A 45,189-nucleotide genomic window follows, 5' to 3' on the forward strand; every position below is an offset into this window, starting at 1 on the left:
GTTCCTAATCCTCCACCAGAAGTTCCTAGTCCCCCACCAGAAGTTCCTAGTCCCCCACCAGAAGTTCCTAGTCCCCCACCAGAAGTTCCTAGTCCCCCACCAGAGGTTCCTAGTCCTCCACCGGAGGTTCCTAATCCTCCACCAGAAGTTCCTAGTCTTCCATTAGAAATTCCTAATCCTCCACCGGAAGTTCTTAATCCTGTGTTAGATTTTTCTAGCCTTGAATCAATTAATAAACCGGATGCAGCTCAAAGTTCAGCTTTGATAGGAGTACCAAACCCAGAGAGCGATCGCAATAATAAAATAGTTACTCCTAGTTGTGCATCCACGGAAGGTAATTCTTTTACTATAACAGGTAGAGGAGGTTTACCAGCAGACCCTACAGCAACCATTCGTGGTCAAACTATCTTGTCAGATACGCGAGATTTTATAACTGCACAAACGCAAAACAGTAATCAAGTAAATAGTTCTTCTGCAATTCCTCCAACAAGACAACAAATTGTCGAAGCCACAAGCTTAAGAATTAATTCCCAAGGACAAGTAGAATTAGTAGCGTCTTTACCTCAAGAGAGTTTATCTCAAAAGCATCTTAATTGTAGCGTTTTATAAATTTAAAAAAATTAATAAATTTTACATATAAAATAATCAAATAATTTATTAAAAATTTAACCTTAAAAATTGTAACTAATATGAGGAAAATATCTAGACGAAAGAGGTATAACTATTTAAACAAAAAAGAATTTTGGCGAACTTGGTTATTTTCAAATCTAAAAATCAATGTTGTCTGGCTTTTTTGCATTTGCCTAATATTAAGTCTGTTATTAGCTATTAAGAATATTCCTGCTGTTGCTAATCAATCCATATTATCAGATTCAAATCAGGAAATTCAACAACTATCAAATTCTTCAGAGTTGTTACAACAAGGTAAAAATTACTATCAAGCTGGACAATACACAGAAGCAGCTAGAGTTTGGGAAAATGCACTGAAGTTTTATCAATCACAAAAAGAAATAATTAGCCAAGTTCAAGTTCTTAATTATTTAGCATTAGCATATAAAGATTTAGGAAAAAATCCACAAGCACAAACTGCGATCGCCGAAAGTATCAATATCATCAAAAGCTTAAAAATTCCCGATACTAAAAGCAGTTTACTATTAGCGCAGGCATTAAACACCCAAGGAACGCTCCAAATACTACAAGGACAAACTGATACGGCTATAGATACTTGGAAACAAGCAGCAGTCACTTATGAGCGCTCAGGTGATAAAACAGGTAAACTCATCAGCCAAATTAATCAGGCGCAAGGTTTGCAAACACTGGGACAGTATCGCCGCGCCAAAACTTTGTTAGAAGAACTAGTGACAGAATTGCAAAATCAACCTGACAGTCTCTTAAAGGCTCAAGGATTGAGAAGTTTAGGCATTGCTCTGCAAACTGTTGGTGATTTAAAGCAATCTAAAACAATTCTCGATAAAAGTTGGGAAATTAGTAAACAATTCAACTCTCCAACTGATGTGAGTGCAGTTTTATTTAGTATTGGCAATGTTGCCAGAGACTTACAACAATATGATGTTGCTTGGACATACTACCAACAAGCAGTTAATTTATCTCCACAACTACAGGCTAAATTAGAAGCACAATTAAATCAATTGAGCTTGTTGGTTAAACTACAAAACTGGGAATCAGCACAGACAATAATTCCAGAAATAGAAACCAATCTTACCCAACTTCCTCCTAGTCGCCCTGCTATTTATGCCAAGATTAACTTTGCAGAAAGTTTGATGGATTTAAAGCCAGCAGGAGAAGGTAGAAAAGCAGTTTTGGACACCAACGCCGTCAAAATTTCCCACTTGCTAGCAACAGCTATTCAACAAGCTAAAGAAATCAAAGATCCGAGAGCCGAAGTTTATTCCCTTAACCAACTAGGTAAACTCTACCAACAAAACAACCAGTTAGCAGATGCGGCAACTTTGACACAACAAGCACTAACAATAGCTCAAGAAATAAATGCTATAGATTTAGTAGCTCGTGCGGCGGGACAGGTGGGTGCAATTGCTAAAGAACGAGGAGATAGTAATAGCGCCATCCCTGCTTATGAGATTGCTTTTAATAACTTGCAATCTCTACGTAGTGATTTAGTGGCAATTAACCGGGATGTACAGTTTAATTTTAAAGAAAGTGTTGAACCGATTTATCGAGATTACGTTAGCTTGTTGTTGCAAAAAGATAATCAAAGCAACCTTAAACAAGCTCTGCAAGTGATGGAAGCTTTGCAACTAGCGGAACTGGATAACTTTTTTCGGGATGCTTGCTTAGATAATAGCAATCCTGTAGTTTTAGAAAAAATTGACTTGCACGCAGCCGTTATTTATCCAATTATTTTAAGCGATCGCCTGGAAGTTATTCTTTCAGTTCCTAATCAATCTCTGCGTCACTACAGCACCCAACTACCAAAACAGCAAATAGAAACTATTTTAAAACAACTTTATTCTTCCCTATCCCCTGGTTATTCGAGTAAGGAGCGTTTGCGACTTTCCCAAGAAATTTATAACTGGCTGATTGCACCTGCTCAAGCAACACTCCAGAAAAGTAGTATCAAAACTTTAGTTTTCATTCCAGATAGTTTGTTGCGAAACTTGCCAATGGCTGTTCTGTATGATGGCAAACAGTATTTAATCGAAAATTATAGTGTTGTTCTCAGTCCTGGATTACAACTATTTCCTCAAGGACTGCAACGCCAAAAATTGAGCGTGTTAGCGGCTGGATTGACGGAAGCACGCCAAGGCTTCAATCCCTTACCTGGAGTTACAGAAGAAATTAAAGAAGTTACTACAGAAGTTAATTCACAAGTGTTGCTAGATCAGAAGTTTAGCAGAGACAGTTTAAAAGCGGCGATCGCTAATAAATCTTTCCCCATAGTTCACCTTGCAACTCACGGTCAATTCAGTTCCAACCCAGAAGAAACCTTTTTGTTGACCTGGGGCGATCGCATTTCCATTCAAGATTTTGATCTGTTGTTTAAAAACAGAAGTCAAACAAACATAGAACCGATTGAATTATTAGTGATGAGTGCTTGTCAAACAGCCGTAGGTGATAATCGTGCAACATTAGGTTTAGCTGGATTTGCTTTACGTTCTGGTGCTAAAAGTACTCTTGCTAGTTTATGGTCAGTAAGTGATGAGTCTACTTCCTCCTTGATGAAAGAATTTTATCACCAATTGAGTAATCCAAAACTAAACAAAGCTGAGGCATTGCAACAGGCACAAATCAAAATTATGGCTAATCCTTTATACAAACATCCTTATTTTTGGTCTTCTTTCGTTCTTGTCGGTAATTGGTTGTAAACATAGCAGAAGAGGTGAGCATGGTTAAGTTTAATTCTAAAATATTTTTATTTTTCACTATTAGCGGCACATTAATAGTTTTGACAGGCAATTCTACATTAGCAAGCCTTCTCCCTCAAGAGAATCCAACCGTTACCAATCAAGTTCTCATTAGTGTGGAATTTAAACTGCCCAAAGATGCAGCCCCCAAAACCAGCGTTGGCGGTGGCGTTCGCGGACAAGTGCAATTCGCCTTACCCGGAGGTTCAACACCTAGAACCAGTGTTGGCGGAGGTACAAGGGGTGATGTGCAGTTTGCTTTACCCGGAGGTTCAGCACCTAGAACCAGTGTTGGCGGTGGAACTAGGGGTGATGTGCAATTCGCTTTACCAGGAGGTTCAACACCTAAAACCAGCGTTGGCGGCGGAACTAGGGGTGATGTGCAATTGACTTTACCAGGAGGTTCAACACCTAAAACCAGCGTTGGCGGAGGTACAAGGGGTGATGTGCAATTGACTCTACCTAGTGGAAATTCAACCCCCAGAAGCAGTATTGGTGGTGGTACAAGGGGAAAAACTGCACCATTAACAGCATTAGTTCCTCCTACGAAACAGGGACGCACTGTATTAGCAAGCCCCACAATTTTTGTCTATTTGCCTCCAGTTGGCGCAGAAACCGTATTTTTCAGCCTCCAAGACGAAGACGGAAATCCTCATTATTCGACAATGCTAAAAGTTTCTCCCGATGGCGGTGTAGTTAGTATTACCTTACCTCCAACATCACCACCTTTAGTAATAGATAAAAATTACCTGTGGTATTTTGCACCTATTGAACCAGGCGGAATTCTCCGACCTGATAATTATTCTGTAACAGGGTGGATAAAACGAGTCAAGTCTACATTTAATGAGCAGGAGTTAGCCTCATCTCCTGTGGAATTAGCCACTAAATATGCTGAGGCTGGTGTATGGTATGATACCCTAAAAATTTTAGCGGCGGCAAAGCGATCGCAACCAAATAATAAAGCTTTTGCTACTGAATGGCACGATTTACTCAAGCAAGTTGGACTAGAAAATATTGCCTCTGAACCATTAACAGCAGCTTTTTAAAGAATGATGTGGCAAAAACTCAAAAAATCACTGAAAAAATGGCAAGGAACACTGATAATTACTCCCTGTGTTGCAGGATTAGTCATTGCTGGGAGTAATATCGGTATTTTTAGAATTTTAGAATGGGTGACTTTAGATCAATTATTTCGTATTCGTCCGCAAGAAGCTGTAGACAAACGAATTGTGATTGTCACAATTGACGAGCCAGATATTCAATATGTCAAGCAATGGCCGATGGCCGATCGCGTTATGGCGAAAATGATTCGCAATATCAAAGCACAACAACCAAGAGCGATCGCCATCGATATTTATCGGGATTTACCCGTAGAACCGGGACACGCAGAACTAGTCAAAGAATTTCAAAATACTCCCAATTTTATTGGCATTGAAAAAGTTGCCGGAAAACCAGTTGCACCACCACCGAATCTAGCTAAACAGGGTCAAGTAGCTGCTAATGACCTCCTCTTAGATACAGATGGCAAAATCCGACGCGGTATTATTTTATTAGGTAAACCTGATCAAAGTTTAGCTCAAGGGCTAGGAGTCAAACTAGCCTTAACATATTTGGAAAAAGAAGGCATTGAATTAAAAGCAATCAACGCAGATAAACAAATCTACGGTTTAGGCAAAGCTAAGTTTGTACCTCTATCTAGCAATGATGGGCAATACAACGAAGTTGATATGGGGGGATACCAAGTTTTAATTAATTATCGAGGTGGGCTAGAGAGCTTTGCTCATATTTCCATGACCGATGTTTTAGAAAATCGCATACCTGCTAATTTTATGCGCGATCGCCTAGTTTTGGTCGGTGCAAAAGCTCCCAGTTTAAATGATAGCTATAGTACCCCTTACAATAGCAATTTATTTTTTCCTACAGAGCTAGTCCCTGGAGTAGTAGTTCACGCAAATCTTACCAGTCAGATTCTCAGCGCCGCCATAGATGGCCGCCCAATGATGCGAGCTACCGTTAAACCTCTAAACTGGTTCTTAATCATCTTTTGGTCTGGATATAGTGCCACTCTTGGTGCAATTTACATTAAAAAACGTTGGCTGACCATAAGTGGTTTATTACTGGCTGTGGTGATTATTTTTAGCAGTGCTTACATTGCCTTTCTTGGTGGTTGGTTAATTCCTGTATTTACACCATTATTAACTGTTATCAGCGCATTAATAATTGGTCTTGTACAGGTTTTATGGAAAAATCTGATGCTTTCCTATCGGCAATTGGAAGATTATGCCCACAACCTAGAAATTAAAGTTCAAGAACGCACTGCTGAACTAGCCGAAGCTAATGAAGAAATTAATATTCTCAATGAAAAACTCAAAGGAGAAAACCTCCGCATGAGTGCCGAACTCGATATAATTCGGCGAATGCAACAAATGATTCTTCCAAAACCAGAAGAACTAGAAGCTATTGAAGGACTAGATATTGCTGGCTTTATGGAAGCTGCGGATGAAGTCGGCGGCGATTACTACGATGTACTGCACACCGACGGAGTAGTAACTCTTGGTATTGGAGACGTAACTGGACATGGCCTAGAAAGTGGATTGTTAATGTTAATGACACAAACAGCAGTTCGCCTCCTCAAAGAAATCCGCGAATCTGATTCAGTGCGCTTCTTTGACATACTCAACCGCACTATCTGCAAGAACGTGCAACGGATGAACTCTGAGAAGAACTTGACATTGGTGATTCTCAACTATGCTCAAGGGCAAATAAGTATCAGTGGACAGCACGAAGAAACAATTATCATCCGCAAAGGTGGGCAAATTGAGCTTATTGACACAATGGACTTGGGTTTCCCCATTGGTTTAGATGATGACATAACTGATTTTATTAGCGATATAACCCTGGAATTACAACCAGGTGATGGGGTTGTCCTCTACACCGATGGTATTACCGAAGCCAAAGACATCAATAAAAATCAATACGGCCTTGAACCGTTATGTGAAATAATCAGTCAAAACTGGCACAAATCAGCATCAGAAATTAAAGATGCAGTAATTTTAGATGTGCGACGACATATTGGTAAACAAAAAGTATTTGATGACATCACATTGCTAGTATTCAAGCGACAGGAAGAAGTTTATGAAAGTTAATATCGGCAAATATAAACAATGCTCTAGAATCCAAAATGAGTCATGAAAATCTCCGATTCTTCTCTCTGTGCATCTATGGTTAATTTATTTTTAAAATGATTTATAACTGCTATAGGAATCATATTTGATTTCTGAAAAAATCTCGGTAGTCTTGTAATGGGCTGTCATGGCTAAAATGATTGCAAAAAAATTGTAGGTTGGGTGGAGGCTTTGCGTAACCCAACATCCTGATATATGTTGGGTTGCGCTTTGCTCCACCCAACCTACGTCTAACGCACTATTTTGCGTAGACAGTCTACTACGTGCATTTCAAAAATCAAATACTAGTCCTATATACGATCATCGACTTAGATTTTTAGCTTATTGGGTATTGCATAATTGCGGTATTAAATCATTAAATTCAACTTTTAAAGTAAGAATTCAGCATCCAAAATTCAGTAGTCATAATTTATAAGAAATCTAGAATGCCTAGTATATTTATTTATCAAATTTTCTTCTGATTTTTTAACTATTCTGCCTCCTGAATTCTTACCTTTTAAAACTCTTCTTATTTGCGCTTAACCTGCATTTATGTACAATTATTTTGAGATTAAAAAACTATGATTCCAATATCTACAGTCTCTACTATAATCAAAACTGAATTATTTGGTGATTTGATCTCTGACTTTCCTCCAGAACATGATTCTCTTGAACTTTCTTTTACACCCACTTCTCGCTCAATCAAACAACGTTGGCGTAGCAATCGTCTTTCAGCACATTTTTTTGCAGACTACTTTACCAACTTTTTAGCGGTAGATGAAAATGAACCAAATCAAGAACAAATAATCAAAGAAAGTAAAAGTGCGGTTAGCTATGTTGCCAACGAACTTTTAGAAAATGCCATGAAGTTTAATGATGATAGTTCTAACTACAAAGTAAGATTTGGTATTCATTTATTGAATGACGCAGATAGTGTCACTGCCGTGATTTTTGCCAGCAATAGTATTAAACTAGAAACTGAAGCTAAATTGAGAGCAGTTATTAAAAAAATCTTAACTTCAAATACCCATGAAATGTATGTGCATCAAGTTGAAAAAAGTGCTGACGAAAATGGATCTTCTGGCTTAGGGCTGTTAACCATGATTAATGACTACTCAGCTAAAATTGGTTGGAAATTAGAAACTATTCAGCAAGAATCTATAATCATGGCTGTAACTACAATGGCGCAATTTAAGGTATAGTATTCATCGGTATCTGATTCAAATATTGTTTATTTAGGAAAAGAACATATTATGGTTTTGCAAGAGATTAAAGATGGAGATTACACTGTTGAAGCTTATACAGACTCTGCAATAGTTAACTTTAAAGGAGAATTGAGCCTTGGGGGATCGAGTGAATATGAACCAATTACCAATCTACTCAATAAAATTGCCGCAACCGATCCTGCAACGATGACTTTGAACTTAAGAGATTTAGCATTTCTCAACAGTTCCGGTATTAGTATGTTATCAAAATTTGTCCTGAGCTTGCGTAAGAAAAAAGGAATTCAGTTGCTTATCTTAGGTTCAAATACTATGCCTTGGCAAGGAAAATCATTGAAAAACCTAGAACGTTTACTCCCTGGTCTTAAACTCGAAATTGAATAATAAATATACTAAAAAGCTTAAAGCATTGCTACTGCTGGACGTTAGTTTTTTGGTTCTTCGGTACTTATTATGCTATAGCAATCCTAAATGAGTCGTGAAAAATATAAATAAGGAAACGAACCGCCAAGAACGCCAAGGACACAAAGGGAAGAAAGAAGAAAGAGATATAGAATTTTCACAAATGATTTAGGACTGCTATATGTAGCTTTGATAATATTTAAAGCCCTTATCTGATGAGGGTTTTAAATATTATCTTTTAATTTAAGACCGATTTCAGATGAAAGATAATTAAACAATTATAAATAGGAGCAATAAAACTACTACAATGCTAAACAAACTTTTACCATTTGAAACAAATACTTGGGCTTTCGTTCTAAGTAGCTTACTAATTACATTTGTTGGCGGCATTTTACTTTATGTCATTTTATTTTATGTATTGCGTTCCCTTTTTCGCAAATTTGAACGAGATATTGCCCTAGTTACCCTTAACGTTTCGGCTTATCCGGCTCTAGCTACTTTTGTGTTAGGTGTCCTCAAATTAACCTTCGAGAGTCTGCCTTCAGGTGCAGTGATTGACAGCTTTGAAAATCTCATAACAGCCGGAATAATCATATCAATTAGCTATTGGATAGTACAAGTTTTTATTGAAGTTTTTATTTATTACCTGAAGCAGTATACTCAACAAACAGAAGCCATGTGGGACGATGTGCTACTACCTCTCTTAGAAGCAGTAGTTCCTGCTGTAATTTACTTGATAGCTGCTTTTTTGGTTTTACGTTCCTTTGGAGTCGATCTTACTGGTATTTGGGTAGCTTTAGGTGGTGCAACATTCGTAATTGGTTTTGCAGATCAAGGCATCCTGGCAAACTTCTTTAGTGGTGTTGTGTTGTTGATTGATACACCCTTCCAGTTTGGTGATGTTTTGCGCCTTGAGGACGGTTCTATTGCCATACTAAGAAAAATTGGTGTGCGGGTTACGCAACTTTATGTACCTGACAAACATTATAATATTTACATTCCTAATAGTAATTTACAAAGCCAGAATATTATTAACCTCAGCCGTCCTACAGCTTATTACCATCACTCTAGTCAGGTAGAAATATTAGTCAAGTATGATATGTATGAAGCTAAACAGATGATAGTAAAAATTATTTTATCTCATCCAGATACGTTAGGAGATATTGGTAAAAAATTAGAAATAATTGATGATTACTATCAAATTGATGAACTAACAGAACAACAAAAAATAGGCAAATTGCGCTTAATTGCAGAACAGGAAGTTAACTATAAATTAGAAGAGATTCAAATAGGACTAGAAACACTAGTTGTTACACTCCAGTTTGCTGAAAAGGGTGGGTTAACGCAAGATGAAATTAATAATGTACAGCAGGAGTATAAGGATATACTAGCTTTGATTGGGTTAGAAGCAATTGCGGAAACTCAAAACAATCGTACTATTTTTGACTTGCAAGAAATCAGAGTTCAAGATTCGTTGATTGAGTTAGTTCGGGGATGGTATCGCATCTGGATTCGCGATCCAAATCTCTTGGATAATGATAGTTACATGGTTTCTGAAGAGTGGGAACGTAAACTTAATCTACTCAAGCGGAGATCGCAGCGTTTATACCAAAAAATTTCTAATCCCCAAACTGAAGAAACTCGGATTGATGATTATGTGATGGAATTAAATAAATGGGTTCGGGAACGATTCAAAGAACCGCGACAAAAGTGGCAAGAACCACAAGTTTTAATCAAAGGTACAAATCATAGCGATGATGGGATTACTTATGCTGAATTTAAGCTCAATTTCTTCGTTGATGATATCAAATTAGAGAATGGTAGAAGAGGTGATCGCGTTAGCAGTCAGATATATCAAGAGGTTTTGCAATATCTCAAGTCTAAAAGTGTGAATGATATTAATATCGTCTGAATTCTGCGAAGTAACCGAAAGATTTCTACAAGATCCGCAACCAACTCAGTGATAGTGGATTCGCCGACTATCTTGGCTGCTTGAGCAACAGCTATAGAATATTTACTCTTAGCTAACAACAAATATACTTTATAAGTCAACAGGACTTACGCAACTGGCACAAAATGCGGGCGGGGCGAAGCCCCGACACACGGGAATTTAAATTAGACCAAACACATATGAACGTCTGGACGTTTTAATTGCTGAATTAGATAATTAGATAGTAAGTTGTGCTTGATTTTATAAATAGTTTGGCCTGTTTGATAGGCTAAATTTTTCAGTCTCAGCCAAACCAACATAGCACAAGCAATATGATTTCTTTGCCGAAAGTATCATCAACTAAACGATTAGTTTTCAAAGGACAATAATAAACTTTATCTAAACCATCAATATAAAGCATTAAATTATTTACCGCATACCACGTATCCATTAAAACAGTATCAAAAGGGAGAAGCTTTTGATATACAAGACCTTGCAGCATATTTTTTACGTGGTCTATCTTAGTTAAACCATCATTATCAGGATTAAAAATACGATAATCAATTACCCAAAAGTTTTGAGTGTTAGGATTCACCAGCCCCGTTGGGGCGGGTATAGGGTGTGGGGTGTTGGGTTGCAGGTTATAAAGAAGCCCCAACAGCCCTAAAGTCAGAAGCGAGGCTTTTTCAAGGCGCTTGCATTGGGCGAGGTTGGAAGCCTCGTCCAATGCCGTATTCCCTACACCCGACACCCTATCCCCCACACCCTTCTTCTCACATATACACAACTGACTATTCCGATTCCTCTGACGATTCCATGTTCATTCCCACTATAATGTCTTCGTACTATTTCGATTTCTTCGGAAAATCTTTTATCTAAAACTGTATCATCAAATATAATACAAGCATCTTCGTCAGTGACAATTAAATTTTTCACATTATCCCAAAGTAGACGAGGAGTTAGCTTTTCATTTTTTAAATAATAATTAATTTTATCATGACTAATATTTTCTAAGTGTTCTGCTAAATTAGTAAGAGTGTAGTTTATTTGACTACTAAGTAAATATTGACAATAATCGAGTTTTGTAAATTTCATATTAAATCATCAATCAACACTTAAAAGATATTTATTATTTTTCCGCTCCAGAGAGGAGCATAAATATCTTATTACTTATGATGTTTGTAATTAAAAATCTATTGTTACAATTTGTAAAATCTTTCTTTTCCCTTTGGGTTTTAAGTCTTAATACCTTATTTGATATCGAAGGTGCGGCGAAGCCACACCAAGACCGATTGTGCCAGTTGCGTAAGTCCTGTGCCATTGTTTAATAAAATGATATGGGAAAGTTTACAGAGAGTAAAACCAGGCACACCTTTAGTGACAGTTCTGATAGATTTTGCTGATTTTCCCTCGGCGTATTGGATAGAACCACAGACGGGAAGTTATGTGGTTTGTGGCGCGCAAAAAGCAGTGGAACAAGCTCGTTCTCTAGGAGTGAAAGAGGATCTGATTGTCAAAACTTCGGGAATGGTGATTAACCCTCGCTTTTATGAACCAATTGTGAGCGATCGCGCCCAGGAAAGGCAACGGTTGGGTTTAGATCCAGACTGTCTCACTGGACTGGTGTTATTCGGGGGTAACGGCTCCAAAGCAATGCTGGAAATTGCCAAACGTCTAGAGTCTTTTCACCAAAAACTACAACTCATCTTTATCTGCGGACGCAATGAAGAACTAGCTTTAGCTTTACGTGAGAGCCAAAGTCTCCAGAAAAGGTTTGTCACCACCTTTACAAAAGACATTCCTTACTATATGCATCTTAGCGATTTTCTGATTGGTAAACCAGGCCTTGGTAGTATTAGTGAGGCGTTAGTCATGAAGCTACCAGTGATTGTGGAACGCAGTGCTGCAACAATGCCACAGGAACGATACAGAGTATGGAGCAATCATCTGGAGCCTTATTCTTTCGGGCTTCGGCTGCGGCTTGACACTCGCGCCATTAACAGCAGCAGGTATCAGTGCTGTACCTGCCGCAAAAGTGGGAATTGCCTCAGCAGTACTCAACGGCAGTAACCGTCTCGGCAGCATCTTGGGAGTTGCCATACAGGGAACAATTCTCACGCAACAGCTAGCTTCAGATAAACAGAAGAAGAAAGGGCGAATAAATTTTTGAGACTGTTAAGGATCTCCCGGATTTCTCACAAGCAATAAAGAATCAATTTATGTGACCTATTTTTACGTAGGCGTAGCCCGTCGTAGACATCGCCCCTAATTATACTTCTGCGAGAGTGACAAAAGAGGGTTAATATCAATGTCACGCCTGTACTTGGTATGTCTGATTTCCAGACAATATCGAATCTTCGACGCATCCCGACTTGATGAGCCTATTACGTACCTTATTTTATACACAAATAACTCGTCTAGAAGCTAGCACGAGTCATTGGATCTAAAAAAGCAATATCCCTGACTGGGCGTTCAATTGATGACGGGCATCGTTACACACGATTGCATTCTAGGGTGAATTTATCTATTGCAATCTTAAGTTAAGATTTTTTGGCTGTTTAAATTAGGAAAATTGATTCAGCTGTTTGATTATTTGATTTATACTTTTAAATTCGTCTAATTATCAAAAAACGTTAAGTTGTATGTCCAGTGTGAGTCCAGACATGGTTCGTATCTATTTGCAAGAGATTGGTCGTTACCCAATGCTGACCGCAGACCAAGAAATTGCTTATGGCAGGCAGGTACAGGAAATCATGGCAATTGAGCAAAGAAAAAATGAACTCACCCAACAACTAGATCGAGAGCCAACAATGGTCGAATTAGCTGTTGATATTGAAAAAAGTGAAACTGAAATAGCTCAAATACAAAAGCTTGGTCAACGAGCCAAACAAAAAATGGTCACAGCAAACCTGCGTCTGGTGGTTTCGATTGCCAAAAAGTATCAGAAGCGCAATCTCGAATTCTTGGATTTGCTGCAAGAAGGGGCAATAGGTTTACAAAGGGGTGTGGAGAAATTTGACCCCAATCGTGGCTATAAGCTTTCCACCTACGTATACTGGTGGATTACGCAGTCAATTACACGGGCGATCGCAGAGAAATCCCGTACTGTACGCTTGCCAATTCATATCACCGAACAACTCAACAAAATTAAGAAAGTACAGCGAGAACTGTTTCAAACACTGGGTCGCCCAGCCAATGTTGCAGAAATTGCTGAAACTTTAGACTTACAACCAAGCCAGATTAGGGATTTTCTCAGCAACTCTCGTCAGCCAATTTCTCTAGATGTAAAGGTCGGAGATAATCAAGACACAGAACTCAATGAACTTTTACCAGATGAAGGCATATCTCCGAACGAACATATTACTAAAGAACTTCTGCGCCAAGACATGAATAATTTGTTAGCATCACTCAAACCGACGCAGCGTGAAGTATTAATTTTGCGCTTTGGATTAGAGAACGATCAAGAACTAACTTTGGCTGAGATTGGAGAAAAGTTAAATGTCAGTCGAGAACGAGTTCGTCAAATCCAGCAGCAAGCAATCACTGTTCTACGTCGTCAAAAAACTGAAATTAAAGAGTATTTATTTTCCTGAAAGATGCCTATTGATGATATTTTATTATCTTGAAATTCCGAAGAAGATTTACAAGGATCTGTAAAACCAAAAAGGTGAGATACTAAGGGAAAAATAATCCAATAAAGTAGATGCAAAATATGCAACTTTTTGGTATGCCAGCAGAAAAGGGCAGATGGTTGCTTATTCCCCTTGGTGCAACCGTTTTACTCTGCCTGGGAACTGTCTATTCCTGGAGTATTTTCAGAAAACCTCTAGAAAAATTACTGGGCATTAATGCCACAGAAAGTTTATTGCCATTTACGGTTTTGCTAGTGCTGTTTGCGATATTGATGCCAATTACTGGTTTTTACATCAGCCGCTTTGGTTCTCGTGTGGTGACAGCAGTTGGTGGTGTGATTGTGGGACTAGGTTATATCCTATCGAGTATCAATGGCAACTTACAATTGCTGACTTTTACCTACGGTGTGATTGCAGGTGTAGGTGTGGGTATAGCTTATGGAGTCCCTTTAGCGGTTGTTGCTAAATGGTTTCCTGATAAAAAAGGTGTTGCTGTCGGCTTAACTGTCGTTGGTTTTGGTTTGTCGCCGTTAATTACTGCACCATTAGCCAAATCTCTGATTGATAGTTATGGAGTGCGGCAGACTTTTGTGATTTTAGGCGTAGCTTTTACAGCGATTATTTTAGCGATCGCCACTGTATTAAAGACACCGCCACAAGACTGGAAACCCGCAGGATGGAATCCAACTACTACAAACCAAGGCGATATATCTAACCACAATCAAGGTGCAATGGTAAAAAGTCAAGGATTTTACGGCTTGTGGCTATGTTACACCATCGGCACCTTCTCTGGACTAGCAGTAATTGGTATTTCCAGCCCATTAGCCCAAGAAATTATTAAACTAGATGCGGCAACAGCAGCTAGTACAGTCTCCTTATTTGCCGTATTTAATGCTTTGGGACGTTTGTTTTTTGGTTGGTTTACTGACCGCTTTAGTCCTAAGTTGGGGGCAATTGTGTCTTTTACATTGGTATTAATTGCTTCTTTAATGATGCTGAAAGCAGGTCAAGGTGCGGTAGCTACCTATTTAGTTGCATTTTCCCTATTTTACTTTTCCTTTGGGGGATGGCTAGCGATCGCTCCTACCACTACCTTAATCCTATTTTCATCAGCAGACTACGCCAAAAACTATGGCATTGTCTTCACTGCTTATGGTGCTGGTGCTTTAGGTGGAACTTTGCTGGCTGGAAGAATTAGAGACATATTCGGTAGTTACACTGTCTTCTTCTATCCGACTACAGTATTGGCTATTTTGGGCATCGTCTTAGCTGTATTCCTGCTCAAACGTAGCTTTTCTAGTTCTACTGTCGCCCAACTTTAGAGAGCAGTAGCCGCTATTATTGTGGTTTTGAGACCCCTCTTATTTGCAGAGAATGTGGTTTCAAAAATGCCTTGTTTGCGGTTTGAAGCGTTTATGTTTGCAGTTCGCTACATCTAACTTATTAATCAACCCCAACAACCAACCGAAATCAGCCAGATGGCAAGTAAACGGGAGCAAGCTACTCCATAGTTACAGTCCACGGCTTGACGTAAAAACTCAAGCATCTGTTTAAGAAGGGTGACTCGTTTATTTTTCTTAATTACGTAGAGAGTAGCATAGGTGTAGCAACCTGCAATACTAATCGCTCAAACCTGCAATCAAGACATTTACAAAGCAGGATTAAATGCAACTATAATTGCGCTTCAGCCAGGATTAAATGCAACTGAGCCATAATCCTGGCTGAATACAGCGATGATTGCAGGTCGGGGGATTTATAATTGCAGGTCACTACACCTATAGGGCGTTGTGATCGCTATTGCTCTCCTCACCCCCTGAGACATTTTTTTCTTTTGGGAGCGCGGCGGGACACCAATTAGATGAGGCGATTTCATTCGCGGCGACAATTTGAAATTCCAAAAATTATGCCAATTGGCAATAGCGATCGCCTCTCGACAAATGCCCAATGCAGTTAAGATGATTTGACCATTCGCTTGGTCTACCACTACCTGGGACTTTTGCAAGAGGTCTAATAATCAGGCGTACAGGAGCGATCGCAAAACTTTTCGGTCTACTGACCTTAACTTGTCACGAATCGCTCCTGGCTTTAAAAATAGCTAACGACACTGGCGATATTTGATGTGATAAACCAAACCACGGTGGGCGAGGTCAAAAGAGTCAACAGTCGCTATCCCTTGACCACTAGCGGTCATCGCAGCATTCACCCGCATATTTACACTGTCGCCACAGCGTGACCAGACATCACCCACAGTCACTAATTGATCTCGAACGTTGTAGTCACTTTCGCCGTTAAATGTCCGAGAAAAAACAGGGCCACGCTGACCAGCAAAAAAGTATTCTGCTCTAAGTCTACCAATTGTGGCAGGAGCAACATAACCCCGATAATCAGCATCGTAGAGGGAAATTTGAAAGCCTTGGGGTACTTGAATCGGAATGCTCATATTACAGCTTTTGCGTCTTTCTGCTCCCTTATTCCCCAGAGCCACAAACTGATCAAATAGAATACTTAGCTCTTGACCATCTGGGCTGACGCTCACACTAGCAGATCCTTCAGGGCAACCGCTACCACCATATTCTGCACCTAAAATTTCAACTTTGTCGTTAGCAAAAGCAGAGCCGACAGAAGCCGCTATCAGTGTAGTCGCAACCAGAAAAGCTTTTACAAATTTGATAGATGTTTTCTTGAAGTTTTGAGTATTCATAACTTACCTGTTTTGAGTATTTTGGATAGTGTTAGATCCAAATTTGTTGTGGAGGATTTCGGAAAAATGATCGTTACAAAAGTTTTTTCTGTAAATTATCAAATCCGATTAAACAAGCTGAGGCATAGCCCATGACAATCATCATCGACACCTCAAGATTATCGAAAACTTGGTTGATGTTACCTACTAAAGCTACATCTGCATTCTGAAGTTAAGTTAACTACAATCGAACTGAGCAACTTAGAGAATTATCTAAGCCAAATTCAGTATCATGAGTCGAAATGAGTACGTAACTTATGTACGACTATTGGATAAACAAACAACGTTCTTGCCCTCACTAAATCAAATATTTACCAGTCTAAATTAGTGATAGTTTTTCCACTAATTAATTCTGATTTTTGACTTATGACTTCTTAGTTAAGTCTTTGATATTCAATCGATACTTACTTAACGACTAAAAACTTTATCTTGTGTTCCCGCCAGGGTGAAGCATCTGACGAGACGATTTTTCACGACAAACTTGATATAAGCGTCTAATGCATAACTAAATACCATGATGCGTTAGGTTAAAGCCGTAATGCACTCTATTTTATCTGTGAAAACTTAAACGTTTGCAACAAATGCTCTGACATATATAAAAACGCTTAAGCATTTCTTGCAAATGTAGAAGCAGTTGCAGCAAAAATTTAAAGCTTTGCAACAAATCCTCTGACATATATAAGAAACGTTTAAGTATTTGCTGCAAACATATATTAGTTACAACAAACGCTTAATACTTTGCAACAAATGGTCTGACATATATCAATACGGTTCAGTTAAGGTGCATAGTCCTTAAAGATCCCCCTTAGTCCCCCTTTTTAAGGGGGAAATAGAGCCATTCTTAGTCCCCCTTTTTAAGGGGGGTTGGGGGGATCAAATCTTATCCGAACCGGATTGTGACATATATAATAAACATTTAAGTCATTACAACAATTGTTCTAACGAGCTTATGAATTGATTTACTACCGGAAATCTCAAAATAATCTAAGTTAAATTAACTCGCTTTTCTGCAAGATGATTTGCTTTTCTCTACCCAATTAATGAGGCTTTTTACTCTTAATAAAGAGTTATGAGGTTGGAGATAAGCTAATTCATGTTTTCGGAGAATATCTGATTTATTTTCTCAGTTTTTACAATTATCTAGATAATTTTGAAGTCTTTTTTAGTTTTTAATTAGTAAATAAGATGCGATCGCCCTGCATAGATACCCAACTTCTTTGAGAAGTCGGGTATCTTGTCTCTCACGAATGATTTAGGATTGCTACAGATGAATCAATTCTCCAGGATCATAGCTTGCTGCCCTTGAGGGGAAGTTGCATAGCCTAAGAAAGCTTGAACTCCAGGACTAGCAGGGTTTTTATAGACATAAAGCAACTGCCGTTGGTAGGGATAACCACTTGCATCTGGAGTCAACCCATCAATGGCGATCGCTCGCACTGTTTGTTGGTTGGCAACCTGAGCAAAGGTAGCGTAGCCGATGCCATCAGTTCCCAAAGCTTGGAGTAGGGGAGTTGTGGCATCCCGTTGCAATGTTTTGATGTTTGGTGTTGCGCCGAAATTAGCTCCCTTCAGCACTGTTTCCTGAAATGCTTGATGCGTTCCACTAATTGCTGGTCGATTAATTACCCGGATAGTTCCACTGTTACCACCGACGGCTGACCAGTTGTTGATTTTGCCCTGAAAAATATCTGCTGCTTGGGCGCTGGTTAATCCCTGATTGAAAGGATTTGCTTTGCTGATGACAAGAGCGATCGCATCTGTAGTTACAGACACGGCTACCAATCCCTGACTCTGCTCTTGTCCAGTCAAAGGTCGAGATACGGCCGCAATATCCGCTCTACCCGCTACCAAATCCGCGATCCCATTTTGAGAACCATTGGCAGTAGCTACAACACTTGTACCCGGAAACTGCCTCTCAAAAGCTCTTTTAAGATTTTGGTTAATTGTCACCATGCTAGTAGAACCGTCTATCTTCACCGTAGTACCGCTAGGTACTGAATTTGGAAGGGGGAAAGCTGAATTACCCGCAGAGGTTGTGTTAGCCGGGGAGGTAATAGTACCTGATACTGTGGGTGCTGGCTGGCGCTTGAAAAAGAACCAGTAGCCACCACCCAGCAAAGCTAGAAATATCAAGATAAAAACAATTGGAGGCGGGCCGTTTTTCTGACTCATAAATGTTTACTCTGGTAGTTCCTTTGTAGTTGGCGCATCTAACATCTGCAAGCGACGAGAAACTTCATCGTCTATGGTCATGCGTTCCATGTCAGCTTGGAGTTTTTCAGCTGGGTTTTCAGAGATTTCAGCTAAAGCGCCTGTCTTAAAATTGCGACGCTCAACTGCATTTTTAGCTTTTTCAAAGTCACTTTTAGCCGAACCAATGTCAAATTCATTATTGACTTTGGCGATCATAGCTAGTGCTTCGTTCACTTCTGACATATCTTTCATATTCTGCATATCAGCTTTGTAGGCTTCTAGCTTCATGCGTTCTCGGTTCAGCTTATCTTTGGAAGCATTTACAGATGTCTCAGCCTGCTTGACCATTTCCTCCAGCTTGGGCAAAATCTGCTCTGTCTGAATTGCCTTAGTCATTGCCATGCGTGCGGCATCTTCGTTACCATTTTGCTGGGCAATATTTGCTTGCTGCTCCAAAGTTCGTAATTCTTTGACTTTTGTCTCATATTTGTTTTTGGCTGTTTTATAAGAACCTTCTTGCATAGCAACGGCAACAGCCAGTTTTTGTACTGATTCTTGCATTGATTGCAACGATTCTTCAGCGATCGCAACAGCCACTTTACCACCAGACTCTACCGGCATTCCCCATAGCCAGTTCCAAGTACCAACTATAGTTCGTCCTGCTTTTTCACCCATTACCCAGTACATAACTTTTTTCATACAGCACACCTATCTCACTAAGAATGGTTTTGATCAAATACAGCTTCTTTATGGTTCCCACTCTAATTAGATTCACATCAAGTATTTCTATTTTTATGAAATAAACGAGTACAAATGGCACGAAAGTAAACGTAAATCCTTGAGCTAAAAGGCTTTGGGACTTTAGCTTAACTTTATGCGATTATGTTCTCTGGTGCGATCGCCCCTTTCCCAAAGAATTAAAACCTCTTGAGTGCGATACTTTACCATAGTTAGGATTAATACGTAGTGCTTGATAATTTCAATCAAGCACTACTTTGATATCTTCCAACTTAGCTAGCGTTTTCAACTTCCTTATTTTCTAAATACAAACAGCTTATACTCTCCGGAAACTTTGTACAGAATTCAATTCTAAATTTTTGAGGATTGAATTCTTCTTTACTTTTTTCAGGTTTTTTATTTAAAGGCATTTTGAACTCAAAGGTCTTCTTTTCATCATCCTTTAAATAGGTTATTGACCAAGTTCCGTACTTCACTAATTCATGTTCTTGAAAAAAGCTGCCTAAATTAACCTTGTCAGTGCCAGAGAAAGTACAGTTTTTATCTCTAGAAAACTTCTCACAGGCTTTCTGATCTAGTGTAAAAGTTAAATTTATTGTTTTTTTGTCATGCCAATTAGTCCCCCCTGACCAAATATTTCTATCTGCTTCTGTATAGAGAGCATAAACATCACCCTTTTCACTATCAACTGTCATCCGAACCCAGCCTGCACGACTAAATATAGTTAATGTATTTCCATACAAATTATCTTTCAAAGTATAAAATAATGGGTTGTAGCCATACTTTTCTTTAATTCCTAATAAATATTGCTGTAGTTCTTCTTGTTGTCTTTTTTTACGAGCTTCTTCAAGTTCTTGCTGTCTTTTTTCAAATTCTAGTCGGGAACGTTCCTGTGATTGTTTCATTTCACATAAGATACTTCTTGGTAAAGTTTCACAAATATCTATTTCTATTTCACTTGCATGAACTTTACCCACATTCATTACTAAATAAGATACGAAACAGAGTAAATAAATTCTGGTTTTTGAATGCATATATTCTCCTGAAAATATGAGAGAGTAATAGACCTTTATAGATAAAGCTTCTTTATGCTTGTGGCTCTTATTTAGATTCACATGTACTATTTCTATTTTTATGAAATGACTGAGTAAAAATGGCACGAAGATAAACGTAAATCTTTGACATAAAAGGTTTGGGGATTTTGGTTTAACTGTGTGCCATTAGAATTGATCAAGTACGATCGCACGAGAGAACTACAACCTGTTGACTAGTAGTCCGCCAAGTCAACAATGCTTGGTTTGTAGTGAGCGCTTTAGCGCTCAAATTAAGGACTAAAGTCCTAACTACGAACTTATTCACCCATCAAAGTTGGTGTGGTGACTACTAGTTCTCTGGTGCTTAGTTTACCGCCGCAGGCATCGCGTGTTATTTTTAGTTTGTTTACCGTGGAGAATTTTTTCTACACAAAGGTAAACGCACTACTAGAGATATTCAAATCTGGCGATACATTTTGCAAAAGGCCAATCACTTCACCTCTGGCTATTACTCCCGGATCATAAATTAGTAAAGCATCAATGCTACCAGTACCAGAAGTAAAGAAATCTAAGCTATAGAAATCCCTTGAGCCTTTGAGTTGAATAAAGTCCTGATGGAAGTTAAAGTCAGTAATTAGGGCATAGTCAGACTCTCCTGTAGTCCTAGCCTGACTATCATCGTAGTAGACAAAATTACTATCCCCAAGGACGAAGGTATCTCTACCGGATGAACCAGTTAAAGTATCAACTTCACCAGTACCAAATCCTACTGTGTTGTCTACTCCAATCAGGCGATCATTACCTTCACCGCCATCAAGAGAATCATTCCCCAATCCAGCGATGAGAGTGTCTGTTCCGGCTTCACCACTGATAATGTCATTACCATTGCGGCCAAAAATGCGATCGCTACCTCCACCACCCAAGATGGAGTCCTCGCCATCACCACTATCTATAATGTCGTTGCCATTTCCACCACTGATGGTGTCATTACCATTGCGGCCAAAAATGCGATCGCTACCTCCACCACCCAAGATGGAGTCGTCACCATCACCACCATCAATATTGTCGTTGCCATTGCCACCATCAATATTGTCGTTGCCTACTTCTCCATTGAGGCGATCGCTACTTTCACCACCCAAGATGGAGTCGTTACCATCACCACCATCAATGTTGTCGTCACCATTGCCACCATCAATAATGTCATTGCCATCTCCACCGGATATGTCATCTCGGCCTCCATTACCGATTAAAATGTCATTGCCAGCATCACCAAAAATCAAATCTTCACCACTTCCTCCTTCCACGGTATCCTGACCATTGCCGCCACTAATTAGGTCATTGCCACTACCACCGAAAATTTTGTCATTACCGCCAAGTCCTTCCAGAACATCATTGCCACCTAAGCCGAAAATGATTTCACGGCTGTTAGAACCTGTCAATACATCGTCATTTTCACTCCCTGTCAAAGTGGGTGGAGGAGTCAAAGCAAAATTAACTATCTGCTGTAGTTCTTCTGAACTTATCCCTGCCAATGCATCCAAGTCAAGGGATGTTAAATCTGCTGCTTTAGCCAGTGCTGTCGCTTGATCAGAATTTTGAGCCGCAAAATGCATCACAATCTGGGTTTCACCAGGAGCTAAAGTGAGATTGTAGGCAAAGTTAACGTTATCAAAGTTCAAAGATGCAGCATCAGGTCTAAGACTTCCATTTTCCCCTGCGATGACATGCACTACCGTAGGGTCGCCTTCACCATCAAAATCATCGGTAACCAGCCAGTTATCGTCTGTGTTAAAGACATTATCACCACTAGAAGTGCTAACTAAAACAGTTGAATCGTCAGAACCAAGATTGGTATTGAGGCTAACTGTGTAATTGACCGTTTCAGAACTAGTATTTGTGACAATTTCGAGAAATCTAGCCCAAGACTGGTCTTCTGGGACATATATTTTCCGCTGCACTTGCACTTGATCAATGAAAGCTGGCCCAATAACTACTTCTCGTCCGTTATCCTCGGTTTGAGCAGGATTAAAGAAAGGGAAGTTATTTAAAATGAGGCCCCCATCATATGCATCACTAGTCCCGTTAACAATAATCCCATTTTCTTGGATATCCCAAAGAAATCCAGAAGAATCGAATAAATTAGTAGGTAAAAAAATGTCTGGCATGTTTTGCTCCTTGTTTTTGTTCAGTAAATTGTCTGTGATGAATCTAATTAGACTAGATTCAATCTGAATCAATCCAGGTCAATTTCAGATCATTATCTCACTGGACTAAATTTGAGATTGACAAAAATTTCCCAATGTGAATCAGCCTTTATCCGTAAATTGGCTGTTAATGACAGCTATTTATAACTACATCCAATATTTCTATCTTTATGCAATGACTTAGTAAAAATCGCCTGAAAATAAATGCAAATCCCTGATATAAAAGGCTTTTGGGTTTTAATTTAATTTTGTACTATTCGCTGATGAATTTCATCTAGCAAGAGTAATAAAAAGTTTTTGAATATTTGTAACATCCATACATAATAAATGAATCAAAAATCAGTTAAACTCAAGCTGCAAAAGCTTTATTGTCTTTCAGATAAATAATTAACAGCCCCATAGCAGCTTGGGAGCAAAATCGTTGTGGATGAACAACTTAAAAAACTTATTACCGAGGTATGCTGCTACCCAGACCCTAGTCTAGAGAGGCAGAAAGCTTTAAATAAACTGCTCATGGCGATTCAACAACTTCCTGGCATCTACAAGTCTGGGCATCAAGACTATTTAGAAGCCTTGAATCAAACTTGGGAATGGGTCAGCCGGAAAGTTTGTGGGTTTGAAGTGCGTTCACGAAGTGACTCCGAAGGAGTATCGCCTTCTTTCCAACAAAGTCTAGTAATCTGGATTAATGGCTATCTTAAGTGGCGCATTAAAGATTTATATACTCCAGATAATAAATATACCATCAGTTTAGACAGACCCATCCGTAACTATGAGGGTGACGAAACTACCCTGCTAAATATCTTGCCAGACCGTCAGTCACCAAGTATTACCTTAGATTTACTGGATATCAAAATTGCCCAAATCCAGGAAGTTGAGCGCCAGTGCCTTGGCGATCGCATCAGGCAATATATTGAGCAAGACGAAGAGGGTAAATTAACAGCTAGTCATCCTCGAAAAAATCCAGAATGCCATTGTCAGTTATTGGCAATGCGCTTACTTCTTGAACAACCACCTCATAAAATCGCTGATCTTGCTAGAGAGTTAAATATAAGTAATCAAACTCTTTACTCCCACTGGAAGAAAAATTGTCTTCCGTTGTTAAGAGAAATTGGAACGAATTTCGGATATGAGCAATGAGTAGCACACAACCAGATATTTTAAGCGTCCCTCTCCCCAAAAATGCCCACCGTTGGGCTGAAGAATTTGCCGCACAGCAAGATAGCCCCCAAAAGGGAAAACAAGTTTATCTGAATACTTTGGCTGTTTACGCCGTTCATAGCTACCTCAAATGGCTAAACGTTGAGACGGCTTTGAATCAAGGCGATAGTTGGCATCGCGGTTTAAGGGCGATTTTTGATGTTGCTGACTTAGTGTTGCCGGGTGTTGGTAAGCTTGAATGTCGGCCAGTGTTACCGGGTGAGGTTGCTATAGTCTTGCCTCCAAGCATGACACCAGACCGGATTGGTTATGTAGGAGTTCAGTTTACTCAGCAATTAGATTATATAGAATTGTTGGGATTTTCCCCAGCGATCGCCACGACTGAATCACCAGCAATGATTCAAATAGCCCAACTGCAATCCCTTGATGCTCTGATCGAAATTATACATAAGCGAACGCTATTAATAAATCTGCGTCAATGGGTTACGGGAATCTTCGAGCAAGATTGGCAACCCCCAGAGTTAGTATTTGCTAGCAATTTCAGAGGGATTAGCACCATAACTCGCCCCTCAACTAACTCCATTAGTCGAGCGAAGGTGATTGACTTGGGAAGGCAAGTACTTTTGTTAATGCAGTTAACTGCTACCAATAGTGAAGTTTTCGACATTCGCCTACGGGTTTATTCAGGTGATAATGCTATTCATCTACCAGCAAATTTACAACTGATTGTCTTTGATGAAACAGGAAATACTAGCATGGAAGTGCAAGCAAGAAGCGCAGATGATTGGATGCAACTAAAGTTTAGCTGCCAACACGAGGAAAAGTTCAGTGTCAAGATAGTGTTAGGAGAAACAAGTGTGATCGAAGAATTTGTTGTTTAATACAAACAAGAGGAAACAGCAATGCCGATCGTCAAGTTGAAACTCAGACGCAGTTCACCAGATGGATTTCTGGTAATTTTAACGGCGAAGAACTTAGATGAAGAAACAGAAGGATTTTTGCCTCCATTACCACCAAATTTAGAATCATCCTTTAATGAATGGCAGTCAGCCTATCGCCAAATCGAGGCTGTGCGTTCTTGTGCTACGTTCCGTCTCACACCTAAAAGTGTAACAATTTATTCCCATGCAGAACACACTCTCGCAGTGAAAGACGAGCTAAATCAATGGCTGAATACTTACGATAGCAGGTGGCGACCAATTCGGGATAGATTAATTGCGATCGCACAGCAATTGCATCAGTTAAATGAAGAGATTCGCGTCATAATTGATGCCAAAGATATCGACTTGCGCCGCCTCCCTTGGCAAGAATGGAATTTATTTGAAGAACACTATCCCAACGCCGAAATTGCTCTCAGTGCGCCTAAAAACTCCAATCAAAAGATAAATAAGCTAGTTCCTAAAAGTACAAAAACCAGAATTTTAGTTGCTGTTGGCAAGAGTGACGGCATTAATACAAAAGATGACTTAAAGGTAATTCAAGATTTAGAGACAGATGGGGTAGAAGTACGCTGTCTAATTAAGCCTAGCCGCAGGGATTTGTGTGAAGCGCTTTGGGATGATCAAGGCTACGATATTTTCGTTTTTACGGGGCATAGTGGAAGTCAAGAAGATGGCCAGATAGGTTGGATTGAACTTAACGATCAAGATATCTTGACTATTGAGGAATTTAAGGAAGCTTTGAAGCAAGCTATTGACAAAGGATTACAGTTAGCAATTTTTAATTCTTGTGATGGTTTGGGATTAGCTAACCAACTTGCACAACTACATTTGCCTCAAGTTATTGTGATGCGGGAACCAGTGCCAGACCCCATAGCAGTAGATTTTTTAAGGTACTTTTTCCAAGAATTTACCCATAATAATAAGTCACTATTTAGTTCTGTTAAAAAAGCACGCAAACGCCTAGAACATTTTAAGTCTGATTACCCAGGTGCAATTTGGTTGCCAACAATTTGTATTGAAGCCAATGTTGAACCGTTAACTTGGCAAGGATTGCGCGAAAGTTCCCCGCCAAAGCCGCCTCCAATCGAGCCAAATGATTTAACTCCTCAACCAAAGAAAAACATCAAGCCGTGGTTATTAATTGGTTTAATTGGTGTGGTTGTCAGTGGTGGTGTATCATATTTGGCTGGGAAAAAAGCCCACTCCGATTTGAGTTCCATAATTGCTCCCGAAGGAACATGGCTATATGGTGGCAGCACATCTTGGGCACTAATTCGGCAATATGTAGATCCTAAAATTAAAAAAGCCCATCCGCAGTTTGAATTACGCTACACAGATGCGATTAATGCTACACCAGGTTCCGGTACGGGAATTCGGATGTTGTTGGAAGGACAACTGAGCTTTTCTCAATCCTCCCGCCCGATCGCAGATAGAGAGTATCAACAAGCTCAACAACGGGGATTGAGTCTGAAACAAATTCCCGTAGCTTTGGAAGGATTAGCGATCGCTGTTCACCCCGATCTTTCAATTCCAGGGCTAACCTTGGGACAAATTAAAGATATTTACACTGGTAAAATAACTAACTGGAATCAAGTTGGTGGACTTGATCTAAAAATTACTGCCTACTCCCGTCGCTTTGAAGACGGAGGCACTGTAGAGTTCTTAGTTGACAATATTCTCGGTAAACAAAAACTGGGAAGTAACGTAGTATACGTCCACGATACAACAGATGGGCTGAGAAAATTGGCAAGCGATCGCAGTGGAATTTACTACGCTTCGGCTCCAGAAGTTGTCCCTCAATGTATGATTAAAGCACTGCCAATCGCTAAACAAGGAAACACTTTTGTAGCTCCTTACATAGAACCTTTGATTAAACCCGAGCAATGTCCGAATCAGCGAAACAAGTTAAACATTGATGCTTTCAAAACAGGTCAGTATCCAATTACGCGCCAGATGTTTGTCATAGTTAAGCAGAATAATAGTGGCAGTTTAGAACAACAAGCGGGTGAGGCATACGCCAATATGCTATTGACAACTCAGGGACAAAAACTGATGAATGAAGTTGGATTTGTGCGTATCCGTTGAATATCGATTCTAATAGCATTGAAAATTAACTTTGGATTTTATGCCACTTCTAGGCTAGTTTCATAAAAGCATCCGGGAATTATGTGATTAAGTATATCCCTCTTAACCACACAAAAAAAACTTATGGGCTTTATAGTTTCTCTCCTAACTAGCCTGATTGCAATTCTCGTTTATCTCAATACGGGTAGGATATCTAGCGAAAGGTCACGTTTAACAATACGCACAATTACGATATTGATTGGCAGTATTGCAGTACTGAATTCTATTTCTAGGCTTTTGGTGATTGTCCCACCTGGTAATGTCGGTGTCGTCAACTTTTTTGGTGAGGTTTCCGAAACTACTCTTAATTCAGGTGTCCACTTGGTTAACCCCTTTAGCAAGGTGCTGAATTTTTCCACTCGCATTAAAGATGTGAAGGAAAACGTCGATACCACATCCCAAGAAGGTTTGAGCCTAAATCTTGATGTCAGTCTTCAGTACAAGCTCGATCCGCAGAAGGCAGCTACAGTATATAAAACAATTGGAACTGACGAGACGCAACTGGTGATTTCCAGATTCCGCTCTACCGTCCGCGCCATCACGGCAAACTACCCAGCCAATGCTATTTACTCTACCAAACGCCAAGAAATTGCCCAAAAAATTGACCAACAACTCTCCCAAGAGATACCCGCTTTAGGTTTCATCGTTGAGGAAGCCCTTTTGCGAGATGTCAAAATGCCTGATAGTCTGCAAGCAGCAATTCAAAACAAACTCAAGATAGAGCAAGAAAATCAGCAGATGAAATTTGTTTTAGAGAAAGAGCGTCAAGAGGCAGAACGAAAGCGTATTGAAGCGCGAGGCATAGCTGATTACCAAAAAATTATCTCTGGTGGACTTAGCAACCAAGTACTGCAATTACGAGCAATTGAAGCCACAGAAAAGCTAGCTCAATCTAATAACTCTAAAATTGTAATTATCGGTTCTGAAAAAGGCGCAGTGCCTATTATGGTCCAACCAGAAGCAGAAGGCTCGAAGCCCTAAAATTTGTGTATTAACTGTTAATTATCTGTATCTGTATTTAACGCAACCCTTGTTGTTGCAATAATACATTTGCGTTAGCCAAGTCAAGACTCTGTATAACTGTTTCAATGATGTCTGACGACAAGCCGCTCTACGTCTACTCGCCCAATATTATGATTGGCATTAAAGACGGCGATAACCTTTATGATATAAGCTCTCGATAAAATAGGTGTGTCGGTAACGAAAAAAAGACGCCTCCATAACCAACCTTATGCTCACAACAGCTAACTTTCTTCAGTACACCCAATGGTCAGGCATAGCTACCTTGGTATTCGCTGCCTTAGCATTTTTGGCTTTTATTCTCAAATGGGGCATCCGCTTTCGCTTGGTGGGTGCGACTGGCTTTATGCTAGTGCTGACGAGTGGTTTATTTGCACTCTCAATAGTCCCCGTGGGTCGTACTGTGATTCCAGGAGCAGTCCGCTACACTCTAGTTTATGACAATGGCTCTACACAAGCGGTAATTGCTACATCACCCAAAATTTCCCCCACACAATTAGAAGCAACTTTACGTCAAGCAGCTAGTAATCTCTATTCTTATGGGCGCTTAGGTACACGGGCAGATAATCAGTTGACAGTTCGCGCCCGTACCGTTATCCACCCAGAACCAGGGATTTCAATACCACTTTACTTGGGTGAGGTGAAGCGATCGCTCGTTTCTCGTGAAAATTCCGCAATTGAAGTCAAAATTTACACAGACAAATTCGCCCAATTGCCAAAACCCGCCGTTTAATAAGCCTACGGTGTACACACAAGTCCTAAAAACCTAGCTTGATAAGGCTTTCCTCGTTTCCTCGTTCCCCGGCGGAGCCGGGGAATGCATTCATTGAGTCTCTGGCTCAATGTCTGACTGGAGGCAGCAGGGTTTGTTTATTTCATTACAAGTCTATTAGATTAAGAAATATCAAGATTTTGTCCAAATAAATTATATGTCCAATAAATTTTCTACTCAACCTTCTTTGTCTACTCAAGCTTCTAGTTCATTCTTTACGCTCGCAGTTGCCCCAGCAAAAGTAATCCGTGGTTCTGGGGTGTTGCAAGCAGCCGCAGCAGAGATCGCCTGTTTGGGGAGTCGGCCCTTAATTGTGGCAGGCAAGTCTACTCTCGCCATCAGCCAACAAAATTTGCAACCAGTTTTAGAAACGCAACAGTTAAATACTGCTCAAGCTTCTTATGGTGCAGATTGCTGCGAAGCTAGCTTGAAATCTTTAAAAAAGACGGCAAAAGAACATAAAGCTGATGTGGTTATCGGTATTGGTGGTGGCAAAGCCCTAGATACAGCGAAATTAGTCGCGCAGCAGTTACAGTTGCCAGTGGTGACAATTCCGACATCAGGGGCTACCTGTGCAGCTTGGAGTGCCTTATCGAATGTTTATTCTGAAGATGGGGCATTTCTCTACGATGTGGGGCTGTCTCGTTGTCCCGATTTACTAATACTCGATTATGACTTGATTAAAACTGCACCACAGTCTACTTTAATAGCTGGAATTGGTGATGCGATCGCTAAGTGGTATGAAGCCTCAGTGAGCAGTGGGCATTTGCAAGACACTTTAATTATTGCTGCGGTGCAACAAGCACGAGTTTTGCGAGATATCCTCTTGCAAAAGTCAGCCACCGCCCTGAAAGAACCAGGTAGTGAAGTTTGGCGGGAAGTGGTAGACGCTACTGTGTTACTCGCTGGGGTAGTTGGGGGACTTGGAGGGGCGCAGTGTCGCACAGTTGCCGCCCATGCCGTGCATAATGGTTTAACTCACATTTCAGGACATGGCAGTATTCATGGCGAAAAAGTTGCTTTTGGAATTTTGGTACAACTACGTTTAGAAGAAATGCTACAAGGCAATCAATTAGCAGCATCGGCACGACAACAGTTGTTAAAGTTCTACGCAGAAATTGGACTCCCCCAAAAATTAAGTGATTTGGGATTGGGTAACATCACATTAGGCGAGTTGCAAACAGCTGCTGAAATTGCCCTAGTTCCTAATTCTGACATCCATCGACTACCATTTAAAGTCGCGCCAGAACAGTTGATGGCAGCAATGGTTTCCACCACTGCACCTATAGATAGTAAAGAGAATACGGCAGTCGCCTCGATGGAGAGAACCTCCGCACGGCGCAGCCTGACAAATCGAGTTTCGCCCAAGGAAATGAGTGACGAGGTTGAAGAATGAGTTTGAATTGGATTGTCCCAGCAGAACGTATACAAAAACTGCCACCTTATGTATTTGCCCGTTTAGATGAACTGAAAGCTAAAGCACGGGAACAAGGGTTAGATTTAATTGATTTGGGTATGGGAAACCCTGATGGTGCAACGCCAGCACCAGTAGTAGAAGCAGCGATCGCAGCCTTGAAAGATCCCGCCAATCACGGTTATCCGCCCTTTGAAGGCACTGCTAGTTTTCGCCGTGCTATTACCAACTGGTATCATCGCCGTTATAATGTGGTTCTCGATCCTGATAGCGAAGCCTTACCTCTACTGGGTTCTAAAGAAGGATTAACTCATCTAGCGCTCGCCTACGTTAACCCCGGCGATTTAGTTCTGGTTCCTTCTCCAGCTTATCCCGCCCATTTTCGCGGCCCGGCGATCGCAGGCGGGAAAATCCACAGTTTGATTCTCAAACCAGAAAATGACTGGTTAATCGATTTAGCTGCAATTCCAGATGAGGTTGCAAGACAAGCTAAAATTCTCTATTTCAACTATCCTAGTAATCCCACTGCTGCCACAGCCCCCCGCGAATTCTTTGAAGAAATCGTCGCCTTCGCCCATAAATACGAAATTTTGCTGGTGCATGACTTGTGTTATGCCGAGTTAGCTTTTGATGGTTATCAACCCACTAGCTTGCTAGAAATTCCCGGCGCGAAAGATATTGGTGTGGAATTTCACACTTTATCTAAAACCTATAATATGGCTGGTTGGCGTGTTGGGTTTGTGGTGGGTAATCGCCATGTAATTCAAGGTTTGCGGACGCTGAAAACCAACTTGGATTATGGTATTTTTGCCGCCTTGCAAACAGCTGCCGAAACAGCTTTACAATTACCAGATGTATATTTGCACGAGGTACAACAACGCTACCGTACCCGCCGCGATTTTCTCATTCACGGGTTAGGAGAGTTGGGTTGGGATATCCCCAAAACCAAAGCAACGATGTATCTTTGGATGAAGTGTCCCGTTGGTGTTGGTTCTACAGATTTTGCCCTGAACGTGTTGCAACAAACAGGCGTTGTTCTTACCCCAGGTAATGCCTTTGGGGTGGCGGGTGAGGGTTATGTAAGGATAAGTTTGATTGCAGACTGCGATCGCTTGGGTGAAGCTTTACATCGCTTTAAACAAGCAGGCATCTGCTATCAATCTGAAGCCGTACTTTCTACTTGAGCAGCGATCGCTCGAACTAATTTAGCTGGCTCCACAGGCTTGGTGAGATGCTCTTGGAATCTAACAGCATCTCATCGGCGTAAGTAATATCACCAATAATCAGTAATATTAACTTTATGCAAAGCTATTTTGTAATCTTTGAAATGTAATGCTAATGGGTAGATATTAGGTCACGGGTGCAAGATGCAAAGATATTTGAAAGTACTGAGACTATTTTGGAGTGCTGCGATCGCAGCTGAGTTGGAGTATCGGATCAACTTCCTCATAGCTACCCTCAGTAGCTTAGGCAATCTTATCGGCAGCCTCTTTGGACTATTCTTATTTTACCGGACTGGCTACACTTTTAGCGGCTGGTCATGGGAAGAAGCTTTAATCGTTCTGGGAATTTTTACCTTGCTGCAAGGGTTTTCTGCCACTTTTCTCGCGCCAAACTTAAATCGCATTGTCCGCCATGTCCAAGAAGGCACATTAGACTTTGTATTATTGAAACCTATTCGCAGTCAGTTTTGGCTGTCCATCCATACCCTTTCACCTTGGGGATTGCCGGATCTGATTTTTGGTGGCATCATTATTGGCTACGCAGGTAAACGCCTCAGCATAGGAATAGACAAATATCTACTTAGTATAGTGCCGTTATTTTTCGGCTTGGTGATTTTATACAGCTTGTGGTTTATACTGGGTTCGCTGAGTATCTGGTTCGTTAAAATATACAACGTTACTGAAGTGTTGCGGGGTTTATTGGAAGCTGGACGCTATCCAATTGCAGCATATCCCGCTACTTACCGCTTTTTCTTCACCTTTGTGATGCCAGTGGCTTTTTTAAGTACTGTACCAGCCGAAGTGATGCTGGGTAGAAGTGAAAGTAGCTGGTTGATTGGTGCAGCAATATTAGCAGTGGGATTATTTTTCGTTTCTACTTGGTTTTGGCGATTTGCGTTGCGATTTTATACCAGTGCTTCGAGTTAGAGAGCAGCGATCGCAAAACCGTTTACGATGTTCAACTTAGAGGATGTTTGAAAAGTCCTCTTATCGGTAGCAAAAAGTTCTTGATCCCCCTAAATCCCCCGTTGAAGGAGGCAGGAGGCAGGAGGCAGAAGGCAGAAGGAGTAAATCAGTAGGGGTCGAATCCCCTACTGATTTAGAGCCACTGAACTCTCGTTCAGTGTTCTTGTCTTAAACCCTTGCTCCCCATGGTCGCAGCACGAGTTTTTCCTCCTGCCTCCTGTCCTCTGCCTCCTGCCTTCCTGGATAAATTGGGGGAATTTAATTCCGGTTCCCCCTCTTTTTAAGGGGGGATCAATTAAGTGCCTAAAATTACAGCAAACTACTTTTCAAACAACCTCTCAGCAATTCTCATTATGAGAATAGTTATCACAATTGCCAGAGTAAGGCTAACTCAGGATTAATGTTTTTTAGGGAGGAAGTATGGTAATTGAATAATGACTTCCGTTTCCCTATTTAATTGCGAAACAACTTTAATATTTCCTTGATGTTTTTGGATAATTTGATAGCCAACTGTTAAACCTAAACCTATACCTTTACCAACAGATTTAGTAGTGAAAAATGGGTCAAATACTTGGGAAATATTTTTATTATCTATACCTATGCCATTATCAATAATTTTGATAAGTATACTATTTTCAATATTTTTAGTTTGAATTATAATTTTTTATCTAACTGTTTATTATCTGATTCCAGGGCATCTATCGCATTATTTAAAATATGCATAAATACTTGATTTATTTGCCGAGAATAACACTCAATTAAGGGAGAATCCTCATATTTTTTAATTACCTGAATAACTGGACAATCATGATGAGGATTTAGACGATACTGTAGCAGCAATAAAGTACTATCAATTCCTTCATGAATGTTAACTTTTTTGATCTCAGCTTCATCATGACGAGAAAAATTTTTCAAAGATAAAATAATCTCTTAGATTCGATTAGATCCTGTGTCCATAGAAGCTGTCCTTCTGTCTTCTACTTAGCAGTGGCAAATTTTGTGCGAGACTAAACAAAATAAATCTGTACTATTCAACATAAATCGCTCCTCTTTCTACCGAATTTTTACCTAAATTTTATGATTTATTGTCAAAATCTTGCATAAATTTCTGGAAATTTACAGAGCAGATGTGACATCAATAGATATACTACAGAAATACAATTGACCGCCAACTGCTGAAAAACTTAAAAGGGTACAAAATGAGTTCTGAATCTAACGTCAAACTAACCATCGCTCTTACTAATCCAGATTTAGATGCAGAGGAGCAAGAACGGGAAACACGGAATCTGCTACGAGAAATCAGAGAGCTAGATGTCGAAAGTGCTGAACTAGTAGCAGTTACAGAAATACCCGAAGGAGCCATGTCTATTGGAGGTTTTTTGTTGGGTGTGTTGCAGGCAGAGGTGAGCCTTGCCAATTTTAAGAAATTGTTGGGGTTTTTGGGCGATCGCTTGGGTAGCAAAAGCATTGAATTGGAAGTCGAGGCGAACGGTAAAAAACTCAAGGTAAAAGCCAGCAGTCGGGAAGAGTTAATCGCCGTCATTGAACAAGCGCAAAAGTTTGTCGCAGGTAATTAAGAAATTCCATTAGCAAGGAAGAATAATGAGATGGCGAAAATAGCACTGCTAATCGGAGTTAGTGAGTATGAGCTTGGTCTTACTCCATTGCCAGCAGCGGCAAAAGATGTTGAGGCAATGAAGCGAGTTTTGGAGAACCCAGAGATTGGGGGTTTTGATGATGTAAAAGTACTGATAAATCCTCAACGACAAGTAATGCAGGAAGCGATCGAAATCTTGTTTGATGATCGTCAAAAAGATGATCTCTTACTGCTGTTTTTCTCTGGACATGGCATTAAAGATGAAAACGGTAAGCTTTACTTTGCAGCTCGCAACACCCGCAAAAATGACAAAAGAGTATTAATTAAGGCAACAACAGTACCAGCTAACTCTGTACATGAGGTCATGAGCAATAGTCGCTCTAAACGCGAGGTAGTAATTCTTGATTGTTGCTTTAGTGGCGCGTTTGCCGAGGGACTGTTAGCAAAAGATGACGGTTTTGTGGATGTCAAAAACCAATTGGGTGGTGAAGGGCGAGCTATTTTAACATCTAGTACCTCAACCCAATATTCTTTTGAACAGCAAGGGGCAGATACCTCAACTTACACCCGCTATATAGTTGAGGGGCTGGAGACTGGTGCAGCAGATCGGGATCAAGATAGCTTAATCTCCGTTGATGAATTACATGAGTACGCTAAAAAGAGAGTACAAGAAGCTACTCCAGCTATGAAACCGGAGATATATGCAATTAGAGAAGGCTTTAAGATTCTGCTTGCTAAAGCACCCAGTGATAACCCACAGCTTAAATATCGTCGAGAAGTTGAGTTTTGCGTAGAGGGTGGTAATGGTGAAATTTCTTTTACTGGTCTCGCTACATTGGATGAGTTACGAAAAAGGCTGAGATTAACAGTTGAAGAAGCTAATGCAATTGAAGCTCAAGTTTTAGAACCTATCGAAGTCTACAAGCAAAAATTGCAGCGATATGAACAGACTTTACGTAATGAGATTGAACGTCAATATCCTCTTACTGATAACACTCGCGCTCTATTAAAACGTCTTCAGCAAGTTTTAGGACTTAGAGATGAAGATATAGCTTTAATTGAAGCTCCCATACTTGCTGAAAAAGTAGATCCATCTCCTATTAATTTTAGCCAATTGATAGGACTTTTAGTCGGAGTAATTATTGGCGGCAGTTTAGTATATTATATTTTCCAACCTCCTACACCTATAGTAAATTCATTTTGTGCCAAAGATAAAGATAAGTATCGTTTAAAGGATAGTATTAGCGTAGGTGAAGAAATTTTATTTCAACAAGACACAAATACAGATAAACCACTTAAAGAAGCCGGATCTAAAACAATTTTGAATGATGATTGTCCAAGTGTTATTGAGAGGTTTGATTCTTATCGTAAAACTAATCGTAACGATCCAGAAACCTTAATTTACTTGAATAACACTAAGGCTATTCAGAAAGGCAATTATCTTAAAATTGGTGTGAGTGTACCAATTGGTACTAACCCGAATGTTGCTAAAGAGATATTGCGCGGTGTAGCTCAAGCTCAAGATGAAGTGAATAAGAATAGTGGCATTAATGGTAAGCCTTTAGAAGTGGCGATCGCTAATGACAATAATGACCCAAGTACAGCCTCAGATATTGCTAAACAGTTTGTCAAAGATACTGATATCCTAGCTGTGGTGGGACACAATGCCAGTAGTGCTTCCCTATCTGCTGCGCCAAAGTATCAAGAGGGAGGGTTGGTAATGATTGCTCCTACAGGCTTTTCGGAAAGCCTTTCTAATTTTGGCAACTATATATTTCGTACTCTCCCCAATATTAGCTTGTCAGGAGATAAGCTCGCTGACTATATCGTTAGAAAATCCGGCAAAACTAATATTGCTATTTGTATTGATTCCAAAAATATCGATAATGAGTATTTTAAAAATAAATTTCTCATAGCAATTACAAATGCTGGTGGTAATATTAATCCTACAAATTGCGATTTATCAACAATTGACGACGACTTAAAAGCAAATGCGATTATTTCTCAAGCTATAAATAACCGTGCAGATGCCTTATTTCTTGCTCCCCATATAGATAGAATTGATAAGGCTATAAAGATAGCGAAAGCTAATCAGGGACAGCTAGCAATATTTAGCAGCCCTGCCCTGTATACTATCGAAACCCTACAGAAAGGAGAAGCCAATGTCAATGGCATGGTACTTTCTGCATCTTGGCATCCACAGCAATTTCCAGGCAGTCCTTTTGCACAAAATAGTCAACAACTTTGGGGTGGACGTGTGACTTGGCGAACGGCGATGGCATATGATGCGACTAGAGCGATTATTGCTGGTTTACAGCAAAGCGACACTCGTGACGGTTTGCAAAATGTATTACGTAATCCTAATTTTTATACTGATGGCGCAACGGGAAAGATTCAATTTGAGTCATCGGGCGATCGCAAGGGTGATTTTATATTAATCAAAGTTCAGCCAAGCACTCAAAATGCAACTGGCTATGACTTTGTATTGGTTCCTCCATATCTTCCACCTAGCATTAGTGGCAACAATCGATGATATGCTAGCTGTATCTGAAGACAAATTGTTGCGTTTTACTCACTTGCTTATTGTGATATTTTAAAATAGCGATCGCTTTTCTCAAAAAGCCTTAAATTTATATCATAAATTATTCTTAACCCAATCTCTAAAATTACGCATAGCTTGACTTCTCCCAATTGTCAAACACTGCTTAACATATTCATTGACTAATTCAATAATTGGGATATCGGGAAAATTAGGACTAAATTCAGATTTTATATATTTTCCTTCTCTTAACAACGAAATTTCTAAACCTTGTTGTGTGTGTCGCCAAAGTTCAGGAACTCCCAAAAGTTCGTAATTCTCAAATCGAGTCCGAGAAGTAATATCAACTTCGATTGCTAAATCTGGTGGTGGATCTATAGTTAAATCTATGCGATTTTTACCAATTATAGCAGCTTGATTTTGAATATAAAAACTTGTATCTGGTTCTACTGCTTGGCGCGATCGCTCATTTTTAAGTGTTGTGGAACCAAAAGGCTCAAAATCAATTTGGAGTATTTCTAACAAGATTTTGACTAAATCACCAATAAATTCTTTATCTTTTTCATGTTCTGGTAGGGGAACCATAATTTCTAACCAACCATGACTATAAGAAATACGTGCAGCACGTTTTTCTCCCATTTCTTCCAAAATATTTTCTAACTGCTGCCAACTAATATCTTGAAGCAACATTTGTTGGCCAGGTTTAACAATAATCTGTTGCAGTTTTAAAAGCATATCATTTCAGAGAGTTGATGTAGTAGCGGTTATGTAGAACAGATTGAATTTAGAAATCAACTTTCTTAAAATATACCGCCTCCGACCTGGAGTGCAGAAATTAGCCAAGACAAACCATTGACAGAATCTTTGGCTGTTCCAATGTTGTCAGCAATTATAAATTTTTAATTTTTACTTGTTAAAGAAATACGAATGGTAAACTCTGTTCCCCATCGTGGGGTAGAATCAACATGGAAATGGCAGCGACTGATAAAATGCTGACACAGTGGAGTTTTGCAGTGGTAAACTTATCACAAACGCTGTCTGCTCTCCCAGTATGTAATCCACTGTGATCGCACTCCCATGTCTTTGTACCACAATCTGAGAAGCGATCGCTAATCCCTATTCCTGGTAAGCGGATATCAAGCCATTCACCGTTAATAATACAAAATTTTAACCAATAGTTATATGCATTCGGTCAGAACTTATTCACCAGAGTTTGAGGTTTTCTGAAATTCTTGATAGACGATCAGAGACTTAATTAAACCGAAGAACTTTTCTTCATAAAATTCAGATCCGGGGAAGAAATTTAGGAGTTTTTTCTTACTAAGCAGTCTAGTTGAGGTAACTATCTTTCTAGCTTTCTCCTGATCAGTGAACTTGCTAAACCATCCAAGAGCAAAATTGCTTATTAGCCATACCCGAACATTTATGGGAAGAAATTGAAAAAAAGGAAAAACAAAGTGGGGTTCAATCGGGAAAAAAAGATTAGGTGTTTGAACAAAGTATCTTTTTCCGACCCGCATTATTTCAGTCGCCATTTGCTGCTGATCGTGGTCATCTCCTACATGTTCAATCACCGAATTGGAAAAAACTACATCAAATTGATTGGATTGAAATTGTTCCATGTTTCTAGCATCCCCAATAACTTGTTGGATATTTGGATGTGTTGAACCCATTTTGTTATAACTTAAATTCATTACAGTAATTTCTAAGTCTTTAAGGTTTGTGTTAAGAAGTTCTATATTTTCCCAAAAGTTTACTGTTCCTCCAACATCAAGTATTTTGATAGGAGAGGGTAGTGACTCTAATTTAGATGCAAATAAAGCCAAACGCTGCTTTCTAAGGTTACTTGCCCATGAGTCAGAAAGACGATGATCATATACCTTGCTGAACATTTTAAACATTTTACTTATTGCAGAGATGAACAGGAGTATTTTACCTTATAAATTTCACTCATTCCAACAGGTATAATTAAAAGTAATATAGTGGTTCTCGGTTGAGTAAAATACAATAATCCCACGCCCAACCCCCTCATTGCAAGCAATGAGGGGGTCACAATGTAACTCGTGTGATTAGGAAACGCTATAATTCCTATAATATTTCGTTGATTCTTAACCTTAGTTGTGGTAAAGACTAATGTTTAGATGTGTTCGCTCTGCGATCGCCTGTCAATTTTTATAACTTAGGTTTTGTCACACTTATATGTATACTTAAATTGCTTTTTATTTGGTCTTCTTTGATGACTTCGCTACGTGCCGTCAGTATTTTCGGTAAAATCAAGTTCTGAAGACTGTGATTTGGGAGAAATTTGGAGTGCCTACACTTGGCGTTAACATTGACCACATTGCCACCATCCGGCAAGCACGGCGAACAGTGGAACCAGACCCTGTAGCGGCGGCGGTACTGGCAGAATTGGGGGGTGCAGATGGGATTACGGTGCATCTGCGCGAAGATCGGCGGCATATCCAAGATAGGGATGTGCGTCTGTTGCGACAAACAGTGCGATCGCATCTTAATTTAGAAATGGCCGCTACAGATGAAATGCTAGCGATCGCTCTCGATATCAAACCAGATTACGTGACTTTAGTCCCCGAAAAGCGCGAAGAAGTCACAACAGAAGGCGGATTAGATATTGTCGGGAAAATTGCTAGAATAGGTGAGATAGTCGATAAATTGCAAAGCGCTAACATTCCAGTTAGTTTGTTTATCGATGCCGAGTCATCACAAATCGAAGCATCTGTCAAGGTACAAGCTCGGTTTATTGAACTGCACACCGGACAATATGCTGAGGCTAAGGATGAAACAAATCGCCACCGAGAATTAGCCATATTAGCTAAAGGGTGTGAACAAGCAATTCAAATTGGATTGCGAGTCAACGCTGGACACGGACTCACCTACTGGAACGTCTACCCGGTGGCTGCGCTTCCAGGCATGGAAGAACTGAACATCGGTCATACCATCATCAGTAGGGCAGCATTAGTAGGCATGGAAAGGGCAGTCCGCGAGATGAAACAAGCTATAAGAGGGGATGGGGCATAGGGCAATTCAATTTTGGATTTTGGATTTTAGATTTTAGATTGAAATTTAATCCAAAATCTAAAATCTAAAATCTAAAATTCTTACTCCCCATTCCCCAAAGGGGTTGTCACTGCGAAATCTAGATAATTGGAAGCAAATTTTCAACAAAAACTTCTATGAGCGCAACACAGTCTAACAACCTACCGCTTTGGGTACAGGATAGAGATAAGGTGATAGCAGAAAGCACTGATGTCGAGTGGCGCTATCAGACACCGCCTGATTATTCCCGTTCAAAAGAAAATCTCGCTCAAGAAAGTATCTACAATCACCTTGAAGGTACACTGGAAGCGATCGTGCAAAACTTGGTGCGAACCCTTGAGATGGAGGTATCTTTCAAAGCTAACCCACAACAGTGGTTATCTATTGTGAATGACAAGTTTCGTGTAAGTACCAATGGCGGGGTAGAGTATACAGCAGCAGATTTATCAGATCAAGGTACTTACAATCTATTTATGGCTGATTCAAAACATTACAAGGCTTCAGAAGAAAGCTTTGAATCATCCGCAAAAGTCTTCCACACAACATTTCCCCAAGGATTTCCTTGGGAGGTGGTGGAGGTTTTCTCAGGGCCACCAAATGTAACATTCAAGTGGCGGCATTGGGGACATTTTAACGGAGAATACAAAGACTATGCACCTACCGGAAAGACAGTAGAAATTATCGGCATGAGCATCGCAAAAGTTACCGATGACTTGAAGGTTGTTTCCTTAGAACATTACTTTGACAATAGTTTGTTCTTGGAAAAGCTAACATCTGGTGACAAACAGACGAATGCAGAAAACCAGAAAAGTGCTTGTCCGTTCAGTTCTTGGTTCAAGAAATTGCACAAAAGTTAATTTGTAGGGGTACAGTGCTTATTGGTGTCAATTTACAGCTTTTGGGCATAAATAAATTTATTGGCTCTGAAACCATGAGTGCAGGGGAAATGAGCGTATCTTTCCCCCGGCTCCTTGCCCCCCTGCTCCCCTGCCTCTTGGTCAGAGACTAGGAACGAGACAATCTATAAAAGCTGGTTCTATACTGCCTTTCACGTTAAGTTTACACCAATGTACTTTAAATTATTAACATAGCAACTGAAGGATGAAAATGCAAACATACCATTACGTTTTGGCCAGTCAACGCTTTCTTCTCCAAGAAGAACCAATTGAGGAAGTTCTCAAAGAGCGCACCCGTCACTACCACGAACAAGAAAAACAAATAGATTTTTGGTTGGTTAAACAACCAGCTTTCTTGGAAATACCGCAGTTTACAGAGCTAAAAGTGAAGTGTCCCCAACCAGCAGTGGCGATTATTTCTACTAATCCCCAATTTATTACTTGGTTAAAACTGCGTTTAGAATACGTCATCACTGGAGAATTTCAGGCTCCTTCTGAGACAATACCCGATGCTTTGGCATCATTGGCTACTGTTTCCTAATCTGAGTATTGGGTATTGGGTTAGGCCAGAGGTTACAGGTAATAAAGAATAATTTGTACCCTATTCCCTTCTTAAGCCCCCAATTCCTAATTTTATTTGGAAATAACAAAATATGTGTTTTTACCGAAAAGCTGGGTCTAAAGCCCCGTCCTTGTAGGACGGCTTTTTATTGTATTTTGATTAATCTTATACCGAACCTGGTAGTATAAGGCAGGAGGTGGAAAGATGCTTGTTTTTGAGTTCAAAGCTTATGGAAAGTCAGCCCAAGTGATGGCAGTAGATGATGCAATTCGGACTGCAAAGTTTATTCGTAATAGCTGTATTCGGCTATGGATAGACGTTAAAGGCACAGGTAAAAACGATTTGCAGAAATATTGTGCTGTACTTGCGGCTAACTTTCCTTTTGCAAGCGAACTTAATTCAATGGCTAGACAAGCTTCTGCTGAACGAGCATGGTCTTCTATCTCTAGATTTTATGACAACTGCAAGAAGGGTATTCCGGGTTTAAAGGGGTATCCTCAATTCCAGAAAGATTGTCGTTCTGTTGAATACAAAACGTCAGGATGGAAGCTTGCAGATAATCGCAAATCTATAACCTTTACTGACAAAAAAGGTATTGGGCGATTAAAACTCAAAGGTACTCGTGATTTGCACTTCTACCAAATTAACCAGATTAAGCGGGTGAGATTGGTAAAACGTGCGGATGGTGTGTATGTCCAATTCTGTATTGATGTAAACCGTTTTGAAAACATAGAACCAACTGGCAATACTGTCGGGTTGGATGTTGGTCTCAAAGAGTACTATACAGACTCGAATGGCGAGATGGTTGAGAATCCCAAATTCTTGCGAAAAGGGGAAAAAGTTCTTAAACGCTCACAGCGTCGAGTATCTAAAAAGGTAAAAGGCTCGAAGAATAGAGGCAAGGCTAGACAGGTTCTAGGTAAGCGCCATCTCAAAATAAGTAGGCAACGTAAAGACCATGCGGTGAGACTCGCACGGTGCGTAGTTCAGTCAAACGACTTGATAGCCTACGAAGATTTGAGAATTAAAAATATGGTGAGCCAGCGCGTTGGGCGGGTTCCCCGACTTGAAGCGACTGGCGAACCCGTAAGGGTAAAAAATCATTGTTTAGCTAAGTCTATAAATGACGCATCTTGGTATCAATTTCGTGTCTGGCTTGAATATTTTGGGAAGGTATTTAAACGGGTCACGGTTGCGGTTAACCCGCAATATAGTAGCCAAGAATGCTCCAGATGCGGTGAAGTTGTTAAGAAAACACTATCCAATCGAACCCATGTTTGCAAATGTGGTTGCGTGATGGATAGAGACGAAAACGCAGCTAGAATTATCCTTGGTCGAGGATTGGGTACGGTAGGGCATATCGGAACCTCTGCGCTAGACGTAGGCAACGCTTGCGGAGATGAAACCTCTACTCTTGTTGGTGAAAACCTGCATGAGCAAGTTATGTCTTAGATTCAAGAATCCCCGTCGATTTATCGCGGGGAGTGTCAAACTCTTTCATCTTCGTACTGAAGTAGCTGGGTTTTCAGCTTTTTTCTTATAAAATCTTTTAAGACACCTTGATTTACATAATCTAACTTTTGTGCAAAGATTTAAGATTTTCCCAAGTGTTTTAGGATTAGCGATGTCTACGACGAGCTTCGCTTACGCAGGGTTGATTGGTGGCATGAGTTCTGTCTTTGCTCAACAAGGCATTCCCCTTTGTCAACCACCGAGTGCAGGTGAGTATCTTTTATTAGTAGTCAGTCCCACAGCAAATAATCAAAAGCAGTTACGTAGTGCTTTACCGCCTGAACTTAAAACCATCACTTGCAAATACCTCAACGAAACTGTAACGCGAGTAGGAGGCTTTAACAAAATTGATGATGCTAATCGATGGGCAAGGTATGTCAGCAATATTGTTGGCTTGTCTGCCATCATCACCACTCGACCGACAGCACCAGATGTGCAGCCACAGCCACAGCCACAGCCACAGCCACGGACACAGACACCTCAGCAGACAGTCACCTATAATCCTCAACCCTTAGGAGAAGGTTATGCAGTGCTAGTAGATTATTACAATCGTCCAGAACTAGCAAATAGCATACAGCAAGTAGTGGGAGGTAACGTAGGTTTTGTTTCTTATGGACAACGCCCTTACTTGCTGGCAGTTTATACTACTAACCAAACTGAAGCATATAACACATTGCAGAAGCTGAACGATCGCGGTTTTGTTGCCAGTATAGTAGATAGTCGTAAGGTGATTTTGCTGCGCTCAACTGTGCGGTTGTAGTCAGGAGTACTTTAAGTTACTTAATACATCAAGCGCTACCCACTTTCATGGTTAGCGTTAGGATAGCTATGTATTTTATAAAAGTATAAATATGGCTCAAACTTTTTACGTAAATTCAGTAGCAGGCAGTGATACCAATTCAGGTAGCCAACAAGCCCCATTCAAAACTATTACCCAAGCCCTCAAGGTAGCTACAAATGATACCAAAATTCAACTGGCAGATGGTAATTACAATGCTGCTAGCGGTGAAGTCTTTCCAATAACGGTGTCATCTGGCGTGACAGTGGTAGGTAATGAAGCAAACAAAGGCAATGGCGTTTTGATTGAAGGAAGTGGTAACTACCTGAGCCGGACTTTTGCTGGTCAAAACGTTACTTTTGTGCTATCGGATAAAGCCGAACTCCGGGGGGTGACTGTAACAAATCTCGCTAGCCGTGGTAGTGGTGTCTGGATTGAATCAACTGCTCCTACTATTGCTAATAGCACCTTCACCAACTGTAAACGAGAGGGCGTATTTACTACAGGCGATGCTAACCCAGCTATTATAGGTAATGTATTCAGTGAGAATGCAGCTAATGGAATTGCGATCGCTAAAAATTCCAAAGGTCAAATTCAAGATAACACTTATTTCAAAACCGGTTTTGGTATTGCTATTAGTGATACTGCATCACCCATACTTCGAGATAATAAAATTTCCGAAAACCGTTCTGGGATTGTCATTACTGGTAGTGCTCGTCCCGTATTGCGTAACAATGTCATTGAAAACAACACTGACGATGGTCTAACTATAGTTGGAACTGCCCTACCGGATATCGGCAGTACCAATAACCCAGGAGGCAATACTCTACGCAATAACGGTAAATTTGATTTGCAAAATGCCACCTCTAACAAGCTGGTTTCTGTGGGAAATAAAATAGATGCGTCTAAAGTCACCGGAAATGTAGAGTTTGCCGATAGTTCAGCTCCAACTCCAACGCCGACACCAACTCCAACTCCAACGCCGACACCAACTCCAACGCCTACTCCAACTCCAACACCTACACCAACTCCAACACCTACACCAACTCCAACACCTACACCTACTCCAACGCCGACACCGACACCTACTCCAACACCGACACCGACACCTACTCCGACACCTACTCCAACACCGACGCCTACTCCAACACCTACTCCAACACCTACTCCTATCGAATTAACCGATATTAGCAATCATTGGGCAGGTGCGTTTATTCGAGAATTAGTCAAATTGGGGATAGTTAATGGTTTTCCCGATCGCACATTTAAACCCGATGCTACAATGACACGGGCGCAATATGCAGCATTGCTAGTAAAAGCTTTCAACCCATCGGCAAAGCGCCCGGTTATCAAATTCAAAGATGTACCAGCAGACTTTTGGGCATCGAAGGTAATTCAGCAGGCATATCAAGGTTCATTTCTCTCTGGTTTTCCTGACAATACCTTCACCCCTAGTAAAAATATCCAGCGCGTGCAAGTGATTGTCTCTCTGGTGAACGGACTGGGGTTATCTGCTGATGGTACAGCAACTATCAAAGCTTTTGATGACCAAGCAAAGATTCCTGAATATGCCAAGGATGAGGTAGCAAAAGCTATGAATAAGGAGATTATCGTCAATCATCCTAATCTCAAACAACTCAATCCTACCCGCGATGCTACACGCGCTGAGGTAGCAGTGATGGTGTATCAAGCTTTGGTAGACGCTGGCCGTGTAGCGGCGATTAACTCGCCTTATATTGTGACTGCTTGATTGGTAAATCAGTAACGCCTACTGTCGGGAAAGCCAGGGATGTAAGGGAAGCATTAAAGGCAAATGGTGAAACATAATGCCTCATACAACGCTACTACGAAAACTATGAGCGATCGCTTCCCCTTCATCAATTTATGCAAGAGCCGACAGTAGAGCAAGCAAAGGAACTTTTCAGGGTTTACATTTATACAGAACAAGGGGATAAGAGAATTAAATGCCCAATGCCCCATGCCCCAT

General features: G+C 40.3%; 35 protein-coding genes and 4 pseudogenes. 27 read left to right on the forward strand and 12 right to left on the reverse strand.

The features are described from left to right. The 7 genes and pseudogenes from F8S12_RS10360 to F8S12_RS10390 all read left to right on the forward strand — a co-directional run. A pseudogene (locus F8S12_RS10360) lies at positions 1–609 on the forward strand (S-layer family protein); the annotation flags it as partial. 80 nt (positions 610–689) lie between these two features. Beyond that, entirely contained in the window at positions 690–3,344 is a 2,655-nt protein-coding gene (locus F8S12_RS10365; RefSeq protein ID WP_196515370.1) for a CHAT domain-containing protein, read from the forward strand. Between the two features lie 20 nt (positions 3,345–3,364). Beyond that, entirely contained in the window at positions 3,365–4,429 is a 1,065-nt protein-coding gene (locus tag F8S12_RS10370; RefSeq protein WP_196515371.1) for a DUF928 domain-containing protein, read from the forward strand. A 3-nt stretch (positions 4,430–4,432) separates the two neighbouring features. Further along, positions 4,433–6,529 (forward strand): CHASE2 domain-containing protein, encoded by a 2,097-nt coding sequence (locus F8S12_RS40475; RefSeq protein WP_230967819.1) that lies wholly within the window; start codon positions 4,433–4,435, stop codon positions 6,527–6,529. Positions 6,530–7,128: 599 nt separating this feature from the next. Beyond that, entirely contained in the window at positions 7,129–7,749 is a 621-nt protein-coding gene (locus tag F8S12_RS10380) for a DUF6272 family protein (protein ID WP_196515372.1), read from the forward strand. A 51-nt stretch (positions 7,750–7,800) separates the two neighbouring features. Continuing rightward, complete coding sequence (locus F8S12_RS10385) at positions 7,801–8,154, forward strand: slr1659 superfamily regulator (RefSeq protein ID WP_196515373.1); 354 nt, start codon at positions 7,801–7,803, stop codon at positions 8,152–8,154. Between the two features lie 325 nt (positions 8,155–8,479). Beyond that, positions 8,480–10,084 (forward strand): mechanosensitive ion channel family protein, encoded by a 1,605-nt coding sequence (locus tag F8S12_RS10390; RefSeq protein WP_196515374.1) that lies wholly within the window; start codon positions 8,480–8,482, stop codon positions 10,082–10,084. 355 nt (positions 10,085–10,439) lie between these two features. Here F8S12_RS10390 and F8S12_RS42280 read toward each other — a convergent pair. Both F8S12_RS42280 and F8S12_RS10400 read right to left on the reverse strand, forming a co-directional pair. Continuing rightward, positions 10,440–10,697: pseudogene (locus tag F8S12_RS42280) on the reverse strand (IS701 family transposase); the annotation flags it as partial. 146 nt (positions 10,698–10,843) lie between these two features. Continuing rightward, positions 10,844–11,197: pseudogene (locus F8S12_RS10400) on the reverse strand (IS701 family transposase); the annotation flags it as partial. A gap of 237 nt (positions 11,198–11,434) precedes the next feature. Here F8S12_RS10400 and F8S12_RS10405 point away from each other — a divergent pair. The 3 genes from F8S12_RS10405 to F8S12_RS10415 all read left to right on the forward strand — a co-directional run bounded on the left by F8S12_RS10405 (position 11,435) and on the right by F8S12_RS10415 (position 15,056). Next, entirely contained in the window at positions 11,435–12,172 is a 738-nt protein-coding gene (locus F8S12_RS10405) for a glycosyltransferase (protein ID WP_196516218.1), read from the forward strand. A gap of 572 nt (positions 12,173–12,744) precedes the next feature. Then, positions 12,745–13,695 (forward strand): RpoD/SigA family RNA polymerase sigma factor, encoded by a 951-nt coding sequence (locus tag F8S12_RS10410; RefSeq protein WP_196516219.1) that lies wholly within the window; start codon positions 12,745–12,747, stop codon positions 13,693–13,695. Between the two features lie 110 nt (positions 13,696–13,805). Then, positions 13,806–15,056 (forward strand): L-lactate MFS transporter, encoded by a 1,251-nt coding sequence (locus F8S12_RS10415; protein WP_196516220.1) that lies wholly within the window; start codon positions 13,806–13,808, stop codon positions 15,054–15,056. 431 nt (positions 15,057–15,487) lie between these two features. On the opposite strand, the gene F8S12_RS10420 is transcribed toward F8S12_RS10415, so the two are convergent. The 6 genes from F8S12_RS10420 to F8S12_RS10445 all read right to left on the reverse strand — a co-directional run bounded on the left by F8S12_RS10420 (position 15,488) and on the right by F8S12_RS10445 (position 22,604). Next, complete coding sequence (locus F8S12_RS10420) at positions 15,488–15,736, reverse strand: hypothetical protein (protein ID WP_196516221.1); 249 nt, start codon at positions 15,734–15,736, stop codon at positions 15,488–15,490. Between the two features lie 93 nt (positions 15,737–15,829). Next, positions 15,830–16,435, reverse strand: a complete 606-nt coding sequence (locus F8S12_RS10425) for a DUF4360 domain-containing protein (protein WP_196516222.1) — start codon at positions 16,433–16,435, stop codon at positions 15,830–15,832. Positions 16,436–17,746: 1,311 nt separating this feature from the next. Next, the gene (locus F8S12_RS10430) at positions 17,747–18,646 is read right to left on the reverse strand and encodes a phosphate ABC transporter substrate-binding protein (protein ID WP_196516223.1); all 900 of its coding nucleotides are present in this window, start codon (positions 18,644–18,646) and stop codon (positions 17,747–17,749) included. Between the two features lie 6 nt (positions 18,647–18,652). Beyond that, complete coding sequence (locus tag F8S12_RS10435) at positions 18,653–19,366, reverse strand: PspA/IM30 family protein (RefSeq protein ID WP_196516224.1); 714 nt, start codon at positions 19,364–19,366, stop codon at positions 18,653–18,655. Positions 19,367–19,677: 311 nt separating this feature from the next. After that, the gene (locus tag F8S12_RS10440; RefSeq protein WP_196516225.1) at positions 19,678–20,388 is read right to left on the reverse strand and encodes a hypothetical protein; all 711 of its coding nucleotides are present in this window, start codon (positions 20,386–20,388) and stop codon (positions 19,678–19,680) included. A gap of 476 nt (positions 20,389–20,864) precedes the next feature. Then, positions 20,865–22,604 carry a calcium-binding protein gene (locus tag F8S12_RS10445; protein ID WP_196516226.1) on the reverse strand — a complete coding sequence of 580 codons (1,740 nt, stop codon included), beginning with the start codon at positions 22,602–22,604 and terminating at the stop codon, positions 20,865–20,867. Between the two features lie 462 nt (positions 22,605–23,066). On the opposite strand from F8S12_RS10445, the gene F8S12_RS10450 reads away from it, so the two are divergent. The 9 genes and pseudogenes from F8S12_RS10450 to F8S12_RS10485 all read left to right on the forward strand — a co-directional run bounded on the left by F8S12_RS10450 (position 23,067) and on the right by F8S12_RS10485 (position 32,225). Further along, positions 23,067–23,783, forward strand: a complete 717-nt coding sequence (locus F8S12_RS10450) for a hypothetical protein (protein WP_196516227.1) — start codon at positions 23,067–23,069, stop codon at positions 23,781–23,783. Further along, the gene (locus F8S12_RS10455; RefSeq protein WP_196516228.1) at positions 23,780–24,685 is read left to right on the forward strand and encodes a DUF1822 family protein; all 906 of its coding nucleotides are present in this window, start codon (positions 23,780–23,782) and stop codon (positions 24,683–24,685) included. The genes F8S12_RS10450 and F8S12_RS10455 overlap by 4 nt, the downstream gene beginning before the upstream one ends. Before the next feature lie 21 nt (positions 24,686–24,706). Then, a pseudogene (locus F8S12_RS40480) lies at positions 24,707–25,714 on the forward strand (CHAT domain-containing protein); the annotation flags it as partial. A 171-nt stretch (positions 25,715–25,885) separates the two neighbouring features. After that, complete coding sequence (locus F8S12_RS40485; protein WP_442946797.1) at positions 25,886–26,830, forward strand: PstS family phosphate ABC transporter substrate-binding protein; 945 nt, start codon at positions 25,886–25,888, stop codon at positions 26,828–26,830. A gap of 123 nt (positions 26,831–26,953) precedes the next feature. After that, the gene (locus F8S12_RS10465; protein ID WP_196516230.1) at positions 26,954–27,850 is read left to right on the forward strand and encodes a prohibitin family protein; all 897 of its coding nucleotides are present in this window, start codon (positions 26,954–26,956) and stop codon (positions 27,848–27,850) included. 250 nt (positions 27,851–28,100) lie between these two features. After that, positions 28,101–28,622, forward strand: coding sequence for a Ycf51 family protein (locus tag F8S12_RS10470; RefSeq protein ID WP_196516231.1), 522 nt, complete (start codon positions 28,101–28,103; stop codon positions 28,620–28,622). A gap of 196 nt (positions 28,623–28,818) precedes the next feature. Continuing rightward, positions 28,819–30,057: an iron-containing alcohol dehydrogenase family protein gene (locus F8S12_RS10475; RefSeq protein WP_196516232.1), complete on the forward strand. Its 1,239-nt coding sequence runs from the start codon at positions 28,819–28,821 to the stop codon at positions 30,055–30,057. Then, the gene (locus F8S12_RS10480; RefSeq protein ID WP_196516233.1) at positions 30,054–31,259 is read left to right on the forward strand and encodes an aspartate aminotransferase; all 1,206 of its coding nucleotides are present in this window, start codon (positions 30,054–30,056) and stop codon (positions 31,257–31,259) included. Before F8S12_RS10475 ends, F8S12_RS10480 begins: the two co-directional genes overlap by 4 nt. A 183-nt stretch (positions 31,260–31,442) precedes the next feature. After that, on the forward strand, positions 31,443–32,225 hold the full coding sequence (locus F8S12_RS10485) for an ABC transporter permease (protein WP_196516234.1): 783 nt from the start codon (positions 31,443–31,445) through the stop codon (positions 32,223–32,225). 436 nt (positions 32,226–32,661) lie between these two features. Here the strand turns inward: F8S12_RS10485 and F8S12_RS40490 are convergent, their stop codons facing one another. Both F8S12_RS40490 and F8S12_RS40495 read right to left on the reverse strand, forming a co-directional pair. Continuing rightward, the gene (locus tag F8S12_RS40490) at positions 32,662–32,925 is read right to left on the reverse strand and encodes a sensor histidine kinase (protein ID WP_331001382.1); all 264 of its coding nucleotides are present in this window, start codon (positions 32,923–32,925) and stop codon (positions 32,662–32,664) included. Continuing rightward, complete coding sequence (locus F8S12_RS40495) at positions 32,919–33,179, reverse strand: hypothetical protein (protein WP_230967928.1); 261 nt, start codon at positions 33,177–33,179, stop codon at positions 32,919–32,921. Before F8S12_RS40495 ends, F8S12_RS40490 begins: the two co-directional genes overlap by 7 nt. Positions 33,180–33,463: 284 nt before the next feature. Between F8S12_RS40495 and F8S12_RS10495 the strand changes: the two genes are divergently transcribed. Beyond that, positions 33,464–33,841 (forward strand): hypothetical protein, encoded by a 378-nt coding sequence (locus F8S12_RS10495; RefSeq protein ID WP_196516235.1) that lies wholly within the window; start codon positions 33,464–33,466, stop codon positions 33,839–33,841. Positions 33,842–33,871: 30 nt separating this feature from the next. Then, a complete protein-coding gene (locus F8S12_RS10500; protein ID WP_196516236.1) occupies positions 33,872–36,394 on the forward strand; it encodes a caspase, EACC1-associated type in 2,523 nt (840 codons plus the stop codon). Between the two features lie 102 nt (positions 36,395–36,496). Here the strand turns inward: F8S12_RS10500 and F8S12_RS10505 are convergent, their stop codons facing one another. Together F8S12_RS10505 and F8S12_RS10510 are read right to left on the reverse strand one after the other, a co-directional pair. Beyond that, complete coding sequence (locus F8S12_RS10505) at positions 36,497–37,135, reverse strand: Uma2 family endonuclease (RefSeq protein WP_196516237.1); 639 nt, start codon at positions 37,133–37,135, stop codon at positions 36,497–36,499. Positions 37,136–37,599: 464 nt separating this feature from the next. Next, entirely contained in the window at positions 37,600–38,301 is a 702-nt protein-coding gene (locus F8S12_RS10510; protein ID WP_196516238.1) for a class I SAM-dependent methyltransferase, read from the reverse strand. A gap of 409 nt (positions 38,302–38,710) precedes the next feature. Between F8S12_RS10510 and F8S12_RS10515 the strand changes: the two genes are divergently transcribed. From F8S12_RS10515 to F8S12_RS10540, 6 genes are all read left to right on the forward strand, one after another. After that, complete coding sequence (locus F8S12_RS10515; protein ID WP_196516239.1) at positions 38,711–39,436, forward strand: pyridoxine 5'-phosphate synthase; 726 nt, start codon at positions 38,711–38,713, stop codon at positions 39,434–39,436. Positions 39,437–39,591: 155 nt separating this feature from the next. Beyond that, positions 39,592–40,311, forward strand: a complete 720-nt coding sequence (locus F8S12_RS10520; protein ID WP_196516240.1) for an ester cyclase — start codon at positions 39,592–39,594, stop codon at positions 40,309–40,311. A gap of 250 nt (positions 40,312–40,561) precedes the next feature. Then, on the forward strand, positions 40,562–40,891 hold the full coding sequence (locus F8S12_RS10525) for an MgPME-cyclase complex family protein (RefSeq protein WP_196516241.1): 330 nt from the start codon (positions 40,562–40,564) through the stop codon (positions 40,889–40,891). A gap of 225 nt (positions 40,892–41,116) precedes the next feature. Continuing rightward, the gene (locus F8S12_RS10530; RefSeq protein ID WP_196516242.1) at positions 41,117–42,364 is read left to right on the forward strand and encodes an RNA-guided endonuclease InsQ/TnpB family protein; all 1,248 of its coding nucleotides are present in this window, start codon (positions 41,117–41,119) and stop codon (positions 42,362–42,364) included. Between the two features lie 172 nt (positions 42,365–42,536). Further along, on the forward strand, positions 42,537–43,184 hold the full coding sequence (locus tag F8S12_RS10535) for a hypothetical protein (protein WP_196516243.1): 648 nt from the start codon (positions 42,537–42,539) through the stop codon (positions 43,182–43,184). A gap of 91 nt (positions 43,185–43,275) precedes the next feature. Further along, entirely contained in the window at positions 43,276–44,952 is a 1,677-nt protein-coding gene (locus F8S12_RS10540) for a DUF1565 domain-containing protein (RefSeq protein WP_196516244.1), read from the forward strand. Positions 44,953–45,189: the final 237 nt, after the last annotated feature.

The organism is Nostoc sp. WHI, assembly GCF_015714725.1.
Classification (GTDB): Bacteria; Cyanobacteriota; Cyanobacteriia; order Cyanobacteriales; family Nostocaceae; genus Nostoc.

What these genes read in the sequence shown, in the direction of transcription:
- F8S12_RS10415 (WP_196516220.1), top strand. Translation starts at nt 13,806, where the DNA reads ATGCAAAATATGCAACTTTTTGGTATGCCAGCAGAAAAGGGCAGATGG.
- F8S12_RS10530 (WP_196516242.1), top strand. Translation starts at nt 41,117, where the DNA reads ATGCTTGTTTTTGAGTTCAAAGCTTATGGAAAGTCAGCCCAAGTGATG.
- F8S12_RS10385 (WP_196515373.1), top strand. Translation starts at nt 7,801, where the DNA reads ATGGTTTTGCAAGAGATTAAAGATGGAGATTACACTGTTGAAGCTTAT.
- F8S12_RS10370 (WP_196515371.1), top strand. Translation starts at nt 3,365, where the DNA reads ATGGTTAAGTTTAATTCTAAAATATTTTTATTTTTCACTATTAGCGGC.
- F8S12_RS10425 (WP_196516222.1), bottom strand. Translation starts at nt 16,435, where the DNA reads ATGAATACTCAAAACTTCAAGAAAACATCTATCAAATTTGTAAAAGCT.
- F8S12_RS10390 (WP_196515374.1), top strand. Translation starts at nt 8,480, where the DNA reads ATGCTAAACAAACTTTTACCATTTGAAACAAATACTTGGGCTTTCGTT.
- F8S12_RS10475 (WP_196516232.1), top strand. Translation starts at nt 28,819, where the DNA reads ATGTCCAATAAATTTTCTACTCAACCTTCTTTGTCTACTCAAGCTTCT.
- F8S12_RS10520 (WP_196516240.1), top strand. Translation starts at nt 39,592, where the DNA reads ATGAGCGCAACACAGTCTAACAACCTACCGCTTTGGGTACAGGATAGA.
- F8S12_RS10405 (WP_196516218.1), top strand. Translation starts at nt 11,435, where the DNA reads ATGATATGGGAAAGTTTACAGAGAGTAAAACCAGGCACACCTTTAGTG.
- F8S12_RS10440 (WP_196516225.1), bottom strand. Translation starts at nt 20,388, where the DNA reads ATGAATGTGGGTAAAGTTCATGCAAGTGAAATAGAAATAGATATTTGT.
- F8S12_RS10495 (WP_196516235.1), top strand. Translation starts at nt 33,464, where the DNA reads ATGAGTTCTGAATCTAACGTCAAACTAACCATCGCTCTTACTAATCCA.
- F8S12_RS10480 (WP_196516233.1), top strand. Translation starts at nt 30,054, where the DNA reads ATGAGTTTGAATTGGATTGTCCCAGCAGAACGTATACAAAAACTGCCA.
- F8S12_RS10525 (WP_196516241.1), top strand. Translation starts at nt 40,562, where the DNA reads ATGCAAACATACCATTACGTTTTGGCCAGTCAACGCTTTCTTCTCCAA.
- F8S12_RS10445 (WP_196516226.1), bottom strand. Translation starts at nt 22,604, where the DNA reads ATGCCAGACATTTTTTTACCTACTAATTTATTCGATTCTTCTGGATTT.
- F8S12_RS10540 (WP_196516244.1), top strand. Translation starts at nt 43,276, where the DNA reads ATGGCTCAAACTTTTTACGTAAATTCAGTAGCAGGCAGTGATACCAAT.
- F8S12_RS10430 (WP_196516223.1), bottom strand. Translation starts at nt 18,646, where the DNA reads ATGAGTCAGAAAAACGGCCCGCCTCCAATTGTTTTTATCTTGATATTT.
- F8S12_RS10455 (WP_196516228.1), top strand. Translation starts at nt 23,780, where the DNA reads ATGAGTAGCACACAACCAGATATTTTAAGCGTCCCTCTCCCCAAAAAT.
- F8S12_RS10435 (WP_196516224.1), bottom strand. Translation starts at nt 19,366, where the DNA reads ATGAAAAAAGTTATGTACTGGGTAATGGGTGAAAAAGCAGGACGAACT.
- F8S12_RS10535 (WP_196516243.1), top strand. Translation starts at nt 42,537, where the DNA reads ATGTCTACGACGAGCTTCGCTTACGCAGGGTTGATTGGTGGCATGAGT.
- F8S12_RS10410 (WP_196516219.1), top strand. Translation starts at nt 12,745, where the DNA reads ATGTCCAGTGTGAGTCCAGACATGGTTCGTATCTATTTGCAAGAGATT.
- F8S12_RS10485 (WP_196516234.1), top strand. Translation starts at nt 31,443, where the DNA reads ATGCAAAGATATTTGAAAGTACTGAGACTATTTTGGAGTGCTGCGATC.
- F8S12_RS10500 (WP_196516236.1), top strand. Translation starts at nt 33,872, where the DNA reads ATGGCGAAAATAGCACTGCTAATCGGAGTTAGTGAGTATGAGCTTGGT.
- F8S12_RS10510 (WP_196516238.1), bottom strand. Translation starts at nt 38,301, where the DNA reads ATGTTTAAAATGTTCAGCAAGGTATATGATCATCGTCTTTCTGACTCA.
- F8S12_RS10465 (WP_196516230.1), top strand. Translation starts at nt 26,954, where the DNA reads ATGGGCTTTATAGTTTCTCTCCTAACTAGCCTGATTGCAATTCTCGTT.
- F8S12_RS10380 (WP_196515372.1), top strand. Translation starts at nt 7,129, where the DNA reads ATGATTCCAATATCTACAGTCTCTACTATAATCAAAACTGAATTATTT.
- F8S12_RS10365 (WP_196515370.1), top strand. Translation starts at nt 690, where the DNA reads ATGAGGAAAATATCTAGACGAAAGAGGTATAACTATTTAAACAAAAAA.
- F8S12_RS10470 (WP_196516231.1), top strand. Translation starts at nt 28,101, where the DNA reads ATGCTCACAACAGCTAACTTTCTTCAGTACACCCAATGGTCAGGCATA.
- F8S12_RS40475 (WP_230967819.1), top strand. Translation starts at nt 4,433, where the DNA reads ATGATGTGGCAAAAACTCAAAAAATCACTGAAAAAATGGCAAGGAACA.
- F8S12_RS10505 (WP_196516237.1), bottom strand. Translation starts at nt 37,135, where the DNA reads ATGCTTTTAAAACTGCAACAGATTATTGTTAAACCTGGCCAACAAATG.